47 protein-coding genes and 2 tRNA genes (2 of these 49 cut by a window edge) are annotated in these 57,671 nt (G+C 39.8%); 33 read left to right on the forward strand and 16 right to left on the reverse strand.

The genetic code is table 11. The features are described 5' to 3' along the window. From D0T50_RS01205 to D0T50_RS01235, 8 genes are all read left to right on the forward strand, one after another. On the forward strand, window positions 1-81 hold the 3' portion of the coding sequence (locus D0T50_RS01205; RefSeq protein WP_163221124.1) for a DMP19 family protein. Its footprint begins 420 nt before the window's first position; the window shows 81 of its 501 coding nt (coding positions 421-501); its start codon lies off the left edge, out of view; its stop codon occupies window positions 79-81. A gap of 139 nt (window positions 82-220) precedes the next feature. Next, a complete protein-coding gene (locus D0T50_RS01210) occupies window positions 221-922 on the forward strand; it encodes a hypothetical protein (protein WP_163221126.1) in 702 nt (233 codons plus the stop codon). After that, a complete protein-coding gene (locus D0T50_RS01215; RefSeq protein ID WP_163221128.1) occupies window positions 923-1,498 on the forward strand; it encodes a Yip1 family protein in 576 nt (191 codons plus the stop codon). It abuts the gene before it with no gap. A gap of 3 nt (window positions 1,499-1,501) precedes the next feature. Further along, window positions 1,502-1,960: an SsrA-binding protein gene (gene smpB / locus D0T50_RS01220; RefSeq protein WP_163221130.1), complete on the forward strand. Its 459-nt coding sequence runs from the start codon at window positions 1,502-1,504 to the stop codon at window positions 1,958-1,960. Between the two features lie 38 nt (window positions 1,961-1,998). Then, window positions 1,999-2,949 carry a nucleoside recognition domain-containing protein gene (locus D0T50_RS01225; protein ID WP_163221131.1) on the forward strand — a complete coding sequence of 317 codons (951 nt, stop codon included), beginning with the start codon at window positions 1,999-2,001 and terminating at the stop codon, window positions 2,947-2,949. Next, window positions 2,918-5,662, forward strand: coding sequence for a methionine synthase (gene metH, locus D0T50_RS01230; protein ID WP_163221133.1), 2,745 nt, complete (start codon window positions 2,918-2,920; stop codon window positions 5,660-5,662). Before D0T50_RS01225 ends, metH begins: the two co-directional genes overlap by 32 nt. Before the next feature lie 82 nt (window positions 5,663-5,744). Then, window positions 5,745-5,867, forward strand: a complete 123-nt coding sequence (locus tag D0T50_RS13705) for a symporter small accessory protein (protein WP_239058177.1) — start codon at window positions 5,745-5,747, stop codon at window positions 5,865-5,867. Further along, on the forward strand, window positions 5,867-7,432 hold the full coding sequence (locus D0T50_RS01235) for a sodium:solute symporter family protein (protein ID WP_163221135.1): 1,566 nt from the start codon (window positions 5,867-5,869) through the stop codon (window positions 7,430-7,432). Before D0T50_RS13705 ends, D0T50_RS01235 begins: the two co-directional genes overlap by 1 nt. On the opposite strand, the gene D0T50_RS01240 is transcribed toward D0T50_RS01235, so the two are convergent. Continuing rightward, window positions 7,415-8,809, reverse strand: a complete 1,395-nt coding sequence (locus tag D0T50_RS01240) for a transglycosylase SLT domain-containing protein (RefSeq protein WP_163221137.1) — start codon at window positions 8,807-8,809, stop codon at window positions 7,415-7,417. The two genes, D0T50_RS01235 and D0T50_RS01240, sit on opposite strands and share 18 nt — an antisense overlap. A 5-nt stretch (window positions 8,810-8,814) precedes the next feature. Beyond that, window positions 8,815-9,420 (reverse strand): uridine kinase, encoded by a 606-nt coding sequence (gene udk, locus D0T50_RS01245; RefSeq protein WP_163221139.1) that lies wholly within the window; start codon window positions 9,418-9,420, stop codon window positions 8,815-8,817. 118 nt (window positions 9,421-9,538) lie between these two features. Between udk and D0T50_RS01250 the strand changes: the two genes are divergently transcribed. From D0T50_RS01250 to hisB, 7 genes are all read left to right on the forward strand, one after another. Further along, window positions 9,539-9,838 carry a Dabb family protein gene (locus D0T50_RS01250; RefSeq protein ID WP_163221141.1) on the forward strand — a complete coding sequence of 100 codons (300 nt, stop codon included), beginning with the start codon at window positions 9,539-9,541 and terminating at the stop codon, window positions 9,836-9,838. A gap of 9 nt (window positions 9,839-9,847) precedes the next feature. Further along, window positions 9,848-11,842, forward strand: coding sequence for a protein-disulfide reductase DsbD (locus tag D0T50_RS01255; RefSeq protein WP_163221142.1), 1,995 nt, complete (start codon window positions 9,848-9,850; stop codon window positions 11,840-11,842). 475 nt (window positions 11,843-12,317) lie between these two features. Beyond that, window positions 12,318-12,785, forward strand: a complete 468-nt coding sequence (locus D0T50_RS01260; protein WP_163221144.1) for a PaaI family thioesterase — start codon at window positions 12,318-12,320, stop codon at window positions 12,783-12,785. A gap of 222 nt (window positions 12,786-13,007) precedes the next feature. After that, entirely contained in the window at window positions 13,008-13,859 is an 852-nt protein-coding gene (gene hisG / locus D0T50_RS01265; protein ID WP_163221146.1) for an ATP phosphoribosyltransferase, read from the forward strand. Between the two features lie 27 nt (window positions 13,860-13,886). Next, the gene (gene hisD, locus D0T50_RS01270; protein WP_163221148.1) at window positions 13,887-15,170 is read left to right on the forward strand and encodes a histidinol dehydrogenase; all 1,284 of its coding nucleotides are present in this window, start codon (window positions 13,887-13,889) and stop codon (window positions 15,168-15,170) included. An 8-nt stretch (window positions 15,171-15,178) separates the two neighbouring features. Then, window positions 15,179-16,222, forward strand: a complete 1,044-nt coding sequence (hisC, locus tag D0T50_RS01275) for a histidinol-phosphate transaminase (protein WP_163221150.1) — start codon at window positions 15,179-15,181, stop codon at window positions 16,220-16,222. A 12-nt stretch (window positions 16,223-16,234) separates the two neighbouring features. After that, the gene (gene hisB / locus D0T50_RS01280) at window positions 16,235-17,359 is read left to right on the forward strand and encodes a bifunctional histidinol-phosphatase/imidazoleglycerol-phosphate dehydratase HisB (protein ID WP_163221152.1); all 1,125 of its coding nucleotides are present in this window, start codon (window positions 16,235-16,237) and stop codon (window positions 17,357-17,359) included. A gap of 9 nt (window positions 17,360-17,368) precedes the next feature. On the opposite strand, the gene D0T50_RS01285 is transcribed toward hisB, so the two are convergent. Next, window positions 17,369-18,358, reverse strand: a complete 990-nt coding sequence (locus D0T50_RS01285) for an NAD-dependent epimerase/dehydratase family protein (protein WP_163221154.1) — start codon at window positions 18,356-18,358, stop codon at window positions 17,369-17,371. Between the two features lie 112 nt (window positions 18,359-18,470). Between D0T50_RS01285 and D0T50_RS01290 the strand changes: the two genes are divergently transcribed. Beyond that, window positions 18,471-18,890 (forward strand): DUF4878 domain-containing protein, encoded by a 420-nt coding sequence (locus tag D0T50_RS01290; protein ID WP_163221156.1) that lies wholly within the window; start codon window positions 18,471-18,473, stop codon window positions 18,888-18,890. Window positions 18,891-19,056: 166 nt separating this feature from the next. On the opposite strand, the gene D0T50_RS01295 is transcribed toward D0T50_RS01290, so the two are convergent. Continuing rightward, complete coding sequence (locus tag D0T50_RS01295) at window positions 19,057-19,692, reverse strand: SagB/ThcOx family dehydrogenase (RefSeq protein WP_163221158.1); 636 nt, start codon at window positions 19,690-19,692, stop codon at window positions 19,057-19,059. A gap of 140 nt (window positions 19,693-19,832) precedes the next feature. Here D0T50_RS01295 and D0T50_RS01300 point away from each other — a divergent pair, with 140 nt between their 5' ends. Further along, window positions 19,833-21,755, forward strand: a complete 1,923-nt coding sequence (locus D0T50_RS01300; protein WP_163221160.1) for an NAD(+) synthase — start codon at window positions 19,833-19,835, stop codon at window positions 21,753-21,755. Between the two features lie 69 nt (window positions 21,756-21,824). On the opposite strand, the gene D0T50_RS01305 is transcribed toward D0T50_RS01300, so the two are convergent. Continuing rightward, window positions 21,825-23,483, reverse strand: a complete 1,659-nt coding sequence (locus D0T50_RS01305; RefSeq protein ID WP_163221162.1) for an AMP-binding protein — start codon at window positions 23,481-23,483, stop codon at window positions 21,825-21,827. Window positions 23,484-23,659: 176 nt separating this feature from the next. On the opposite strand from D0T50_RS01305, the gene D0T50_RS01310 reads away from it, so the two are divergent. The 4 genes from D0T50_RS01310 (at window position 23,660) to D0T50_RS01325 (ending at window position 30,466) form a co-directional block, all read left to right on the forward strand. Beyond that, complete coding sequence (locus D0T50_RS01310) at window positions 23,660-28,126, forward strand: DUF5113 domain-containing protein (RefSeq protein WP_163221164.1); 4,467 nt, start codon at window positions 23,660-23,662, stop codon at window positions 28,124-28,126. 12 nt (window positions 28,127-28,138) lie between these two features. Next, entirely contained in the window at window positions 28,139-28,861 is a 723-nt protein-coding gene (locus tag D0T50_RS01315) for a DUF5932 domain-containing protein (RefSeq protein WP_163221166.1), read from the forward strand. After that, a complete protein-coding gene (locus tag D0T50_RS01320) occupies window positions 28,851-30,305 on the forward strand; it encodes an AbgT family transporter (RefSeq protein WP_163221168.1) in 1,455 nt (484 codons plus the stop codon). The genes D0T50_RS01315 and D0T50_RS01320 overlap by 11 nt, the downstream gene beginning before the upstream one ends. Before the next feature lie 87 nt (window positions 30,306-30,392). Then, a tRNA-Arg gene (locus tag D0T50_RS01325) sits at window positions 30,393-30,466 on the forward strand. Window positions 30,467-30,748: 282 nt separating this feature from the next. On the opposite strand, the gene D0T50_RS01330 is transcribed toward D0T50_RS01325, so the two are convergent. The 3 genes from D0T50_RS01330 to D0T50_RS01340 all read right to left on the reverse strand — a co-directional run bounded on the left by D0T50_RS01330 (window position 30,749) and on the right by D0T50_RS01340 (window position 33,581). Further along, entirely contained in the window at window positions 30,749-31,207 is a 459-nt protein-coding gene (locus tag D0T50_RS01330; protein ID WP_163221170.1) for a hypothetical protein, read from the reverse strand. Between the two features lies 1 nt (window position 31,208). Next, window positions 31,209-33,482: a cation:proton antiporter gene (locus tag D0T50_RS01335; protein ID WP_163221172.1), complete on the reverse strand. Its 2,274-nt coding sequence runs from the start codon at window positions 33,480-33,482 to the stop codon at window positions 31,209-31,211. Between the two features lie 23 nt (window positions 33,483-33,505). Then, window positions 33,506-33,581: transfer RNA gene (locus D0T50_RS01340), tRNA-Thr, on the reverse strand. A gap of 172 nt (window positions 33,582-33,753) precedes the next feature. Between D0T50_RS01340 and D0T50_RS01345 the strand changes: the two genes are divergently transcribed. Both D0T50_RS01345 and D0T50_RS01350 read left to right on the forward strand, forming a co-directional pair. Then, a complete protein-coding gene (locus D0T50_RS01345) occupies window positions 33,754-36,057 on the forward strand; it encodes an SLBB domain-containing protein (protein WP_163221174.1) in 2,304 nt (767 codons plus the stop codon). Between the two features lie 6 nt (window positions 36,058-36,063). After that, window positions 36,064-37,179: a Wzz/FepE/Etk N-terminal domain-containing protein gene (locus D0T50_RS01350; RefSeq protein ID WP_163221176.1), complete on the forward strand. Its 1,116-nt coding sequence runs from the start codon at window positions 36,064-36,066 to the stop codon at window positions 37,177-37,179. A gap of 2 nt (window positions 37,180-37,181) precedes the next feature. Here the strand turns inward: D0T50_RS01350 and D0T50_RS01355 are convergent, their stop codons facing one another. Beyond that, window positions 37,182-38,444 (reverse strand): DEAD/DEAH box helicase, encoded by a 1,263-nt coding sequence (locus D0T50_RS01355; protein ID WP_163221178.1) that lies wholly within the window; start codon window positions 38,442-38,444, stop codon window positions 37,182-37,184. Between the two features lie 20 nt (window positions 38,445-38,464). Continuing rightward, on the reverse strand, window positions 38,465-39,703 hold the full coding sequence (gene serB / locus D0T50_RS01360) for a phosphoserine phosphatase SerB (protein ID WP_163221180.1): 1,239 nt from the start codon (window positions 39,701-39,703) through the stop codon (window positions 38,465-38,467). 259 nt (window positions 39,704-39,962) lie between these two features. Between serB and D0T50_RS01365 the strand changes: the two genes are divergently transcribed. Then, the gene (locus D0T50_RS01365; protein ID WP_163221182.1) at window positions 39,963-40,460 is read left to right on the forward strand and encodes a peroxiredoxin; all 498 of its coding nucleotides are present in this window, start codon (window positions 39,963-39,965) and stop codon (window positions 40,458-40,460) included. Window positions 40,461-40,518: 58 nt separating this feature from the next. Here the strand turns inward: D0T50_RS01365 and D0T50_RS01370 are convergent, their stop codons facing one another. Together D0T50_RS01370 and D0T50_RS01375 are read right to left on the reverse strand one after the other, a co-directional pair. After that, entirely contained in the window at window positions 40,519-43,389 is a 2,871-nt protein-coding gene (locus D0T50_RS01370; protein ID WP_163221184.1) for a hypothetical protein, read from the reverse strand. A gap of 127 nt (window positions 43,390-43,516) precedes the next feature. Then, window positions 43,517-45,190 (reverse strand): LruC domain-containing protein, encoded by a 1,674-nt coding sequence (locus tag D0T50_RS01375; protein ID WP_163221186.1) that lies wholly within the window; start codon window positions 45,188-45,190, stop codon window positions 43,517-43,519. A gap of 919 nt (window positions 45,191-46,109) precedes the next feature. On the opposite strand from D0T50_RS01375, the gene pheT reads away from it, so the two are divergent. From pheT to D0T50_RS01390, 3 genes are read left to right on the forward strand one after another with little or no spacing between them, the layout of a single operon-like run. Continuing rightward, complete coding sequence (pheT, locus tag D0T50_RS01380) at window positions 46,110-48,572, forward strand: phenylalanine--tRNA ligase subunit beta (protein ID WP_163221188.1); 2,463 nt, start codon at window positions 46,110-46,112, stop codon at window positions 48,570-48,572. Between the two features lie 20 nt (window positions 48,573-48,592). Continuing rightward, a complete protein-coding gene (locus tag D0T50_RS01385; protein WP_163221190.1) occupies window positions 48,593-49,324 on the forward strand; it encodes a YebC/PmpR family DNA-binding transcriptional regulator in 732 nt (243 codons plus the stop codon). Further along, window positions 49,321-49,566, forward strand: coding sequence for a TIGR03905 family TSCPD domain-containing protein (locus D0T50_RS01390; protein WP_163221192.1), 246 nt, complete (start codon window positions 49,321-49,323; stop codon window positions 49,564-49,566). Before D0T50_RS01385 ends, D0T50_RS01390 begins: the two co-directional genes overlap by 4 nt. Before the next feature lie 176 nt (window positions 49,567-49,742). On the opposite strand, the gene D0T50_RS01395 is transcribed toward D0T50_RS01390, so the two are convergent. From D0T50_RS01395 to D0T50_RS01410, 4 genes are read right to left on the reverse strand one after another with little or no spacing between them, the layout of a single operon-like run. Next, window positions 49,743-50,936 carry an OmpA family protein gene (locus D0T50_RS01395; RefSeq protein WP_163221316.1) on the reverse strand — a complete coding sequence of 398 codons (1,194 nt, stop codon included), beginning with the start codon at window positions 50,934-50,936 and terminating at the stop codon, window positions 49,743-49,745. 58 nt (window positions 50,937-50,994) lie between these two features. Next, the gene (locus tag D0T50_RS01400; RefSeq protein WP_163221194.1) at window positions 50,995-51,735 is read right to left on the reverse strand and encodes a YjbH domain-containing protein; all 741 of its coding nucleotides are present in this window, start codon (window positions 51,733-51,735) and stop codon (window positions 50,995-50,997) included. Window positions 51,736-51,778: 43 nt separating this feature from the next. Beyond that, on the reverse strand, window positions 51,779-52,711 hold the full coding sequence (locus D0T50_RS01405) for a carboxypeptidase-like regulatory domain-containing protein (RefSeq protein ID WP_163221195.1): 933 nt from the start codon (window positions 52,709-52,711) through the stop codon (window positions 51,779-51,781). Between the two features lie 16 nt (window positions 52,712-52,727). Then, window positions 52,728-53,987 (reverse strand): YjbH domain-containing protein, encoded by a 1,260-nt coding sequence (locus tag D0T50_RS01410; protein ID WP_163221196.1) that lies wholly within the window; start codon window positions 53,985-53,987, stop codon window positions 52,728-52,730. 202 nt (window positions 53,988-54,189) lie between these two features. Between D0T50_RS01410 and ruvX the strand changes: the two genes are divergently transcribed. From ruvX to D0T50_RS01440, 6 genes are all read left to right on the forward strand, one after another. Continuing rightward, window positions 54,190-54,612, forward strand: a complete 423-nt coding sequence (gene ruvX, locus D0T50_RS01415; protein WP_163221197.1) for a Holliday junction resolvase RuvX — start codon at window positions 54,190-54,192, stop codon at window positions 54,610-54,612. Window positions 54,613-54,622: 10 nt separating this feature from the next. Next, window positions 54,623-55,177 carry a peptide deformylase gene (gene def / locus D0T50_RS01420; protein WP_163221198.1) on the forward strand — a complete coding sequence of 185 codons (555 nt, stop codon included), beginning with the start codon at window positions 54,623-54,625 and terminating at the stop codon, window positions 55,175-55,177. A 291-nt stretch (window positions 55,178-55,468) separates the two neighbouring features. Then, on the forward strand, window positions 55,469-56,230 hold the full coding sequence (locus D0T50_RS01425) for an SDR family oxidoreductase (RefSeq protein WP_163221199.1): 762 nt from the start codon (window positions 55,469-55,471) through the stop codon (window positions 56,228-56,230). Window position 56,231: 1 nt separating this feature from the next. Further along, window positions 56,232-56,636 carry a lipocalin-like domain-containing protein gene (locus tag D0T50_RS01430; protein WP_163221200.1) on the forward strand — a complete coding sequence of 135 codons (405 nt, stop codon included), beginning with the start codon at window positions 56,232-56,234 and terminating at the stop codon, window positions 56,634-56,636. Between the two features lie 20 nt (window positions 56,637-56,656). Continuing rightward, entirely contained in the window at window positions 56,657-57,151 is a 495-nt protein-coding gene (locus D0T50_RS01435; protein ID WP_163221201.1) for an SPOR domain-containing protein, read from the forward strand. 101 nt (window positions 57,152-57,252) lie between these two features. After that, window positions 57,253-57,671: the 5' portion of a DUF3805 domain-containing protein gene (locus tag D0T50_RS01440; RefSeq protein WP_370520851.1), read on the forward strand. Its footprint extends 409 nt past the window's final position; the window shows 419 of its 828 coding nt (coding positions 1-419); the start codon lies at window positions 57,253-57,255; its stop codon lies off the right edge, out of view.

Consider the following 57,671-nt stretch of genomic DNA (forward strand, 5'->3'; position numbering starts at 1 on the left):
GAAACAGAGGAACTGATAACCACCATTATTGCCTCGTATGTTGATGAAAACATAAATTTGTTTGCCAACGTGAAAAAATAAAATTAAAAGATGCAGTATTTTTACTCCCTTTGTATTTATTCTTATAAAAATAATAAAATAAGGAGGGATTAACGTGTGCATCTCTTCTTGTTTATCTATATTTGCACACTCAAAATATTGAAAGAAAATACTAGTGATTATGAAAAATTTGAAAACTTGGGCGTTTGCCATGATGATTCTTTTTGTTGGAACAACACTCACATCTTGTCTTAATTCAGACGATTCTGCACCACAAGGAATAGCAAGAGGTATGCTTAGTGCTGGTGGGTTGTACTTATATACAGATGATGGCTTTACCTTAAATATACAAAATCCAACCGCAATGAAACTAACAGATGGTACTTATCCGGATCGTGTGGTTATTGTTTTCTCAATGATGGATGGAGAGGACTTCGAATCAGGAAAAACTAAATATAACGTTAATTTTGACTATTATAGCTCAATTATGGGTATGTGTGAATTTTCTGAAGAGCCAGTTGAACAAAACACACCTATTGTAGCTTTAAAAGGACTTACTTCTGGACAAGGTTATCTTGACGTATGGGCACGGTATTATTACGATAAAGAATCAGCGCTTTCTGATTTTACCTTATATGCCGATAGAGTTGAAGACGGTACGTTAGTGTTTAAGTTTGTTCAATCGGGTAAAGTCGTTAATAAGTATGAAGAAACAGACACTGCGTTCAGCTTTGACCTTCCTTATAGAAATTATATTGAAACAGAGTTTCCTGATGTGAAGTTTTTTGGTACAACCAACGACTCTATTTCTGTAAAAGTTGTGGCTAATGATACAGGTGCTGAATTATCACAAGGACCGATTAAAGTAAAAATCCAGTATTAATTGAATTATAAAGAAATATTTAGAATAGCGCTCTTATTGATTTCCTCCCCGGCGAAGGCTTGGGAGGAAATTCGTTTGGAAGAGGATAAGCGAAAGGTACATACAGCTTTTGTTTATCCTATGATTACTTTATGCTCACTCTCGGTGTTTTTGGGTGCGCTATTCGATAAAGGGTGGGGTAGTCCGGCTGCTTTTCAGTATGCAATGACGGAGTGTTGCGTGATGGCTGTTTCATTATTTGGTGGCTATTTTCTAGCTTCGTATGTTATCAATGAAATAGCAGTGAGATATCTACAGTTACCTAATGACATAAACTCTATTTATCAACTGGTGGGCTATTCGCTGGTTGTTATTTTTTTGACGAATATTGTTACTGGTATTTTCCCGAGTTTTACTTTTATTGGATTACTGTCTTTGTTCTATACTGTATATGTAGTGTGGGAGGGAACAACCATTTTGCTGGATATAAAAGAAGAGATCAAATTGAAGTTCACACTGATAGTATCGTTCTTTATCATTATTTGCCCGATGCTCATACAAACAGTATTCAATAAATTACTCTTTATTCTACACTAAATAATGAAGCAACCTACTGTAAATATAAAAAATAAACGTGCCAGTTTCGATTACGAATTTCTTGAAACATTTACGGCGGGTATTGTCCTTACAGGTACGGAAATTAAATCTATTCGTCTTGGGAAAGCCGCCCTTGTGGATACATATTGCTTTTTTGTAAAAGGAGAATTATGGGTGAAGAATATTCATATTGCAGAATATTTTTATGGCTCGTATAACAATCATAATGCACGGAGAGACCGTAAGCTGTTACTTAATAAAAAAGAATTGAAGAAACTGGAACGCGGAATCAAAGAAACTGGCTTCACCATTATACCATCTCGCATGTTTATCAATGAGAAGGGACTGGCAAAAATCGTTATTGCACTTGCTAAAGGTAAAAAGCAGTACGACAAACGCGAGAGTCTGCGCGAGAAAGATGATAAACGCGACATGGATCGAATAAAGAAGATTAATTATTGATAACTGTCGTTTCTGCGGTTTCATACATCTAATTACTCATGAAAGAACGATTATTGAGATGTGTTCGTACAGCTTTACCTAAGTCGGGACGGCTCTGTCTTTGGCTGTTGAAATTAATACTTCCCATCTCTTTGCTTGTTCGCCTATTGCAATATTATGGTATAATTGACTACTTGGCAGAATTTTTGCATCCACTTTTCAATTTTGTTGGTCTGCCTGGTGTTACTGCTATTGTTTTTATAACCAGTATATTTTTACCGCTTTACGCAGCTATTGCTGTGATGACTTCTTTGGCTATAACATTGCGTGAAGCCACTATACTTTCGGTAATGTGCCTAATTGCTCACAACTTGATTGTGGAGTGTGCCGTAACTAAGAAAACCGGTTCTTCATTTTGGGGCATGGTGTTGCTGCGTATCTCTGTAGCTTTTGTAGCAGCCATTTTTTTGAATATGACGCTACCTGTTAGCGACACTCCTTTCTTCCAACAAGTACATGTTGATAATTACGAATCGCTGGGTGCTGTGCTACAAGCGTGGTTGTACAGTTCTCTGATATTGATTGTGACTATTGTTGTTATTGTAACAGCACTAATGATACTGCAGCGTATGCTGTCCGAGTTTAAGTTAATAGATATCATATCCCGTCCGTTAGAACCGTTGATGAAACTATTTGGTTTGCCTAAAGACTCTTCTTTTCTGTGGATTGTGGGCAATGTGATTGGATTAGCTTATGGTGGGGCGGTTATGGTAGATTTGGTTGAAGAAGGAAAATTGACATTGAAAGACTCCAACGTAGTTAATCACCATTTAGCTATATCTCATTCATTGTTAGAAGATACACTACTATTTGTAGCGCTGGGAGTCAATTTCTGGATAATTGTAAGCACTCGTTTACTGCTGGCTATGATAGTGGTATGGGGTCGCCGACTCATTTTATATATAAGGAAGGATAAAAATGAAAAGAACTATTCAAGAACTCATTTGTGAGCGTATTTTGATTCTTGACGGTGCAATGGGCACCATGATACAACAATATAATTTACAAGAAGAGGATTTTCGTGGTGAACGTTTTGCACATGTACCCGGGCAACTCAAAGGGAACAATGATTTATTAAACCTGACTCGTCCGGATGTAATACAAGATATTCATCGTAAATATCTTGAAGCCGGTGCCGATTTAATAGAAACTAATACTTTCAACGCAACTTCCATATCTATGGCAGACTACCACATGGAGGCTTACGTACGCGAAATAAATCTTGCCGCTGTAAAAATAGCTCGTGAGGTTGCCGATGAATATACTATAAAAACCCCCGATAAACCTCGATTTGTTATTGCTTCGATAGGACCTACAAACAAAACGACTTCCATGTCGCCCGATGTAAACAACCCAGCATTACGATCCATGACATATGATGAATTGGTTGTTTCTTATATTGAACAAATAGAGACTTTGTTGACTGGTGGCGTAGATGCAATACTTATTGAAACAATTTTTGATACACTAAACGCCAAGGCAGCAATCTATGCAGCAGAGGAAGCAATGCAAAGAACAAATAAGCAAGTGCCACTCATGCTTTCTATTACTGTTTCTGACATTGGAGGGCGAACGCTCTCAGGACAAACACTTGATGCCTTTCTAGCATCTGTGCAGCATGCAAATATCTTTTCTATTGGTTTGAACTGCTCATTTGGTGCACGCCAGTTGAAACCTTTCCTAGAGCAACTAGCCCTCAAGGCTCCTTATTATATTAGTGCTTATCCTAATGCCGGATTACCCAATAGTCTTGGGTTGTATGATCAAAGTCCAAAAGAAATGGCTATGCAGGTAAAAGAGTATTTGGATGAAGGATTAGTTAATATTATTGGTGGATGTTGCGGTACAACCGATAAATATATAGCCGAGTATCCTTCTTTACTTAACACAGCTAAGTTGCATGTACCTGCAACCAAACCAACTAACCTTTGGTTATCAGGATTGGAGCTGCTAGAGGTAAAGAGCGAAATGAATTTTGTAAATATAGGTGAGCGCTGCAATGTGGCGGGATCGCGCAAATTTCTTCGATTGATTCAAGAAAAGAAATACGACGAAGCACTCTCTATCGCACGTAAGCAAGTAGAAGATGGTGCGTTGATTCTTGATTTTAACATGGATGATGGATTACTCGATGCAAAAGAAGAAATGACTACTTTCCTTAATTTAATTGCTTCAGAACCAGAAATAGCGCGTGTGCCGTTGATGATTGATTCTTCGAAGTGGGAAGTGTTACTTGCCGGATTGAAGTGCGTACAAGGAAAACACATTGTAAATTCTATTTCTTTGAAAGAGGGCGAAGCCAAGTTTGTTGAGCAGGCGCGTACTTTGCGCTCATATGGTGCAGCTGTAGTAGTTATGGCTTTTGATGAAAACGGACAGGCAGATACATTTGAACGTAAAATTGGAATTTGTGAAAGAGCATATCGGTTGCTGGTCGATAAACTGAATTATAATCCCTGCGATATAATCTTTGACCCCAATGTATTGGCTATTGCTACAGGGATTGAAGAGCATAATAACTATGCAGTAGATTTCATTAAGGCGACAGGTTGGATTAAAAAAAATCTTCCCGGAGCAAGTGTAAGTGGTGGAATTAGTAATCTTTCTTTCTCATTCCGTGGCAACAACTATATTCGCGAGGCTATGCATGCAGTATTTTTATATCATGCCATACGCGAAGGACTGGACATGGGTATTGTCAATCCGGCTACCTCGGTATTATACAATGACATTCCTCAGGATGTATTGATTTGCATTGAAGATGTTGTCTTGAATAGACGACCTGATGCAGCCGGACGCTTAGTTGAATTGGCCGAACAATTGAAGGGAGCTACTGAAACAGTTTCTGCTGAAGCCAAGCATACTGCTTGGCGTGATTTGCCTGTAAATGATCGTTTACAATATGCCTTAATGAAAGGAATAGGAGATTATTTGGAGCAGGATATCCAAGAAATACTAACTCAATATCCTAAAGCCGTTGATATTATTGAAGGACCGCTTATGGAAGGTATGAGTAAGGTTGGTGTGTTGTTTGGCGAGGGGAAAATGTTCTTACCGCAGGTGGTAAAAACAGCTCGTACCATGAAGAAAGCAGTTTCTATTCTGCAGCCCATTATTGAAGAGGAGAAGCAAGAAGGTGTCGCTTCGGCTGGTAAAGTGCTACTTGCTACAGTAAAAGGCGATGTGCACGATATTGGTAAGAATATAGTTTCTGTTGTAATGGCATGCAATAGCTATGAAATAATAGATCTTGGTGTTATGGTTCCTGCAGAAACAATTGTGCAGAAAGCAATCGAAGCAAAAGTAGACATGATTGGTCTTAGTGGTTTGATTACTCCTTCACTTGAGGAAATGGTGCATGTAGCTGTTGAACTTCAGAAAGCCGGATTGCACATACCTTTATTAATAGGTGGGGCTACCACTTCCAAACTCCATACTGCTTTAAAGATTGCTCCGGTTTATAATGCACCTGTTGTACACTTAAAAGATGCTTCGCAAAATGCTACTGTAGCCAATAAGTTGATGAACTTGAATAATCGGAAAGAGTTTGTAGAGGAGTTGAACTATGAATATGAGCAGTTGCGTGAAAAAAGCAATGAATCGAAGGTTATCTCTGTCTCATTGGAAGATGCACGGAAGAATAAATTGAATTTGTTTGATTAAATAGTTGATTTTTCGTCTTTTTGTTTCTATTCCTAATTTTATTGTATATTTTTGCGCGATATTCATAAATAATTGCAGCAAAATGTTTGGAATTGAAGACTCTCTGATATACTTACCCTACCTCTTATCGGTGGTATGCGTACTTTTTTCTATTTGGTATGGTGCGAAGAACTGGAATAAAGAAAACGATAAAGACGAAGAATAATGGATAATACTTTTATATTAGGACTCATAGTAGTTGCTTATCTCTTGCTTATTGCATTCTTCGGTTATCTGGGTTATCGTAGAACAACTTCCTCAAACGATTATTTGGTAGGTGGTAGAGAAATGAACCCCATTGTAATGGCACTTTCTTATGGTGCTGCATTTATTTCGGCATCAGCTATTGTTGGTTTTGGTGGTTTTTCGGCTGCTTTTGGTATGGGTATTCAGTGGCTTTGCTTTCTGAATATGTTTGTTGGAGTGGTTATTGCTTTTATCTTTTTCGGTTTGCGTACTCGTAGGTTGGGAGTGAAGTTGAATGTAGGTACCTTTCCACAACTCTTAGGTAAGTTTTATCGCTCACGATCTATACAAGTGTTTGTGGCAGCAGTAATCTTTCTTGGAATGCCGCTGTATGCTGCGGTGGTGATGAAAGGTGGTGCTGTTTTCATTGAACAAATATTTCAAATAGACTTTAACATTGCTCTACTTATATTTACTTTGGTTGTCTCTGCGTATGTACTTGCCGGAGGAATTAAAGGAGTGATGTACACAGATGCCATGCAGGCAATGATCATGTTTAGCTGTATGCTATTTTTGCTCTATGGCTTTTACAAAGTTATTGGTATGGGCTTTGTCGAGGCAAATGAGGAATTAACCAAAATAGCACCTCTTGTTCCTGAAAAACTCCAAGCCGTAGGACATCAGGGGTGGACAAAAATGCCTGTCGCCGGATCTCCTCAATGGTATAGCTTGGTAACATCGTTGATACTTGGTGTAGGCTTGGGATGTTTGGCACAACCACAATTAGTGGTTCGCTTTATGACCGTTAAAAGTAGCAAGCAACTCAATCGTGGTGTGTTGGTCGGTTGTCTTTTTATCTTGATTACGGTAGGCTCTATCTATCATGTGGGTTCGCTTAGTAATTTATTCTTTTTGAAAACAGAAGGAGCTGTAGCTACTGAAGTTGTAAAAGATATCGATAAAATTATTCCTTATTTTATAGACAAAGCTATGCCCAATTGGTTTGCAGCAGTCTTTATGCTTTGTATTCTATCGGCAAGTATGTCTACCTTGAGTTCTCAGTTCCATACAATGGGAGCAGCAGCCGGATCGGATATATATAGTACTTACAACCCTCGTTCGCGTGGCAAACTTACAAACGTTATTCGGTTAGGCATCTTGTTTGCAATCCTTGTTAGCTATATCATCTGCTATATGCTACCCAATGATATTATTGCTCGCGGTACGGCTATGTTTATGGGTATTTGCGCTTCCGCCTTTCTTCCCGCTTATTTTTGTGCATTATACTGGAAGCGTGTTACTCGTCAGGGAGCATACGCAAGTATGTGGGTGGGTACTTTGGCTAGTTTGTTCGCATTGATATTCTTGCACGAGAAGGAAGCGGCGGCTCTTGGTATTTGCAAAGCATTCTTTGGTAAGGATGTGCTTATTGAAACCTATCCATTTCCTGTAGTTGATCCAATACTTTTTGCACTTCCGTTATCAATACTGGCAATAGTGGTAGTAAGTTTGAATACTCGCAGCAAACTAGGGGTAAGCAGGTAACGCTTGAGGATACTCTTTAATTTTCGATTTGTACGTATTGAACCGTGAGATTATATCTTTTACGAAGTTGTAAGTTTCGGTTCCTCTAAAGTAACCGTTTTTGCAAACGGGGTCGGCGTAGTATTGTTCGTGGCTTTTAAGCAATAGGTAAGTTTCTACGTTATCGTCCCAAACGTACTTGTCTTTTCCATACTTTTCTGCTAATGCCATGGCATCGTAAATGTGTCCTAATCCACCATTGTAAGCAGCCAACACGAATTTTATTCGTTCGTTATTGTCAGTAATCATTCCAAGACTTCTGTTTACGGATTTGATATATTTTACCGCACCTTTGATACTCTCTTCGGGGTCATTCATCTTATCACCCGGAACACCCATAGCACGTGCCGTAGCAGGCATGAGTTGCATTAATCCTTGTGCACCTGCCCATGAAACAACATCTGGGTCAAAGTTAGATTCGGTGTAGGCTAAAGCTGCAAGTAGCCGCCAGTCCCAGTTTATCTCTTGCGCATATTGCTTGAAGAATGTGTCGTATAGTGATATCTTTCCTTCTCGTAGGGATAAAATAGCTGTATATGGTATAGCTTTACTGGTTTCAAAATAACGTTTCATACTTGCGGTATAGGCAGGAGAAGTGATATTCTCTTCGTGCCATTTGTTGGCAGCTTCGGCAAGGAGCGGACAATCTTTGCGTACCGCCCATGAAGAACGTTGGTCGTAGCTTACGGGTAGTCGCACATTCAAGTTAGGAAAATAGGTCTTGTTTAATAATGCAAGATCGTTATCGGCTACGGTATAGGGAATTTTTCCTTGTGCTACTTGAATAATAAGGTCTTCGCTATTGATGCTGTCGTTATCTACTAATTGTATGTTTATTCCTCCACCCAGTTCTTTGTTGAGCAGGTTGAGCCGGTCGTAATACTTACCGGTTCGTACATGTATTTCCTTGCCAATAAGTTCGGTAACATCTTTTACTACCTTTTCTGTTCCTCTTTGTACGAGGACTTGGTGGGTTACCGTTTCTTTTCCACAATAAAGCAGGCTATCTTTTAGCGGAATAGTAATTGGCATGTTGTACGCTATAATGTCTCCTTCACCATTAAGTAGTTTTTCAATGAGTTCCTGCACGTTATTGGCTGTCTCCATGCGTAAACTTACACCAAGGGTTTCGGCAAATTGTTGTGCAAGTTCGTACTGAAATCCCATTTCCTGTCCACGATAGTTGAAGTAAGATATAGAGCTGTTCAGTGTTAACACCACCAACTCTCCGCTATCTACAATTTGCGGAAGGTCGTAGCCTGTTTCTTTTGTTGACTTTTTATGGTTGCAGCTTGTCAACAATAAGGAGAAAAGCAACAATGAGCATAGCGTTCTCATCTTCTCTACAAATGCTTTTTAATATACATGGTTAATATTTTAATAGCAATTTTGTTGTTTCCACCTTCGGGGATAATCAGGTCGGCATAGCGTTTAGTTGGCTCTATAAACTGCAAATGCATAGGTTTCAGTACACGTGTATATCGTTGCATTACAGCTTCGGCAGTTCGTCCGCGTTTAACAATATCGCGTTGAATTACACGAATCAAACGTTCGTCGGGGTCGGCATCTACAAAAACCTTCAAATCCATCAGGCTGCGTAGGCGCTCATCACACAATGCCAGAATACCCTCGATGATAATAACCGGACATGGCTCAATGTGTATGGTTTCGGGTTGGCGGGTACACGTCAGATAGGAATAGGTGGGTTGTTCAATACTTTCTCCTGCTCGTAGTTTGGTGATTTGTTCGGATAGTAAATCCCAGTCGAATGCGTCGGGGTGGTCAAAATTAATGTTTTGCCGTTCTTCAACAGGCACATGACTGCTGTCTTTATAGTAGGAGTCTTGCGGTAATAAAACAACTTCGCTTGCTCCCAAACTCTCTATGATTTTCTTTACGACGGTGGTTTTTCCTGAACCTGTTCCGCCTGCTATTCCTATTATTAACATCGTTTATATATCTATTTGAAACAAATCTACTATTTTTGCGTGGATTAACTTAGTGTTTATTGACAATAAGTAAGCACGTATATGCAAATATAGAAAATAATTAATATATAATTTCCATATGATTAAACACATTGTCTTATTTAAGCTAAAATCAGAGATTCCTACCGATGAAAAACTGATTATCATGAAAGCCTTTAAGTCTGCAATAGAAAGTTTACCTCCCAAAATATCCATCATTCGCAATATTGAAGTTGGCTTGAATATAAATGCTTCCGAAACATGGGATATTGCACTTTATAGTGAGTTTGATTCGTTGGAAGACCTAAAGACGTATGCTACGCATCCCGACCATGTAGCTGCTGCAAGTATTATATCCGATGTGAAAGAAAACCGTTCTTGTGTAGATTACGAATTTTAATTGAATAGTATGAAAAGAATATCAATAATTTTTTCGGCGTTGTGTTTATTAGCATGTACATTAAACGCCCAAATGTTTGAACCTGTAACCTTCAAAACAACACTGAATACTATCGCCGATAATGAATATGAATTGGTTTTTGCCGCTTCGATAGAGCAAGGTTGGCATGTTTACTCCACCGAGCTTGGTGACGGACCTACATCTGCTACGCTTAATCTAGAAACATCAGAAGGTGTGGAACTTGTGGGTAAACTTACTCCTCGTGGAAAAGAAATAGCCAAGTATGACAATATTTTCGAGATGGATGTGCGATATTTCGAAGAGAGTGGTGAGTTTGTGCAGAAGTTCAAAGTTACCGGTGCTACCTATAAAATAGGAGGCTACCTGGAATATGGCTCTTGCAATGACGAAACCTGCTTACCACCAACGGCAGTAGAATTTGCTTACTCAGGTCAGCAAAAAAGTAATGCCGCTGTTGCTGTAGCTGCAGTTACACCAACAACTACCGAAGAGGTATCGGCTACACTGCAGCCAGTGGAAGAGGAACCGGCAAGTGTTAACAAAACAGATTTATGGCAACCGGTTATCTCGGAGTTACAAGCCTTTGGCGAAACCACCTCACAAAAAGATATGTCTTGGTTATATATCTTTATCGCGGGTTTTGTTGGTGGGTTGTTGGCTTTGTTCACCCCCTGTGTATGGCCAATTATTCCTATGACGGTTAGCTTCTTCCTGAAAAGAACCAAAGACAGAGCAAAAGCAATCACCGATGCGGTTACGTATGGTGTTTCTATTGTGATTATTTATGTGGTGCTGGGCATTGCTATTACATTAATATTTGGAGCCAATGCACTAAATGCCCTTTCTACCAATGCTATATTTAATATTATCTTCTTTTTAATGTTAGTTGTCTTCGCAGCTTCTTTCTTTGGAGCGTTTGAAATAACGTTGCCGTCTAAGTGGAGCAATTCGGTAGACAGCAAAGCGGAGAAAACAAGTGGATTAATCAGTATCTTCCTGATGGCATTTACGTTGGCATTGGTTTCTTTCTCGTGTACAGGACCTATCATCGGTTTTGTGCTGGTAGAGGTTTCTACAACAGGCAATATCATTGCACCTATGATTTGTATGTTTGGCTTTGCTATTGCTCTGGCATTACCATTTACACTGTTTGCGCTTTTCCCATCGTGGCTGAAATCTATGCCGAAGTCGGGTGGCTGGATGAATGTAATTAAGGTTACACTTGGCTTCCTTGAATTGGCATTTGCGCTTAAATTCTTATCGGTTGCCGACTTAGCTTATGGTTGGGGTATTCTCGATCGCGAAACTTTCCTTGCTCTATGGATTGTCATCTTCGCCTTACTGGGATTCTATCTGTTGGGGAAAATCAAATTCCCGCACGATGATGATGAAACTAAAGTAGGTGTAACCCGTTTCTTCATGGCGTTGGTATCGTTGGCATTTGCTGTGTATATGGTTCCCGGTTTGTGGGGAGCACCGTTGAAGGCAGTAAGTGCTTTTGCTCCACCTATGAATACGCAAGATTTTAATCTTTATACAAACGAAGTACATGCTAAGTTCGACGATTACGACGCTGGTATGGAGTATGCCCGCCTGCATGGTAAACCGGTCATGGTCGATTTTACTGGTTATGGTTGTGTAAACTGCCGCAAGATGGAACTTGCTGTGTGGACAGACCCAAAGGTAGGAAGCATCATCAACAATGACTACGTACTAATAACTCTTTATGTAGACAATAAAACGCCATTGCCCGAACGTATAAAGATTACGGAAAACGGTAAGGAACGTACGCTTCGTACACTTGGTGATAAATGGAGTTATCTTCAAAATGTAAAATTCAGTGCTAACGCGCAACCGTTTTATGTACTGCTGGATAATGAAGGTAAACCATTAAACAAATCGTATGCTTATGATGAAGATATTGATAAATACGTTGAGTTTCTACAAACCGGTTTGAGTAATTACAAGAAAGCAGTTCGTTGACAAAACATGCGCTATACGCTCCAAGTATAGTTTGACGGAATAGGTCTTCACATTCACAAAGCGCTGTAAGTAAATGGCAGTAAGCGAGTTGTGTGTGAAGACCTTCTCTTTTTGCTTTCACAGGGTCTTCACAAGATTTTTGGACTTCTTTTTGCTGTAAAACAAAGTCCGAAACGATGCAAAATGCGGTTCAAAGTGAAGTGAAAAACAGTCCGAAATTACAATGCTTATAGTATTCGTTCTGAATCCTTATAGTATTTGCACTGAATGCTTATAGCATTTGCTCCAAATGCTTATGGTTCTAGCTCCAAATGCCATAAGCAGAAAAACGGACTCGCACATTAACTAACTATTTATATCCAGTAGGTAGTTATGCAGATGCTTTCTTAGACAGACCTCACTTTTTTAAGACGAGTTTAATTTATATATTTGTGCTTCAAACTAAGAAAAGTAAACGTAAACAATAAACTGAAAAATGAAGAAGATAACAAATCCATTTCGTAATGTAGAAGGATATAACTGTTTTGGCTGTGCACCTCATAATCCTGCCGGCGTAAAAATGGAATTTTATGAAGACGGCGATGAAATAGTGAGTATTTGGAAGCCAAGTTCTGAATATCAAGGGTGGCTGAATACACTACATGGAGGTATTCAAGCAGTACTACTCGATGAAATTTGTGCTTGGGTGGTGCTTCGCAAACTGCAAACCACCGGGGTAACTTCAAAGATGGAAACTCGTTATATGAAATCGGTCGATACCACAGACAGTCATATAGAACTTCGCGCCAATATAATTGAAGTAAAACGCAACGTAATATTGATTGAAGCACGTCTATTTAATAAAGATGGCGAATTGTGCACCAAAGCGGTTTGTACTTATTTTACTTTTCCACAAGAAAAGGCAAGGGAAGAGATGTTTTTTGCCGGTTGTGATTTGGAATAATGCTTTTTTGTGATAAATGTTTGGCTAATTAAAAGAAATACCTTACATTTGTTGCGTAAATAATAAGAAATATGAATAAAATGACTACACTTCATCATCATTTACCTAACGATTAATCGGTGGGCAGAGATGATATTGTGTATATGATATAGTAAGGCTTGCCGCAGGGTAAGCCTTTTTTATTTTACGAATCAATCAAAAATTCAATAAACTTAAAGCATTATGTTACGAATCGCAGTACAAGCCAAAGGCAGATTATACGAAGAAACGATGGAACTTCTTAGCGAAGCAGATATCAAAATAAGTGCAATGAAACGAAGTCTGCTGGTGCAGTCGCCCAACTTTCCGGTAGAAATTCTCTTCCTTCGCGATGACGATATACCACAATCGGTGGCTACGGGAGTGGCAGATTTGGGTATCGTTGGCGAGAATGAGTACATGGAGAAACGCGAGGACGCAGTGGTTGTTAAACGACTGGGATTTAGTAAGTGTCGTTTGTCGTTGGCTATGCCCAAAGATATAGAATACACAGGTATCGGCTGGTTTGAAGGAAAAAAGATTGCGACTTCATATCCGGTTATCTTGAGTAACTATATGAAAGAACATGGTGTGAATGCCGAAATACACGAAATAACCGGTTCTGTAGAGATAGCACCCGGTATCGGATTGGCAGATGCTATCTTCGATATTGTCAGCTCAGGTTCTACATTGGTGAGCAATAGACTGAAGGAGGTGGAAGTAATCATGAAATCGGAAGCATTGTTGATTGCAAATAAAAATCTGAACGCAGAGAAAAAAGAAATTCTTGATGAACTGCTCTTCCGCATTGATGCTGTGAAGACTGCCGAAGACAAAAAGTATGTTTTGATGAACGCCCCAAAGAGTGCGCTCGACAGTATTATTGCTTTGTTACCCGGTATGAAAAGCCCCACGGTAATGCCATTGGCGCAGGAAGATTGGTGCTCGGTACATACTGTGCTCGACGAGAAATGTTTTTGGGAGATTATCGGAAAATTGAAAGCTCTTGGCGCGCAAGGTATCTTGGTGCTTCCCATAGAGAAGATGATTGTGTAATATCTGTTTCTACAAAAAGAAAAAGCAATGAAAATCTATAAACACCCCGAACAGGAAGCGTGGGCGGAACTCCTCAAACGACCGGAAATTGACAGTACAAGTTTGTTTGAGACAGTTCGTGTTGTGCTTGATGAAATTAAGCAGGGGGGAGACTCCGCTGTTATCAAATACGAAGCCAAGTTTGACAAAGTGCAACTGCAATCGTTGGCTGTAAGCGAAAGGGAGATTATCGAAGCAGAACAGAAAGTTGAACCGGCACTGAAAGAGGCTATTTGCTTGGCTAAAAGTAATATTGAGAAATTCCACCAAGCTCAACGTTTCGAAGGGAAAAAGGTAGAAACCACTCCCGGTGTTACCTGTTGGCAGAAAGCTGTTGCTATCGAAAAGGTGGGGTTATACATTCCCGGAGGCACAGCGCCACTTTTCTCTACCGTATTGATGCTGGCAATACCAGCACGCATTGCCGGTTGCGCGGAGATTGTGTTGTGTACACCCCCCAATCAGGAAGGGTGTATTCATCCTGCTATTCTTTACGCAGCCAAAGTAGCCGGAGTAAGTAAGATATTCAAAGCTGGTGGTATACAGGCAATTGGTGCAATGGCGTACGGAACCGAAAGTATTCCGAAGGTATATAAAATATTCGGTCCGGGCAACCAATATGTTACAGCCGCAAAGCAGTTGGTTGGGTTGCGAGAAGTTGCGATTGATATGCCTGCAGGTCCCTCGGAGGTAGAAGTGCTTGCCGACGAAACAGCTAATCCGCGTTTTGTAGCTGCCGACTTGCTGTCGCAGGCAGAGCACGGCGTAGATAGTCAGGCGGTGTTGATAACAACTTCGAGTGAATTACTTAACGAAGTGCTGAGTGAAGTAGAAAAGCAGTTGAATGAATTACCACGTAAGGAAATTGCCGCGCAATCGCTCAAAAACAGTAAGCTAATCCTTGTAAAGAACATGGACGAGGCCATTGCTATGACCAACGAGTACGCTCCTGAGCATCTTATTATTGAAGCTGCCAATTATATGCAACTTGCCGATAGGGTAGTGAACGCCGGTTCTGTTTTCCTCGGACATCTTACCCCTGAAAGCGCGGGCGATTATGCTTCGGGCACTAACCATACGCTTCCTACCAACGGCTATGCCAAAGCCTACAGCGGGGTAAGTCTGGATAGTTTTATTCGCAAAATAACCTTTCAGGAAATAACTCCACAAGGAATTGAGGCAATAGGCCCTGCTATTGAAATAATGGCAGCAAACGAAGCGCTTGATGCACACAAAAATGCAGTTACCATCCGATTGAGTGAACTAAAATAATGCACAAAATGAAAACATTACAAGAATTGACACGTCCCAATATTTGGAATCTGAAGCCTTATTCTTCTGCACGGGATGAATACAAAGGAGCGGTTGCGTCTGTTTTTCTGGATGCGAACGAAAACCCATTCAACACTCCAATCAATCGCTATCCCGACCCGTTGCAAAACGAATTGAAGTTAGCTTTATCACGCCTGAAAGGTGTAAAACCCGAACAGATTTTCTTAGGAAATGGTAGCGATGAGGCAATTGATTTGTTGTTTCGTGCTTTCTGCGAACCGGCTATAGATAATGTAGTTGCCATAGATCCTACTTACGGTATGTATCAGGTGTGTGCCGACATAAATAATGTTGCCTATCGCAAGGTCTTGCTCAACGAAGAGTTTCAATTCTCGGCCGATGACCTCTTGGCTGCTGTAGATGAACATACCAAGCTTATTTTTCTTTGCTCACCCAATAATCCCACGGGCAACAATTTGTTACATAAGGAGATAGACCGTGTACTTCATGAATTCGACGGAATTGTGGTCATAGACGAAGCATACATCGATTTCTCAAACCTAGCTTCTTACCTTACTAAATTGCATAAACACCCCAACTTGGTGGTGCTGCAAACTTTCTCTAAGGCATGGGGCTCGGCGGCTATCCGATTAGGAATGGCGTATGCGTCGGCAGATATTATCGATATCTTTAGTAAAATTAAGTACCCTTACAATGTAAATTTACTTACTCAGAAACAGGGATTGGATATGCTCCTCAAATACCATGATATTGAAAAGTGGGTAAAGACGCTGTTGGATACACGAGCGGAATTAATGAAGGAGTTTGCCAAACTACCTTGCGTGGAGAAGGTATTTCATTCGGATGCTAATTTCTTTTTGGCGCGCGTAACCGACGCAACAGCTATTTACAACTACTTGGTGGGGTTGGGTATCATCGTGCGCAACCGTACCAATGTTGTGCTCTGTGATAACTGTTTGCGTATAACCGTTGGCAGTCGTGTGGAAAATCATCAATTACTGGATGCCTTGAAAGCCTATCAGGCAAGCTAAAACAGGATTATCATGAAGAAAAAAGTTTTATTTATAGATAGAGATGGTACGCTGGTTATCGAACCACCGGTAGATTATCAGTTGGATGCGTTGGAGAAACTGGAGTTTTATCCAAAAGTATTCCGTAACCTTTCGTTTATTCGCAGCAAGCTCGATTTCGAATTTGCCATGGTTACTAATCAGGATGGGCTCGGAACAGCGTCGTTTCCCGAAGAAACCTTTTGGCCGGCACACAATCTCATGCTGAAAACATTGGAAGGTGAGGGTATTACGTTCGACGAAATCTTTATTGACCGCAGTTTCCCTGCCGATAATGCACCGACGCGTAAGCCTCGTACCGGTTTGTTGGGTAAATATATAGATAATCCGGCCTACGATCTTGCCGGTAGCTTTGTTCTGGGCGACCGTGTTACGGATGTAGAGCTGGCTAAGAATCTGGGTTGTCGTGCTATTTATTTACAGGATAGTAGCGAGGAGCTTCAGGAAAAAGGATTGGATGCCTACTGCGCGCTTGCCACAACGGACTGGGACCGTATTGCCGAGTTCCTTTTTGCCGGCGAACGAACAGCCCAGGTAGCCCGCGTCACACACGAAACGGATATATACATTGCCCTTAATTTAGATGGCAATGGTGTGTGCGATATCTCTACCGGACTTGGCTTCTTCGACCACATGCTCGAACAGATAGGTAAGCACGCCGGTATAGATGTTACCATTCGGGTAAAAGGCGACCTGCATGTAGATGAGCATCACACCATCGAAGATACGGCCATCGCGCTGGGCGAGTGTCTGTATCAGGCGTTGGGTTCCAAGCGCGGTATAGAGCGTTACGGTTACGCGTTGCCTATGGATGATTGTCTTTGTCAGGTTTGTTTAGATTTTGGCGGTCGCCCTTGGTTAGTGTGGGATGCCGAGTTTACAAGAGAAAAAATAGGGGAGATGCCTACCGAAATGTTCCTGCATTTCTTCAAATCATTGAGCGATGCAGCTAAGATGAATCTCAACATCAAAGCCGAAGGGCAGAACGAACACCATAAAATAGAAGGAATTTTCAAAGCGTTGGCGCGTGCCATAAAGATGGCCATAAAGAGAGATGTATATCACTACGAGCTTCCCAGCACAAAAGGTGTTTTATAAAACACCTTCTTATTGTACCGCCTTCTTTATACATTCTTCAATGGGTGTAAACACAAAGCCTGTCGCATTTATAATCTTATCCGATGAATAAACAGTTTGCTTGCTTGCCGAACGTGCAATTTCGGGTGTTATCAATGGTGGTTTCCCGGTGACTTTGGAAAGCAATGTGTTGAGGAAGCAAGCTATTTTCAGCCCTGTCTTGCCAACGGCTATAAATGGCGGACGCTTATTCAACGCGCGGGCAATGAAGGTAAAAAGTTCCTTGTTAGTCAGGCTTTCGGCTACTAAAACGAAGCGTTGGTTATACAACTCCTTTTCCAGAAGTAGCTCGATGGCACGGCACACATCGCCTACATCTACATATCCGCTTTTTTGCCGGGTGTAGAAAGGCATTCCTTTGCGTATTTGTTCAATAAGTTGCAGGCTGCTTTTAGTGAAATCTCCGGCTCCCAAAACAATGCCGGGGTTTACGATGATAGCTTGCAACCCCTTTGCGATACCCTTCCACACTTCTTGTTCTGAGGCGTATTTGCTGTTGGTGTATACCGATGACACGTTTGCGGTGTTCCAGGGCGTTTCCTCATCGACCGGTTTTCCGGCTATTGCTGTGCCAAGCGCGCCAATGGAAGAAACAAAAACAAATGATTTGATAGAGCTTTCGAGAGCTGCTTCTACCATGTTGCGGGTACCTGCCACGTTCGTATCCCACAATGTATTGGCGGTGCTGCTACCGAAAGAGACTACAGCAGCGCAGTGATACACCCTGTTTACATCGCTCATAGCCTGTAGTAGCGAGGTTTTGTTGAGCAAGTCGCCCTCTACCCATTCTACCTTATTGTATATGCTGTCGAACTCTTCGTTGTAAAAGTGGCAAATGAGTCGCAACTCGTCTAAACGTGAAGAAGACCTTAACAATGCGCGTACGTTTTCGCCTTTTCGCAAGAGCGAGATGAGTAAATGACCACCTACCAGTCCGCTACTTCCGGTTATCAATATCATGAGCTTTTGGATTATTCGTGTGTAAAGGTTACAAATGTAATCAATTAAGCGACTTGGCTATTCTTTTTTTTGTACTTTTGCGACTTTCAATAATAGTAAAACGATATTTATCATGAAGAAAATTCTTACCTCTCTGAGCCTTTTTTTGCTTCTGCTTTTTGCGTTTACCTCATGCTCGTCGGGCGGTTCTAAGCATATAGCTTCTACTATTGCTCCCGGAGAAACGGTTTTGAAACATTACGATTACTTGAAACAGGGTGATTACGAGAAGTTTGGCGAAATATTCTTATTGGGAGAAAATCTGCCTTCGGATAAGGCAAAAGAGGCGATGAGTGCTGCGCTAAACTCTTTGAAACAGGCAATAGAGAAGAAAGGCGGGGTTAAAAACGTAAAACTTCTATCGGAAATGAAGACTTCGGATGATAAAACAGCACGTGTTTACATTTTGCAAGAGTTTGAAGATGGAACATCAGAAGATTATAACTACAAATTGACCAATGTAAATGGGCATTGGCGCATTGTTGTAGAGTAAATTAAGGCGGTTTATAGAAGAAGGAGCATCAGCCATAGTCTCATGCTCCTTCATCCATAGGCTCGCGACCCCTCAGCCATAGGCTCACAACCATTCATCCATAGGCTCACAACCATTCATCCATAGGCTCGCAACCGGTCGGTCATAGCCTTCTTCAGAAACTCTTCTACTTAAAATATCCTATTGGATGATTCAAAATAGGTTCTTCCGATTCTTTTAGCTTCAGCGCTGCTTTTAATTTATCTTTCTCCATGTAACCGCGAGGAACTGTAGCCAGATTGGCTGCCGCGCAGAAAATAGAGATGTTTTGCGAAATAATGCCAGCGTCGGCAGCTCCCATTGTGCGGGTCATTTCATTCTTCGGATCACCCAGTTTAGACAAATTACTAACCAAAAGTAGTACCACAGACGCTTCATTTACATACGCTTGTTGGCTGGCGGCATAAGGAATGAAGTTTCCTTCGGCAACCAAAGTTAGTTTGTTTCCCTTGGCATCGTATAAGTACGCACCCTCTTTGAACAATACATAGATATCTACATCTTGGCGATTCATGGCCGATGGCGCAGTTCGTTTACCGTCGGCAGGGCGATTAATTCCGTTTGCAGCCCAAAGTACATCCGATAAGTCGGCAATGCTCAATGCTTTGTTGGAAAACTCGCGGGTTGATTTTCGCTCTGCCAAAGCTTTCATTACTGTGCCCGAACGCTCCATGTTGGGCTTTTTTAACTCGATAACCTTATCGGCAGCTCGTCCGATAGCGGCAATCATCAATAGCGCGAATAATAAACTGATCTTTTTCATGTTTGTTGTTTATTTATAAATGGAATACGTACTGCAAAGTTAGAAAAAGGATTGAAAGGACAAAGGTTATACAATGTTTAGACATCATTCCTTTATTAAAAAATAACTACCTTTGTATGAGTAATAAAAATAGTTGAAGTATGAACTACGGTTTCGTAAAAGTAGCAGCAGCCATTCCTCGTGTGAGTATTGGTGATTGCAGGAGCAATGCAGAACAAATTGAAAGTATCATAACCCGTGCCGAAGGAGTAAATGTGCAAGTATTGGTTTTCCCGGAATTGTGCGTTACCGGATATACGTGTGGCGACTTGTTTGCTCAGCAATTCTTGTTGCAAAGTGCTGAGCAAGCACTCATGCAGATTCTGAACAATACCCGCTCGCTGGATATTATCTCTATCTTGGGTATGCCGATTGCATTTAATTCAACTGTTTATAATACAGCTGTAGTTATTCGCAAAGGTAAGATACTTGGTGTTGTTCCTAAAACCTACTTGCCCAATTATAAAGAATTCTACGAACGTCGTTGGTTTGCATCGGCAAGCATGTTGGCAGAAAAAGAGGCTTACTTCTGCGGCCAAAGTGTGCCGATAGGAACAGATTTGCTGTTTGAAACTCCACAAATAACCTTTGGCGTAGAGATATGCGAGGATTTGTGGGCGCCTATCCCTCCCAGTTCATACCAAGTATTGAAAGGTGCGGAAGTTATCTTCAATCTCTCAGCCGATAATGAAGGCATTGCTAAAAATAATTATTTGCGCTCACTCATAGCACAACAATCGGCGCGTTGTTTGGCTGGATATGTGTTTGCCTCGTGTGGTTTTGGCGAATCGACTACCGATGTGGTTTTTGCCGGTAACGGATTGATTTACGAAAATGGTTCACTAATAGCCTCTAACAAACGCTTTGAATTGGGAGAACAACTTATTGTTGGCGATATTGATGTGGAGCGTTTGCAAATGGAACGTCGGGTAAATACGACTTTTGCCGCAAGCAAAGAAGCTGAAGTAAAAGAGGTTGCCCGAAAAGTACGCGTTGACTATCCAAGTAAACCCATTGAAATAGGTCGTTGGATTGATCCGCATCCTTTCATCCCGTCAGACAATGAGCTTCATGAACGTTGTGAAGAGATTTTCTCTATTCAGGTAGCCGGATTGGCACAACGATTGCTACATACCAACTCCAAAACTGTAGTGTTAGGAATATCGGGCGGACTTGATTCTACTTTGGCATTACTCGTCTGCGTGAGAACTTTTGATAAGTTGAACCTTCCGCGAACAGGGATACTTGGCATTACGATGCCAGGATTCGGTACTACGGACAGGACTTATAATAATGCTCTTTCACTGATGCAAACATTGGGCATCTCTACTCGTGAGATTAGTATTAAAGCTGCCTGTATCCAGCACTTTGAGGATATTCAGCATGATATAACCCAGCATGATGTAACTTATGAGAATGCGCAAGCCCGCGAGCGCACACAGATACTTATGGATGTTGCCAATCAAGTAAATGGACTTGTGGTTGGTACGGGTGATTTGTCTGAGCTGGCGTTGGGTTGGGCAACTTATAATGGCGACCATATGTCTATGTATAGCGTTAATGCAAGCATTCCTAAAACTTTAGTTAAGTATTTAGTGAAATGGGTTGCCGAAAATGAAGTAGCTAATGAAACGAAGGCCACCCTGTTCGATATAGTAGAAACGCCTATCAGTCCCGAACTCATTCCGGCTGATGAAGATGGAAATATTAAGCAAAAAACAGAAGATTTAGTAGGGCCATACGAATTGCATGATTTCTATTTAAACAACTTCCTGCGTTTTGGTTTTACGCCTGCAAAAATATACTTCCTTGCGCAAATAGCTTTTAAGGGAGTGTATGATGATGGCGTGTTGAAGAAATGGTTGCACACTTTCTTCCGTCGATTCTTTACTCAGCAATTTAAGCGCTCTTGTATGCCCGACGGACCAAAGGTGGGTAGCATTACACTTAGCCCACGAGGTGATTGGCGTATGCCAAGCGATGCAAGTGCAGCTGCTTGGCTACGGGAGATAGAAGAATTATAAAAAACAAACGGAGCTACCTCAACTAATAGACGAGGCGGCTCCGTTTCATGTAACATAAATATATACAAATTACCCTTTTGCTTCTTGATACAAGAAGCGTTTGATGCTCTTTTTAGGAGTCTTTTCAAATTCTTCGGGGTAGATTTTCATTTTGTGTATTTGCGAGTAGGCAGGAAGCGTAGCATTCAAGGCAATGCGATTCTCTTCCATAAGCTGTTCCATATCGCTGGCTTTAAGTCCATGTGCAAACGCGTCATCAAAGTCAGGATAAACCAATCCTACCAGTTTTTCGTTTTGCTGTACAATGATGCTTTCAGAAACATAAGGCATGTTGTTTAACTTATCTTCTATTTCTTCTGGATAGATATTCTGCCCACTGGCACCAAGCAACATATTTTTGCTACGTCCGCGAATGGTAACATTACCTTCGGCATCCATTACGCCAAGGTCGCCGGTGTGCAACCAACCGTCAGCATCGAGTACTTCGCGGGTTGCTTCTTCGTTTTTATAGTAACCAAGCATGGTGTTGGCTCCTTTACATACAATTTCTCCAACAATGTTTTGGGGGTCGCTCGAAAGTATTTTTACCTCCATGCGCGGTACTGCTTTACCGCATGATCCCAATTTGAATCTCTTCCAATCTTCGTAGCAAATAATAGGTGCGCACTCTGTCATACCATATCCTACAGTGTAAGGGAATTCGATCATACGTAAAAATTGCTCTACCTCCTGATTAAATGCGGCTCCACCAACAATAACTTCATAGAAGTTTCCGCCAAAGGCATTGATAACTTGTTCGCGTACGTGCGCTTTTATCTTATCATTAATAATAGGTACTTTAAGGAGTATCTTCATCGTTGGGGTTTGCAGTTTGGGCAGCACGTTCTTCTTGATAATCTTTTCAATAATCAACGGAACGGCAACAACCAATTGTGGCTTTACCTCTTCAAATGCCTGGAAGATAATCTTTGGGCTGGGCGTACGGGTAAGGAAGAATATCTGGCAACCGGCAGCAAACTCATATAAGAATTCGAATGACATGCCATACATGTGTGCCATAGGCAGCATAGAAACAATTTTATCGCCTTTATTCAGCGTTAATACCTCAAAAGCGAACTTGACGTTTGACCATAAGCTACGATATGGAATCATTACACCTTTAGAATAACTGGTTGTTCCGGAAGTGTAGTTGATAACTGCTAACTCTTCGGGTTGATCTTTGTGATAACTCACGTGTTCGGTGCGGAAATTTTTGGGGTATTTCTTTCCGAACATTTCATTTAAGTGTTCTCTTGCGTGTGTTAGCTTCTTAGAGCGGGAAACAAGAGTAGAGAAATCTGTAACCGATAGTACTCCTTCCAACAATGGCATAGCAGCCTCGTTGAGGTTTTCCCAAACGATATCACCAACAAAGAGAAGTTTTGCTTCAGAGTGATTTACGATGTTGTGTACATTGTCGGCTTTGAATTCGTGTAAAATAGGAACTGCTACTGCTCCGTAGGTAACTGTGGCAAGAAAAGCAACCCCCCAATGTGAACTATTTCGCCCACAGATTGCTATTTTATCCCCCTTCTTTACACCACTTTCTTCAAAAATAATGTGTATTTTCTCAATCTTGCGAGCTACATCTTTGTATTGTAATGTAGCACCTTTGTAATCTGTTAGGGCATATAAATCCCAATTGCTCTTAATACTGTTTTCAATATAAGCAATAAAACTTTGATCCATTATACTTGCACATTTAGTAATGATGTGTGCAAATATATGTTTTTATATTACTATTGCAAACTATTTGTTAAAGAAATTAGCGGAACTGAGTAAATTCAATCATTTGTTTTTTACCTTTGTAAAGAGCATATTGCTTTGAAATAGTAAAAGTTTTTATCATATAAGCTTGTCATAGCATGAATCAACGTTCGCCGATTTACTTGTTGCTATTCATTTGGATTACAACACTTTTCTCGTGTGTAGGAACTGCACCTACCCGCGAAGTGCGTTTTATTGATTCATTAAACTATCGGGCATATATGCTTCGCTACAAAGATCTGGATTCTTCATATCAGTTGGCAAAATTAGCTTATGAAGAAACGTCTCTTTACAAACAAGGTAAAGCTGAGGCGTGTAACAATCTAGGTTTTTATGCTTTTATGCGTATGGATTTCGATGAAGCAGAACGTTGCTATCGCGAAGTTTATAGTTTAACACAGAACGAATTAGAACTGCTTATAGCCGATGTGGGGATGATGAAGATATATCAACGTACCTCCATGAATAAGGAGTTTTATGACTATCGCAATAATGCCCTTCGGCGGATACGCAGATTGGATGAAGAACGTAACCTTTTTGTAGGTCAGCGCGAAAAAACAAGGTTAAATTTTGCTTACACTGAGTTCTCTATCGTTTCCGCAATCTATTATTATTACCTCCAACAGATGAATGAAGCGATTATTTCTATTAATGAAATAAAACCTGAAGTTGAATTTGAAAATGATACAAGTCAATTATTATATTACCACTACATAAAAGGTTCTGCGTCGTTAACCAATGAAGAGAGGTGGGAACGAAAACAATTGAATGATTTTGATGAGCTATACCTTACATGGCGGTTGGCTTCGCGATATGGATATACCTATTTTGAAGGAAATAGTTTGCAGGGTTTAGCCAACCTAATGGTATCACCAGATAATTTTGAATTCTTCTTGAATCGCCGTTCGTATCTCATTGCACAGTTTGGGCTTCCTGTTGATACTATGTTTCCTTTTCGGCTGGCACGTATGGCGTTGGAGAAATTCAAGGAGTATAACGATATCTATCAGATAGCAGGAGCCTATGTATCAATAGCGCGCTATCTTAATGAACATAGTAATTATGCCGAGGCGTTGGACTCTCTAAACAGAGCGTTAGATTGTGTGAACGAACATCACCGTATGTTCTATTCAGGCGAAAATAAAACAGATGATGTATTGTATACGTATGTGGAACGTGATACAGCTTATGCTGAAATAGGCTGGATAACCGGTATGCGGCAGGGCGGTGAGCATGTAAAAGTAAAGACTGTACCTGAATGGATTTCGCGTATTCGCGAACAACTCAGCGTATCTTACGCAGGAATGGGTATGAAAAAGGAATCCGATTACAACCGCAATATTTACCTCGATATCTTAAAATACACACGGCAAGATAAAGAATTGGAAAGTCGATATTCTGTCCTTGAAAAAGAATCAAAACAATTGAACTGGCTGTTATTACTTATCCTTGTACTTATTTGTATTTTAATTGTGTTATTCTGGTTCTTCAATGGACGAGCAAAGAAGCGAAATCAAAACCATCTGAAACACTTGCGGCTTACATTAGATATTTGTCAAAAGATTACTGCTTCTGTTCCATCGGATGTAGAGGAAGAAGAAGATATTATCGCAGCCATAAAAGAAGCGATTCTGCCTGACATGAGGGTGTTGACTGGTGTGCTTGATATGGGTATTCGGTTGGATAATGATTTGGATGAAAGCAAATCAATTGTGGCGAAGAGTAGTAAACAGATAAGAACAGCTTTTCCACTCTTTGTACCCGACAAGGAACAACCTATAGGTGTGTTGGAGCTCTTTACTCTTCGTCCTATTTCCAAAGAAGAAAGAACGTTAATACAGGTTATCAGTCCCTATATTGCTTGGACGCTCGATAATGGAATGACATTCATATCACTTGGCGACGAACAAGAAAAATTAAAGAAACAACGATATGTCTTTGAACAACATATTGCAAAGAATAAGCGAGAGAACTTAATTAAAAAATCGTGTTTAGCAATAGTAAACGGTATTGTGCCTTATATAGACCGTATTCTAAATGAGGTATACAAACTCAAAGAGAAGAGTTTTGCAAAAAATGAAGTTGTGAGGCGTGAGAAATTTCAATATATTAATGAATTGGTAACAACCATCAATGAGTATAATGACATTCTTGCCCTTTGGATAAAAATGAAACAGGGAAGCCTAAGCCTGAATATCGAGAACTTTGAATTGAACGAGCTTTTCTCCTTGGTAGCCAAAGGGCGCAAAACTTTCGAAATGAAAAAGCAAACCTTTGATGTTGAACCTACTTCTGTGATTACTAAAGCCGATAAAGCATTGACTCTCTTTATGATAAATACATTAACAGAGAATGCTCGTAAGTACACTGCCGAAGGAGGAACTGTTCGTGTCTATGCCAAATCCACAGATGCATATGTGGAAATCTCCGTAGAAGATAATGGACGGGGATTATCTGATGCAGATATGGCGATGATTAAAGGCGAGAAGGTGTATGATTCGCGGGTAATTGGTATGAACGAGGCAGCAGCTGAAGAACTAAAGCGTATCAAAGGAAGTGGTTTCGGGTTGATGAATTGCAAAGGAATTATCGAGAAATATCGTAAAACGAACACCTTGTTCAATGTCTGTGTGTTTGATGTGGAAAGCTCGTTGGGTAAGGGAAGTCGCTTTTTCTTTCGTTTGCCATTGGGTATAAAGAAAATATTAGGGGTATTGCTCTGTTTGTTACTGCCTTTCGGACTAACTTCCTGTCATAAGCAAGTAGCAAAGCAGGCAAGTATCACTACTGATTCGGTTAAAACTGCAAATCTGTTAAAGTACGCTTACCTGCTCGATGAAGCATCTGCTTATGCTGATACTGCTTACTACTGTAATGTTACTGAAGAGTATGAGCTTGCTCTAGAGTATATTGACTCTGCCATGACACAACTTAATCGGCATTATAATGTATTTGGTGCTGAACCCAAAGTTTTTATGGAACTGATTAGCGACAGTTCTCCTGCCGAATTAACCTGGTGGGAGAATTTCTTTGATTCAGATTATTCTATTATTCTGCAAATACGCAACGAGGCGGCAGTTGCTTTCCTGGCACTGAGAGAATGGGACGACTATTCCTATAACAATAAAGCATATACTGCACTCTATAAACTTAGTGCCGAAGATCAATCTTTAGAGGCTTATTGTCGCGAATTTGAACGTTCTACTACCAACAAGGCCGTGGGCGTGTTGCTTTGTGTTTTGTTGTTCCTTTCTTCGCTGATAGTTTATTATATCGTGTTTGTTCGCAAACGAATTGTAAACCGTTGGAATTTGGAACAGGTGTTGGACATAAATAAAACGATGTTCTCCTCTTCGTTGTTGCGCTCGGAAGAGTCGGTGGAGGTATTGCAGAAAGAGGAAAATGTTTTGAGAGAAATTCCGCAAAACATTGTGAATGAAGCTTTTGAGCCAATAAATGAACTGGTGCCAATAAAACGATTGGGATTAGCTGTTTATAATGAAGATAGGGAACAACTGGAGTTTGCTTCGTATCCGCAATTGAATATGCTGCCCGATATAATCGGCAGGAGCTTTGTTGAACAGAGTTACTTAACGGATAAAATGACTCAGGCATTTCCATTAAATGTGGAGGTCGGCGATAAGCAACAATGCGTTGGGGTGCTTTACTTGGAACGACAAGAGGGTGCAGAACAAGAGTCAGAACTACTATTACTGGGTTTGATTACGCGTTATGTGAGTATTGTTATCTTTAATGCGGTAGTAAAATTGGCTATGCGATACAGAGATATTGAATCGGCTTACGAAGATGCGCATCGTGCTTCGCGCGAAGATAGTATGTTACACGTGCAAAACTTAGTGTTAGATAATTGCTTGTCTACTATTAAGCATGAAACAGTTTATTATCCCAATAAAATTAAGCAAATCATCGGTAGGTTGTTAGATGCTACGCGTACAACAAAAGAAGAGGAAGACGATGTAGACGCTATCAGCGAATTGATAGAGTATTACAAAGGTATATTTACCATTCTTAGTTCTAATGCATCCCGACAGTTAGAGGAGGTTACTTTTCGTCGAATAACGATTCCGGTTGCGGAATTGCTGAGGTATGCAGAGCGCTATTTCAAGAAGTTAACCAAAGGAAAGGAAGGAGTAGTTTCTTTAACGCTGCATTGCCCCGAGGAAAAGCCACTTGTGTTGGGTGACCTTAATTTACTTTATTTCTTGTTGGAAAATTTACTAGAGGAAGCTCTTTCAACTAACTTGCCGGGTGAGTTAATACTACAAGCGCAAGTAACTAATGATGGTTTTGTACGCTTCCTCTTTACAGATAACCGCAGAACGAAATCAACAGAGGAACTCAATCAGCTCTTCTATCCTAATCTTGAACGCATGACATCAGGCGAGCGGGGTGAATTGAAAGGAACCGAATATTTGGTTTGTAAACAGATTATTCGTGATCACGACGAATATGCAGGAAGGAGAGGTTGTCGCATTAATGCCGAACCGGCAGCTATGGGAGTTGGCTTTAGTATTTACTTCACATTGCCCGAACGTAAAAAATAATAAAATGACAATATGGAAAAGTTTAAAGTAATCATTGTAGAAGACGTTAAGTTAGAACTGAAAGGTACCGAAGAAATCTTTCGCCATGAAATACCCAATGCCGAAGTGATTGGTACAGCCATGACCGAGAAAGAATTTTGGGACTTAATGGAAGTACAAGTTCCCGATATGGTGTTGTTGGATTTGGGGCTGGGAGGTTCTACTACCATTGGCGTGGAGATATGCCGCAACATTTTTAAGCAGTATAAAAACGTACGTGTCCTTATTTTCACGGGCGAGATTCTGAATGAAAAGCTTTGGGTAGATGTGTTGAATGCGGGAGCCGATGGCATTATTCTCAAAACTGGCGAGCTGCTAACGAAGACCGATGTTCAAGCTGTTATGGACGGTAAGAAACTGGTTTTCAATTATCCTATTTTAGAAAAGATAGTAGACCGCTTTAAGAAGTCTGTCGAAAATGATTCAAGACGTCAAGAAGCCATCATTGGTTATGATATTGACGAATATGACGAACGATTCCTACGTCATTTAGCGTTGGGCTATACAAAAGAAATGATTGCTAACTTGAAAGGAATGCCTTTTGGCGTAAAATCATTGGAGAAACGACAGAATGACCTAACCAACCGGCTCTTTCCACAAGGAGATAGAGTAGGGGTAAACGCTACTCGTCTGGTAGTTCGTGCATTGGAGTTGCGTGTCATTGATATAGATAATTTAGAACCGGATGAGGAGTAAATGGCGGATATTACATCCTGCCACTATGTTTTTGTTACTTACGTTGGCAGTAGTTTTTCTTTCGTGGATATTCGATATTTACGGATTAAATGTGATACATCCGCAGACAGGCGAAAACATACACGTGCAAAGCTTGCTGAGTGAAGAAGGTGTTCGATGGGTGTTGCGTAATGTTATAACTAATTTTACCGGATATGCTCCTTTAGGGATGGTGATTATAGCTATGTTTGGTATAGGTGTGGCTGAACACTCTGGCTTTATTAATGCCTGTATACGTAGTCGTAGAATGGGCAAACAGGATACAAACAAGGTAATACTATTAGTTATTGTAGCAGGCGTATTGTCTAATTTGGTAGGCGATGCGGGCTATATTATTTTGTTGCCACTTGCTGCGGCTTTATTCTATACAGTTGGTTTACATCCTATTGCTGGTATTATTGTGGCATATGTTTCGGTTGCATGCGGATATAGCGCTAACCTGATAGTATCGACCATCGATCCTTTGTTGGCAAATACAACACAAGCTGCTGCTGTTTCTACTATATATGCCAATAGCAGTACAGGACCACTTTCCAACTACTACTTCATGGTTGCTTCCTCCTTTTTAATAACGGCAGTTATTTATTTTGTAACAAAGAAAAATCTTATTCCATCCTTGGGGCGTTACGAAGGCGATACACATGTGGAGAGTTATACTCCGCTATTTCGTCGCGAGAAGAAAGCGTTGACATTAGCGCTTATCATAGGTGCAGCTTATTTTCTTATTATATTGTGGCTTACTTTCTCCTCGTGGGGAGTGCTTCGTGGAGTAACAGGTGGACTAGTTCGCTCTCCATTTATAACCGGTATCCTTTTTATTATTTCCTTTGGCATTGGGCTTATGGGAATGTTTTATGGTTTTGCTTCGGGACGCTATCGCTCCGACTCGGAAGTAGTAGATGGATTGGTACATCCCATGCGGCTGTTGGGTATTTATCTGGTTATAGCTTTCTTTGCTTCGCAGATGTTTGCCTTCTTGGAGTATTCAAATTTAGATAAATGTGTTGCGGTGCTGGGTGCAAATATGCTCTCTTCATTACAAATTCATAGTTTGTGGATATTGGTGTTGTTTATCTTATTTGTTGCTTTTATCAATCTCTTTATGGCTTCGGCTATGACGAAGTGGAGCTTTATGGCATTTATCTTTATACCTGTTTTTGCTGAAATGGGTATCTCGCCGGATTTTACACAATGTGCTTATCGAATAGGAGATAGCGCGACTAACGCCATAACTCCATTCCTTTTTTATATGCCGCTGGTGCTAACTTTTATGCAAGAATATGATAAACGCTCCTCGTACGTTTCCTTGTTGAAGTATACGTGGAGGTATTCACTACTTGTTTTGGTTTCATGGATTCTACTCTTTGTCGCTTGGTATTTATTGAATATACCTTTAGGATTATAGTTTGTGAGTATAGGTTGACTGAAAAAAAACAAGAATCTTTTTTGATTTATCGCAAAAAGACTTACCTTTGCAGCCGAAATAAAGGACGGTCGGGTAGCTCAGTTGGATAGAGCAACAGCCTTCTAAGCTGTGGGTCTTGGGTTCGAATCCCAACCTGATCACTTTAAAAAGAACCGCAAGTACAGTGTTATCTGTAGCTTGCGGTTTTTTTGTCTTTTCAAGTACAAAGACTTGACGCTTCAAGTTTGAAGACTTGACGCGTCAAGTATAAAGAGTACACGCGTCAAGTTTATAGACTTGACACACCCCCTCTCAGAAGCTTTGTGAGCAGGGTTTGAAATGGCTGATTTTCTGACTGAGTTTTGCTTCAATTCTGACTGAGTTTTTAAATTTTCTGACTGAGTTTTGAGGTAAAACTCAGTCAGAAAATTTTAGAAGTTGACTTACATCAATTTAAACCTTAATCGCAATCTTCCATCGGTATAGTCTGTTGTTGTTATTTTAAATGTGCCGATTTCAGACGTGTTGGATACATGCTGCCCGATACAGGCACAGGTGTCGTAATCGCCCACTTTAACAATACGAAGAGTTTCGCTCACATCGGTGGGGAGTTTGCTTAAGTCAACACCTTCGGGTATGTTATCGCGTGTAACTAACATCTCGTTTACTGGCAAATGTTGTGCGATAATCTCATTAACCTTCTTTTCTATAGCAGCGATGATTTCGGTTGTTGGCTCTTGATTGATAAAGTAATCGCACTTACTTTTTTTACGTTCGATATGACTGTTTTTGGATCGTTCGCAAGAAAACATACGTACCATGGTTTGGTTAAGAATATGTTCTGCGGTATGCATAGGTGGGTATTCCTCTTTGTTGTGCTCGTTGAGTGTTGCTTGATTCATGTTACTTTCTGTTATTTAAGTTTTCTTCAAATGCTCTTAACTTATTTTTTTCTCCTGCCAGCAATAAAATATCATCTTTTTGAAACACAAAATGTCCGGTAAGGATTGTAATGGTTTCTTCTCCGCGCTCAACGCTGATAATCATACATTCTGTATTCTTTGGCAGATTTAGCTGTGCGATTGTTTTTCCGACAATAGGAGACTCTTCTTCTACAATATATTGAGACAGCTCAACATGATGTTCGGGTATTTGTTCTTCGCAACTTGCTTTCTTTGATTTTCGTTCTTCAATGCTTTTAATCAATCGTTGAATATTATCGTCAGAGCCGGCAATAACAATTCTATCGTATGGATAAAGCTTTTCATGAGCATCGGGGATATTTATTTTTCTGTTTCCACGAAGAATGGTAACAACGCTAACACCCGTTTTTTGCCGGAAGTTTAGTTCATGCAAACTTTTGCCTATTTTGGGAGAGTTAGGGGTTATCTCTATTTCTTCTATGTGTATTTCTTTGGATAATAAGTGTTTCTTCATACTGGAAGGTATAGCTGCTTTGTTCTCTTCCAACGTTTGCTTTAAGTTGAGATTACTTAAAAAACGAGCTTCCATTTTGCGCGATTGTTTCTTGAATCCTTGAGATAGAATGATGAAAATAATCACTACAAAGCCAATTAGAGACATCCAAATGGTTAGGTTGGAGAAAAGTGGAGTTAATACCATTAATATAAGAATCATACAAAGAAAAACCCTGGAAGCTATTAATAATATAAGAATCCCCCGATTGAAATAGTTATTGCCCCAAAGGTTCTTGAACTCTTCCGAACGATTCTTTTTCATCAGTATAGCGCGTAGGAAAGGTGCCATCAGGGAGATAGTAAGAGTAGCTGATATGATTCTTCCAACTCTTCCGGGTATATATTCTATAATATAAGGTGTAGTAAAGCGTTCGCACAACAGCAAAACAGCAATAGCGAGTGCCGAATATATTGCGACTAGCTGAAGAATACTTTTAAGTAGTTTGTTCCAATCGTTTTGTGTGTTTACAGTTTTGTATTTGGAGGCAGTATATCCGGTAATTAAAGTATTCCACCTTGATGGAATTCTTTTTTCTATGAATGCGTATAGTGGAGTTGCCAGCCGGATGCAATAAGGCGTAGTAAATGTGGTAATGATAGATACTGAAACTATAATAGGGTAGAGGGTGTTGCTTATTACCCCCAAACTTGTTCCCAAAGTAGCTATGATAAAGGAGAATTCCCCAATTTGCGCAAGACTAAATCCTGCTTGCAACGACACTTTCAGACCTTCGCCTGAAGCCAGAACACCTAATGTGGCAAAAATAACGCGACCGATTAATACCACTACTACCAACACGGCAATTGTAACAGAATGTTCCCTTACAATATCGGGTGCAAGCATCATACCTACAGAAACAAAAAAAACTGCTCCAAAGAAGTTTTTCAATGGTTCCACTAATCGCTCAATGTGTTTAACCGCAACTGTTTCGGCAAGAATAGAGCCCATGATAAATGCTCCTAATGCTGCCGAGAATCCTACATGGGAAGCAAAAAGAACCATGCCGAAACAAAAGCCCATGGCAATGATTAGTAATGTTTCATCGTTGAGGAATCTTTTTATAGCTTTTAGCATTGTAGGGATTAAATAGATACCAACTACAAACCAAATAAGAATAAAAAAAACTAACCTAAACAGGCTGCCCAATAAAGCAGTTCCTTCTATTTCATTGCTTACTGCCAACGTGGATAGCAAGACCATCATTAATATAGCAGCTAAATCTTCTACAATAAGCATCCCAAAAACAATTCCTGCAAATCGCTGTTTCTGGAGTCCCATGTCATTGAATGCCTTAATGATAATAGTTGTGGAGGACATCGAAAGCATTCCTCCCAAAAAGATACTATCCATTTGTGACCACCCAAAAGCCTTTCCTACAAAATATCCGATAATAATCATGGAACCTAGATTGACGAGAGTGGCAATAGTAGCTGTTCCACCTACTGCCATAAGCCGCTTAAAGCTAAACTCTAATCCTAGTGCAAAGAGTAGAAAGATAACACCGATTTCTGCCCAAACCTCTACGTTGCCCATATCAGTAACAGTAGGAAGCCATGTGACGTGTGGTCCGGCAATAAAACCAGCCAATATATAGCCAAGAACTACAGGTTGCTTTAACCATTTAAATACAATGGTGGCAATGCCTGCTGTGATGAGTATAATTGCTAAATCGGTAATAAATTCGTGTAAATGAGCCATCGAATTCTTGGTGTTATGTGGAGTGGAGCCGATAGCCGGACTCGAACCGGCGACCTACACGTTACGAATGTGTTGCTCTACCAACTGAGCTATATCGGCAATTTTCGTACGCAAAATTAAAAAGATTATTTCAAAGTTAAGAATGAATTGTTTTTCTTTTTCTTTGGACTGTATCGTTTTTTTCCTTTTTATGTGCTTTTTATGTGCTGTTTTTTATAAAGAATTATATTACCTTTGCCGATAATTTATATTTTAATTAAATAATAACACTATGCGTAAAGCTATCACATGTTTATTATTATTGTTTGCAATATCAACAAGTATGTTGGCGCAACGAATGACGGAAGAACAAATTAAAGCCGCGATTGCAAGTCAGTCTACAGGAGTCGTTAATGAAGATCAAATTAAAGCTACGATTGCAAACCAGTCAACAGGAGTTGCTGAGCAACAAAGGACCCGCAATGTGCCCGATTTGGCAAAAGATGATAGCATAAAAAATAATCAACCAAAGATTAAAAGTGAAATATTCGGGAAAGATTTATTTGCGAACAATAACCTTTCTTTTGAGCCAAGTACTAATATGGCAACGCCTGCAAACTACAGGTTAGGTCCAGGGGATGAAGTTATAGTGGATATTTGGGGAAATTCCGAAACAACTATCCGACAAACCATCTCTCCTGAAGGTAGCATACAAATTAATAAGATAGGACCTGTTTATTTAAGCGGAATGACTGTGCAAGAAGCAGAAGTATATATGCAGCGTGTGCTCTCCAAAATTTATGAGACGATAGGTGATGAGACTTCGCAAATTAGATTGACGCTTGGTCAAAACAGGACAATTCAAATAATAATGATGGGTGAAGTTTCTACTCCCGGTACTTATGCATTATCTTCATTCTCAACCGTATTTCATGCTTTATATAGAGCTGGTGGAATTAATTCTATTGGCGGTATGCGCTCAATACAACTTATAAGAAATGGAAAAAAGATTGCAGATATTGATGTGTATGACTATGTCATGGATGGCAAAGTAGGCGAAGATATTCGTCTAATGGAAGGTGATGTTATCATGGTACTTCCATATAATTCACTGGTCAGGATACAAGGTAAAGTAAAACGTCCGATGACTTATGAAATGAAAGAGGGGGAGACTGCTGCAAAAATACTAGAGTTTGCCGGTGGCTTTGTTGGCGATGCTTATAAACAAAATATACGCCTGATGAGACAAAGTGAAAAGGAAAAACAAGTTTTCACTATAGAGGAAATGGATTATTCGCTCTTTCCGTTACAGGATGGAGATACTATCGATGTAGGTACTATTCTTGATCGGTATGAAAATAAAATAGAAGTTATTGGGGCTGTCTATCGTGAAGGTACGTATCAATTAAGTGGAAATATAAATTCCGTTAAGCAATTGATTCAAAAGGCGGATGGCTTACGTGGAGATGCTTTTATGGAACGTGCACAGCTTCAACGTGAGAAAGATGACCTCAGTTTGGAACTAATATCAATTGATTTAAGAGGAATTATTAACGGAGCAGTTCCTGACATCCCTTTACAACGCAATGATGTTTTATCTATCTCAAGCATTCATGATTTGAAGGAGAGCCCAATGCTTAAGATACATGGACTAGTAGCAAATCCAGGAACATATACGTATGCTGAAAAAATGTCTGTAAAGGATTTGATACTTAAGTCGGGTGGGTTGCTTGAGGCTGCTTCCGTTGTTCGTATTGATATTGCAAGAAGAATTAAAAATCCGGAAAGTGAAGAAACTACAAACTTGATAGGGAAGACTTATTCGTTTGATATGAAGGATGGTTATATCATAGGTGGTTCAGATAAATTTATATTAGAACCTTTTGATGAAGTATATGTTCGCCGTAGTCCTGCATATCAAGAACAACGAAATGTTACAGTAACAGGTGAAGTCGTTTTTGGTGGTGTGTATGCCTTAAATAAGAAAAACGAACGTCTAAGTGACTTAGTAGATAAAGCGGGTGGAATTACTCCTGATGCATTTGTAAATGGTGCCCGGTTAATGAGGCAAAAGAACGAGGAAGAGTTGCGACGAAGCAATGATGCTTTGAGTCTGGCTGCTAGAGAAGAACCGGAAGATTCTGTTTCGATTGTTGAAGTGGCAAAAAGCGAACCAACTTATTCTGTTGGAATTAATCTTCAAAAAGCATTAGATAATCCGGGTTCTGACTTCGACTTGGTATTGAGGGAAGGGGATGAGCTTATTATTCCAGAATATATTAATACGGTCAGAATAAATGGAGCGGTAATGCATCCAAATACAGTCCTATACAAAGAAGGAGAAAGTTTTAAGTATTATCTTGACCAGGTAGGAGGATATACCAGTCGTGCTAAAAAAAGAAGAGCTTACGTGGTGTATATGAATGGTACTGTAGCCCGTCTGAAGGGAAATACAGCTAATAAAATAACTCCGGGTTGCGAGATTATTATTCCAAATAAAGGCGAAACTAAAAAAATGACGGTAACTGAGACAATAAGTGTCGCTACTTCGCTTGTTTCGTTGGTTGCAATAGTTATTGCTCTACTTAGAAAGTAATTAATTATGAGTGAGAATAAGGATGTAATAAAGACTCAGTCTGTACAATCAGAGGAGCAAGAAATTGACTTGATGGAATTAGTACGGAAAGTATGGGATGGTCGTGTCTTAATATTAAAATGGTGTGGCGTCGCTGCATTCATAGGATTAATTGTAGCCTTTAGTATTCCTCGTGAGTATGAAACTACAGTCACTTTAGCCCCTGAAAACAGAGGAGGTGCATCTGGTGGAAGCATGGGAGCTTTAGCTGCCATGGCTGGTTTAACAACGGGAGCAACGAGTGGAAGAGATGCCTTATCGCCCGCTCTATACCCAGATATAGTAAGCTCGACGCCCTTCTTAATAGAGTTGTTCGAAGTGCCGGTTGTAGATAAAAAGGGAGAAGTACAAACTACTCTTTGTGATTATCTGCAAAATCACCAACGCTCTCCATGGTGGAGCGGTATTGCATCTGCTCCTTTTAAAATTCTTGGTTGGGGATTGTCTTTGTTCAAGAGCAAGGGAGAGGAGGCTGTTGAAAGCGAGATTGACCCCTTTAGGTTAACACATAAAGAAGCTGGTATTGCTAGTCAGATTGCTAGCCGTATAAAGGTAACTGTTGATAATAAGAGTGGTGTAACCTCGTTATCTGTGACGATGCAAGACCCTTTAATCTCAGCTACAATAGCTGATGTAGTTATGAGTCGATTGCAAATGCATATTACAAATTATCGTACTACTAAAGCGCGTCATGATTTTGAGTTTGCGGATAAATTATTTACTGAAGCAAAAGCGAATTATATGATTGCGATGGAACGTTATGCTGTTTATGTAGACAAAAATACGAATATAGTACTCGAAAGTTCGAAAGTGGATAGAACACGTTTGTTGAATGAAATGAATTTAGCATATTCTCTGTATATGCAGCTGTCTCAACAACTTGAGGTAGCTCGCGCCAAAGTGCAAGAAATAACCCCTGTTTATACAGTTGTTCAACCGGCCTCTGTTCCGTTATCTCCAGTTAAACCACGTAAAGCAATGATTTTGATTGGATTTGTGTTTTTAGCAGGTGTTGCTGCTGTGGGATGGATATTGTTTGTTAAAGACTTTATCGCGGAGTGGAAGAAACCTAAGACTGCTTGAGGTTAGTTCTGCCCCTTCTTTGGTCCTTTCTGTCTTCCACCTTTGCGGAAACTGCTATTGCCAGGTCTTCTCTTTTTTTCGCTGCGTTTGAACTCTCCTTTTGATTGACTTTTGGGGTTGTATGCAGGTGCTTCGCCAAGTTCAATAGGTACAGGTATTTTATAGATATCCTTTTCAAGGAAATCTTCAATCTGCTTGAAGTCACGTTGCTCTTTTTCGCTAACAAACGTAAGCGCTACACCGTCGTTGTTAGCACGTGCTGTTCTGCCAATGCGGTGTACATAATCTTCGCTGTCGTGGGGTACATCAAAATTAATAACTAGTCGTATATCATCAATATCGATACCACGTGCTACTATGTCGGTGGCTACCAGTACATTTACCTTTCCCGTTTTGAATTCGTGCATAATTTGTTCACGCTGTATTTGCTCCAAATCCGAGTGCATTTCACCTACGTTGAGTTTCATCATTTTCAGTGACTTGGTGACTTCTTTCACTTTAAGTTTAGATGAAGCGAAGATAATTACCTTTTCGGGAGGCTCTTGCGCAAAGAGCACACGAATAATACCCAGTTTTTGGTATTCTGTGCAAACGTATGCGGCCTGTATAATTTTCTCAGCAGGTTTAGATACAGCTATTTTAACTTCTACAGGGTCATGGAGTATGTTTTTTGCCATTTGCTGTATCTTTGTAGGCATCGTAGCCGAAAACATAATTGTCTGACGTTCTTTAGGCAGCAATTTTGCAATTTGCATAATATCATCATAAAAACCCATATCAAGCATACGGTCTGCTTCATCAAGAATAAAGAAAGAAACTTTTGAAAGATCTACATACCCTAGATTGATGTGTGAGAGTAGACGCCCGGGAGTAGCGATAACCACGTCTGCACCCAATACAAGTCCTCTCTTTTGTTGTTCAAATAAGATACCGTCATTGCCTCCATATATGGCTACGCTTGAGGTAGGCATAAAGTATGAGAAACCTTCCATTTGCTGGTCAATCTGCTGTGCTAACTCGCGGGTGGGCGACATGATGATACAGTTGATAGCATCTTCGGGATAGTTCCCACTATTCAATTTGTTGATTACTGGGAGTAGAAAAGCAGCAGTCTTACCGGTTCCGGTTTGAGCCACAGCAATTAGGTCTTTTCCTTCAAGAATGATAGGTATGGATTTCTCTTGTATAGGGGTGCACTCGTCAAAGCGCATAGCTTCTAGTGCTTCCAGTATAGTCTCAGATAAGTTTAATTCAGTAAACTTCATGGGTTAATCTTTATTTATGATTATAATTTTCCTCGTTCCTCAAGATATGAGTCTTTGAAGCCAAGAAAGTAAAGAACACCATCAATCCCAATGGTATTTATGGATTGTTTTGCATTGGCAACAACCTTTGGTTTTGCATGATATGCAATGCCTAGTCCGGCTATGCCGAGCATCGGAAGGTCATTAGCACCATCGCCTACAGCAATTGTTTGTGCAATATCAACTTTTTCTACTTGCGCAATCAATCGCAAGAGTTCGGCTTTACGCTTTCCGTCAACCACATCGCCGAGGTAATTCCCGGTTAGTTTGCCATCAATAATTTCAAGTTCATTGGCATAGACATAATCAATGCCGTATTTATCTTGTAGGTAGCGTCCAAAGTATGTGAAACCGCCCGAAAGAATCGCAATTTTGTAACCGTATCGTTTAAGAACATACATCAGTCGGTCTACTCCTTCGGTAATAGGTAGATTCTCAGCTATTTCTTTCATAACCGATTCATCGAGTCCTTTAAGCAGCGCCACACGTTCGCGGAAACTTTCGGTAAAATCAATCTCGCCTCGCATGGCGCGTTCGGTAATTTCTTTCACCTGTTTGCCTACTCCGGCTTTCATTGCCAGTTCATCAATAACCTCTGTTTCAATTAGTGTGGAGTCCATGTCAAAACAGATTAAGCGACGCATGCGGCGATACATATTATCCAGTTGCATAGAAAAGTCCATTTCCAATTCCTTAGATAATTTCATCAATTTTGCTTGCATGACAGCTCCATCTTTAGGGGTTCCACGTACGGATAACTCAATACATGCTCGTACGTTCGCTTTCTGCTCATCTAATGGAATACGGCCGGTAAGACGTTTGATGGCATCGATATTCATACCTTGTTCTGCCAAAATTCGGGTTACGGCCGATATTTGCATAGCAGAAAGTTTTCGTCCCAATAGCGTAAGAATGTATCTGTTCTTTCCTTGCATGCTTACCCACTCTTCGTATTCTTCGGTAGTAATGGGGTAAAATTGCACATTGATGTCCAGTGAGGAACCTTTGAACAACAACTCTTTCATCACCAGTCCCGAACTATTTTCTTCCGAACGAAACAAAATACCCAATGAGAGGGTGTTGTGAATGTCCGCCTGACCAATATCTAAAATGGTAGTATTGTATTTTGCTAGTATTTCTGTAATAGAAGCAGTAAGCCCGGGACGATCTATTCCCGTAATTCTAATTAAAATGAGTTCTGTTTTAATTTGCTCTTTCATGTCTCTTTTCTTAATAATGCAAAATTAGATAAAAATACGTGATATATGCTAAACAACATAAAAATAAGCAGCCGAAAGTGAGAAAAAAGCCTTTTTGTTTGGATAAAAGAAACTTTAGTGCTTAACTTTGCACCGGATTTCTGAAAAAAGACATTGAGAATCAGCGGATTCTCCTATTTTGATAGGTCTCAAATTAACGTCCGGGATGAAATCTCTGTAATAAAACAGTTCCGGATAGTATGAACCAAAACCGAATTACATGAAGCATGTAAAATGGATTTTTGCTGTAATATTAATTTGTTCTTTGACATCTTTCGTAGCGAAAGACAAGCCAACAGGAGGGTTGGGAGTCGGTCATATTGCGCCCGATTTTAAGATTGAAACCGCATCTGGTGTGGTATCACTTAAATCCATGAAAGGTCAATATGTGTTGATTAGCTTTTGGGCTAGTTATGACGCACAATCCCGTATGCAGAACGCTAGTTTAAATAATGCGTTGCCGGTTGGTAGTCAGCAGATCAGAATGGTTTCTGTATCGTTTGATACTTATCAGTCGATATTTGATGAAACTGTTCGCAAAGATCAGATAGAAACTTCAGATTGTTTCGTGGATACACGGGGCGAGAAGTCGGGTTTATTCAAGAAATATGCCTTGAACCGTGGTTTTACCAACTATCTGCTTGATGAGAATGGCGTGATTATAGCCAAAAACATCTCTGCTAAAGAATTAGTAAGCAACTATTGTTATCACGAATAACAAGAAGAATAAAAGGCGGAAGAGGACGATACAATCGTTTTCTTCCGCTTTTTGTATTTTAAAAACTAATAGAGAATAATGCCTCCATACTTACACCGCTCTTTTGTATCGGTTTTATCATTCGCATACCGGCCGAAATAGGATAATCGGACTGCAACGCACACAAATCAAATAACAAATCGGCACCATAAGAATTAAATGAATCCCACTTGCTGTTGCGTAATGCTTTGTTGAGCGATAGGTCGTAAAATAGATTTGCTCTGACTCGTTTAATGTATGCCAATGAACCTAAACTAAAATCTGGGTGTAAGAAACTAAAACCGTAATCACCTTTCAATTCAATTAATCGGCTGGTAGCATACTGGTAAGAGTATCCGCGAGCAAAGTCAATCAATTTTTTCGAAAGAAATATCTTACCCGGATTCTGATGTTGATATCCTATGCGGAGCATCAATGAGTTATTACTGAAAATACCTGGTAGGTAAGTCGTTAAGCGAGCTGCATATGATTTGCCATAGTTTGAATTGGCTATACTCTGAAGCATCATCAGGCGAAGTTGATAACCCCACTTCGGAAGGATATCCCGTTGAGCCATTCTGCGATAATTGTAGAATCTTACTTCGGGTAGTATATATTGATAATCGCTGAATTTGGTGGTTCCATACTCTTGAAAGCGATTGTTTGTATAATAATAGGTAACAGCCGGTTGTATGCCTCGTATATATTGGTCTTTATTTAATCTGAATGGTATATATACGCATGCTTCCGCATCAAGCCTTGCACGCCCCGACCAAGCTACTTGAGCTTTATCTTTTCCTTCTTGGTCTTTGCTCCAGATGAAATCGAAAGCTTTTCCACCATATTCCACATTTATATCAAAGACAGGATACAGTCCGGTATAGCTAAAAGCTAGCTTGCCATGATGCTCTCCATCTTCGTAGAACCATCCTAACTGTGTAATCGCCGTATTTAATGAATTCTGCGACAAGAACATTGCCCCCGGTTTTACAATCGTGCTGAAATCATCCATACTCAAGTTGATAATATCGCTGGCATCATAGTAAAATGGTGTCCAACTATGTATCTTAATAAGATTTAGCAACTTGTTGTATCGCTTGGTATGAAAATCAATATCTCTTAGCTGTACAGTATCCAGCTTGTATGTTTCTTGTTCGCTTATTGCTTCGGCAAGTTTTGGAACATGTGGATAGGTGAAACTCACTTTTTCTTTAGTTAGCTTATCAACCGGAGTTGCTGCTATTTTATATCCATTGGCTTGGTAATCAGCAAATAACAATTGGTCATTATCCGTAGAAAGGGTAGGGGTGAATGCGCCAAACCTTGCAGTGGTAACTTTGTGTGTTTCCTTTGTTTGTGGATCTAAACAATAGATGTTATTTGTACCATCAGCACCCGATTCGAACCACAACTTGTTATCATTCCATGTTATGGCACTAACATTTGCCCAAGTTGGACTTAGTAATTTACTCCATGTGCTTGTTTTCCGGTTAAGTTCCCAAATAGTTATTCCATTGTCTCCTATGGCACTGACAGCAAGTTTGTCTTCTCCCATGAACGCAATGTCCTTTGCAAAAGCATTTTCGGGTGTTGCAAAACGAGCCAACTCTATTCCGTCGCGAAGTGTTAGTATAACAATGTGGTTATTCCCTTGCTCGCTATACTCGGAGAGTGCGGCAAGTGTTCCGTCTTCACTAATAGCAGGTGCTTGGTAGCGTGTGCGTGAGGTTATGTTTTTGGTTTTTTGTGCATATAGGTTGTGACTTTTAAGAACAGAATAACTCTCGTGAGACCAACGCAATCCTGTCTCTATCTCTGTCCAGTAAATCATCCCATTGACGTAGATAATACGGCTGTTTATGTTGCCTACATGTGTTATGTTTTTCTCTTTTCCATTGGTAATAGCTACGATTGAGGCAATATCTTTCAAGCTGGTTTTTAGTGCAATGACGGTTTCGTTATTAATAGCTTGCGGATATTTGTATTCTACATAATCTTTTTTGTCCTCTGTGAGGTAGGTGTAAGTAAACCCTGAGTGGTAGAAAATGCTGTCTTGCTTTCGCCACTCTTCGTTGAGAAATTCAAATGTCTCCTTAAATAGTTTTTTGGTTGTGCTTCCTGTATGATGTTTAAAAGAACTGGAGAAAGGTGGTATGTTTAAGAAATGCTTTACATACCTACGGGTTACTTTATTCCAGAGGTCGGAGCCATATTTATGTCTTCCGTAGGCAACCATATCGTATCCCAAGGCATATTTAGTGCCGGTATAATCTTTGTATGATCCTAAAAACCATTTGTCGAATGAGTAGAAATCTTCCGCAGCCATTTGAGCGCGATAAATCATATTAAACTCGGGAAGTCTTCCGCGACCACTGAAGGATAATGCGGTTTCGGTAACTACGGCATCTCCTTCGAGGAACCATGTGGGGACAAAGAAGTTGGCAATTCCCGCTGTTTGCTCTCCAAAAAGATAGAACATCGGCGTGAAAACACCGTGCATGAGTTTGCGTGTTTGAAGAACGTGGCGTGATTCATGAATAGCCAGTTGTCTATCCCAGCTTTGTGCATACAAATCGGATGATGGGGTAGTAATAAGTTCCATTCTTCGAGGTGCCCAGGATACCATACCATTGGATTGCATATTGCCGGGATGTAATACCACAGGAAAGGGGGTTCTACGCGATTTACCAATCGATTTCTGTATTTCGGGGTAGGCTGTCTCCAGCAATTGTCCATAGCGATATGCCATTGAATCATTGCCATGCGGATAAATAATCTTGTAGTGTTCTGTTTTGGCAATATTCCATTTATAGCGGGCAGGGTCTGTACCATAATTCACAAACTGGGCATACAATTGCATTGTAGCACAAAGCAATAGAGCTATCGCTGAGATTCTTTTGGCTGAAAGCATATCTGTTTGTCTGTATAAAATTAGCTAATGGTAGCAAAAGTAAGGAATTGAAGCGGATTGACAAGAAAAATGGGGCGAAAGTCTAAAACTTCCGCCCCATTTTGAGTTATAATAATTTAATCTATTACTATTTGTTCCAAACAAGACCTTCAACAGGAGTATCCTCATACCAGCTCCCATGTGCAGCACACCCGCTTTTTACCCAGTCTTTGTATCTTGGATAAGCTGCGTCAATACGTTTATTTTCGAGACACCACTTGAAGTTAAAGTTGTCTGTGATTGGTATTGCCAAAGCACATGGGAATAGTTCATTTTTCTCCCAATATGTTTCCGAAGTAAAGGTATGATTCCCATTGCATAACATTGGTATGTATTTGTCTGCTTTATCTACTGCGAATTGTCTTACGATTGGTTCTACTGCATCGTCGTCAGCATATACATTCATGTAGCCATTCAAGTCGGTTAATAAGGTCTTACCATTGATGCCGAAGCTGTTACTAAACGCTGCACCTTTTGCCTTGATTTCGAGACGAACTGCACTTGGCAACCATGTTTCGTCAACTTGAGTTTCAGTTATTTTATATTTTACAACCAAGTCGTTAAAGTCATAGTCTCCTTCGTTTGGATAGTTGTCTTCGAATATCCAAAGACCTTCTTGCACAGTAGTTACAGGTGTAGGATTTGGAGCAGGAATGAAGTTCTCAGTACAGATGGGGTCTGCTTCAATTAAGCAAATCATATCGTTGAAGTCGCCATCCCAGCTACTTTCACTTGGCAAGCGGTTTTCCATACCCAGTGTGGCGTAGGTTGTTCCTTCGAATTCCCAGGTTCTGATTACACCACAAGTGTATTCATTATCTCTGTAGTTATAACGTAGCCCACTAATAGGGGAGCCGTTGTATGTTTGGTTAATATTTCCAGCGCTGTATCTACCTTCATAAGCTAATTTGTTATAGTACGGAGTACTAAATTTAGGATATGGTTGACCTTCGTGTGCTGCATTTCCAAGATATTTAAATCCAATTCTTGTTCCAGGCTTGAAAGAACCTAAGTAAACTCTATTACCAGTGTTTGTAGGAGGTGCTACATCGCTAAAAACCAAAGTCAGGTTATTATTAATTTCATCAAGAGTTTTATCGGGTACTCCAGCTTTGTTTACTCTATAAGTATAATACCACAGGGTGCCCGAAAAATTAGAACCACCATTGGTAACATAAGTAAGCCATACATTCGAGTCGGTGTATTCAATGATAGTAGTACTACCATCTTCATTAGAGATAATATCTTTAGTACCTTCGGCAGCAAATAGGTCACTACTCATTTTAATATCATCATTCCATACATTTACCACGCTTTCGGGGTAAAATTTGTTAATTGCAGTAATTAACGCGTCGCTAAGTTCAACTTGTGTAGCGCCAGGTATTTCTGGTCCTTCTGCACGAGTTAATGAGCCAACTGCATTTCTTCCTTTCAAAACAATATTACCTTTCTCGTGCAATGTAATATCTCCATTTACATACGAGTAGAGTTGTTTTAATGCTTTAGGAACAGTAATATCCAAACTAAATGGTGCATAAGCTACCATGATAGGATTGCCTGAATTTCCTTCGCCCGATGGGTCTGAAGTATAAATATAACAAGCGGTACCTGCTGGCAAATTGCTCGAGATGGTCACTTTTTCAGTTAGACTGAAATCCAACTCTTTCTTGTCTATCCCTTTGTAGGGATCATCATACAGATCTTTTTCGCTACAACTTGCAGCTACTAAGATAACGGCTAAAAAGAAAACAACCTTTTTCATAATTGACAGTTTTTGTTGTGATACATTTATAATTGTTTTAGTTGTAAATTGTAATATCCAAACTTGTTTACTTTACTCTGCAAAGCTACAAACAATAAACATACCATTTATAGTTTTGCTGTTAATAAATGTTATATGGGGATATATTCTACAACTTTATTGAAAAATAGTTGATTATTTTAGTCTTTTCCACTTGTATAATAACCGATAAGTCTGTTTGATGTAAGCCAACATTACTGCTTGTTCTGTATTTGTATAATATTGTATATCTTGAAAACGACATAAAAACAACCAATATGATTCCCTTATTACTTTTATACTTTCTTTTTGGTTAATGCTGTTTGATGAAGTGGGGTGAGTCTCAACTTGCAAAAGTGCTCTACAAGCCTTCTGGGTAGGGTGTTTTTGAATCGAAAAGAGCCTATGGATGAGCGACTGTTTGCCATAGGCTCACGACCCATCATCCATAAGCATACAGAGTGTTTGCTTATGGCAAACGGTCGTTCGTCCATAGGCATAGAAAGAAAAATGGACTGTGTTTGAATGTAGAACTGACTGTGTTCTTTCCTGGTTTTGACTGTGTTTTTATTCAAGATGCAGTCAGAAAAATAGGCGTTATAAGCCTCGTAGGGTATGTTTTGGGTGATGTGAGTGTTTTTTACACTGTTTGAGGCGTTTTTTCTAAAGCCGTTTTCCTGCGATTTTTCCTGTCCACGCGTTGGCTTTTCTCATTTTATCGCATTCTCGAAGCCTTTGACATTATGATAGTTTTCCAATTACCATCGACCTGCAGAAAAGTTTATATTTATAACCACAAAAGAATGTCATTGCCTATTTAGTTTATTTAATTAAGGTGGAATATGCCATTCTTTTTTTAACTTTGCGCATCTTTTTGAATATTATAAAACATTATCTATATATGAATATCTCTTATAACTGGCTCAAACAGTACCTTGAGTTTGATTTAACGCCCGACGAAGTTGCAGCTGCACTCACCTCAATCGGTTTGGAAACCGGTGGTGTTGAAGAAGTTCAGACCATAAAAGGAGGTCTTGAAGGAATAATAATTGGAGAAGTTTTAACTTGCATTGAGCATCCCAACTCCGATCATTTGCACATTACAACCGTGAATTTTGGGAGCGGAGAACCTGTGCAGATTGTTTGCGGAGCACCCAATGTAGCTGCCGGACAAAAAGTTGTTGTTGCCACAAACGGCACCATCTTATATAATGGTGAAGAGTCTTTTACCATCAAGAAGTCTAAAATACGCGGTGTGGAGTCCAATGGAATGATTTGTGCCGAAGACGAAATAGGTATTGGTACTGCACACGATGGAATTATAGTACTTCCTGCCGATGCCGTTCCTGGTACACCTGCCAAAGATTATTATAATATAAAGAGTGACTATGTGCTCGAAGTCGATATTACACCCAATCGTGTTGACGGAAGCTCACACTATGGTGTAGCGCGCGACCTTTATGCGTATTTGTTGCAAAATGGTAAAGTTGCAGAACTGAAGAAACCTTCTGTCGATGCGTTTGCCGTTGACAATCACGAACTCGACATTGATATTGTTGTAGAAAATACAGAAGCATCTCCACGCTATGCCGGTGTTACCATTAAAGGGGTTACTGTAAAAGAGAGCCCGGATTGGTTGCAAGACAAACTGCGTATAATTGGATTGCGCCCTATTAATAATGTGGTAGATATTACAAACTACATACTACATTCGTTTGGTCAGCCGTTACACTGCTTCGATGCCGATAAGATTGTTGGCAACAAAGTAGTTGTTAAAACACTCTCTGAAGGAACATCTTTCACTACATTAGACCATGTAGAGCGCAAACTTTCCGAACGCGACCTGATGATTTGTAATGAAGAACGCCCTATGTGTATTGCCGGAGTGTTTGGCGGGATAGAATCGGGTGCTACGGAAGAAACAAAGAACATATTCCTCGAAAGTGCTTACTTTCATCCTACATGGGTGCGTAAAACTGCTCGCCGTCATGGTTTGAATACCGACGCTTCTTTCCGTTTTGAAAGAGGAGTAGACCCTAACAACGTTATATATTGCCTGAAGCTTGCCGCATTGATGGTGAAAGAATTGGCAGGCGGTACTATCTCGTCAGAAATAAAAGATATCTATCCAAATCCGATACAGGATTTTGTAGTAGAGCTTATATATAATAAGGTGAACTTATTGGTAGGTAAAGAAATTCCGGCAGAAACGATAAAAAGCATTGTTGCCAGCTTGGGAATGAAAATCACCAACGAAACACCAGAAGGAATAACACTTGCCGTACCTCCTTATCGGGTAGATGTGCAACGTGATGTGGATGTGATTGAAGATATTCTACGCATATACGGATATAATAATGTGGAAATACCCACAGCGCTTAGCTCAAGTTTAACAACTAAAGGCCCCGAAGACAAATCGTACAAGTTGCAAAACCTGATATCGGAGCAATTGGTTGGTTGTGGGTTTAACGAAATCATGAACAACTCCCTGACTCGCGCTGCTTACTATAGCGAGTTAGAGTCGTACCCTGCTAACGACTTGGTAATGCTGCTTAATCCTTTAAGCAATGACTTGAATGGTATGAGGCAGACTCTGCTCTTCGGCGGTTTAGAAAGTATTGCACACAATGCTAACCGCAAGAGTGGCGACCTTAGATTCTTTGAATTTGGTAACTGCTATTATTTCAATGCCGAAAAGAAAGGTGGCGAAAAACCTTTGGCTGCTTACCGCGAGGAATATCACCTTGCTATGTGGCTGACAGGAAAAAGAGTCACAAACTCTTGGGCACATGCTGATGAAAGCAGCTCTGTTTATGAACTTAAAGCGTATGTGGAGAATGTTTTGCTTCGTTTGGGCTTGAACTTGCGCGACTTGGTGGTTGGTAATCTAATCAATGATATTTATGCCACAGCCTTGTCGGTAGATACAAGAGGAGGGAAGCGCTTGGGGGCGTTTGGAGTTGTATCGAAGAAAATCTGTAAATCGCTCGATATAGATAGCGAGGTATATTACGCCGAGCTTAATTGGCAAGAACTAATGAAGGCAATTCGTTCGGTGAAGGTGTCATACAAGGAACTTTCCAAGTACCCGGCTGTGAATCGCGATTTAGCGCTATTGCTAGATAAGAAAGTGCAATTTGCCGATATTGAGAAGATTGCTTACGAAACAGAGAGGAAGCTCCTTCGCAAAGTGGAATTGTTCGATGTGTATGAAGGAAAAAATATGGAAGCAGGTAAAAAATCGTATGCTGTAAGCTTTACGTTGCAGGACGAGACACAAACCCTGACCGACAAAGTAATTGATAAAATAATGTCCAAACTGATCAGAAACCTTGAAGAGAAGCTTGGTGCCAAACTTAGATAATACATTAAAAATATACGATAATGGGAAGAGCATTTGAATATAGGAAAGCAACAAAAATGAAAAGATGGGGCAATATGGCCCGTACTTTCACAAGAATTGGTAAGCAAATAGCCATTGCAGTTAAAGCTGGTGGCCCTGATGCGGAAAACAATCCACACTTAAGAGCCATCATTGCCAACGCTAAACGCGAAAACATGCCAAAAGATAATATTGAGCGTGCTATCAAGAATGCGATGGGTAAAGACCAGAAAGACTACAAAGAAATGAATTACGAAGGTTACGGTCCGTTTGGTATCGCTATCTTAGTAGAGACAGCTACAGATAATACCACTCGTACGGTGGCTAACGTTCGTAGTGTGTTCACTAAATTTGGCGGGCAGCTGGGAACTTCGGGTAGCTTGGATTTTATGTTTAATCATAAATCAGTGTTTACCATTACCAAGAAGGAAGATATGTCTGTAGAAGACTTGATTCTTGAACTTATTGATTTTGGTGTAGACGAAGACTATGACGAAGAAGATGATGAAATAACCATCTATGCCGAATTTCAATCGTTCAACGCCATTCAAAAATACTTAGAAGAAAATGGTTACGAAATAAAGAGTTCGGAATTCACACGTATTCCAACCGACGAGAAAGACCTTAATTCCGAACAACGCGCTACTATAGAAAAAATGGTTGAGCGTTTGGAAGATGATGAAGATGTGCAGAATGTTTATACAAACATGAAGCCTGCCGAAGACGAAGAATGATATATACTTATCGCACAACAGGCACCTGTAGTACCAATATTGAGATAGAAGTTGAAGGTGATGTTATTAAGAATGTAGTTTACTGGGGAGGTTGCAACGGAAACTTGCAAGGAATCTCTAAGTTGCTAAAAGGCATGAAAGTATCTGATGTAATAAGTAAACTGGAAGGCATTAAATGCGGAAATCGTTCAACCTCTTGTCCCGATCAACTCTGTAAGGCGCTACACGAGATGGGTTATTAAAGAAGATTTAAGATAGGAATTCAAAAAGCGGTATGTTCTACATTATAGAACATACCGCTTTTTGTTTTGGTTGTAATAGGGCTCTTGAATTAGTATAGGGCAATAGAGCACAAAAAAAGGTGCCCTTTCGGACACCTTTTAGTAAATAGAGCTGGAACTCTCAATAGACCCTTATCTTATTCCAGAATTACTACACGGTTAAGCATGTTTTTACCAAACATGTTGTCTGTTCCACCGAATCCAACAAGTTCTAATTGACTGCTGCTTACGCCTTCTTTAATAAGAGCATCGTAAACTTCTTGAGCACGTCTTTCAGACAATGTTTGATTCCAGCTACTGCTACCAGTTGCTTTGTCAGCATATCCTGCAATTTTGTATTTCTTGTTAGGATTAGCTTTGATAATTTTAGCTGCCAATTGGATGTTAACCATTCCATAGTCGTCGATCTTGCTCTTTCCAATTTGGAAGAAGATAGCGCGAGGACCTGCAACTTCGATTTCTTTAACAACTTCTTTAGTTTGTGGCTTATTAGCAAGTGATCTTTTGCAAGCAGCAAGTTCATCTTCAGCATCTTTCAATGCTTGACGATACTTATTGATTTCATTGTTAAGTGCGTCTACGTCAATTTTAGGTCCGCAATTAACAAATTTCTTGCCACCGAAAGTATAAGAAAGACCAGCCATAACAGATACAGCACCATCAGTATGAGATCTTGTATATTTACCAAATGGAGAAGGAGAAACTTCACCTCTTGCTTCGATATTGATATCCCAATATTTACCAATGTTGAATTGTCCCATAATACCTACAGAACCATTGATTAAAGCTTTTACTTTGCCAGAATCCACATTTCTTACCCAAGTTCCGTTAGCTGTATTAACAACATACTCTTGTGTTCCGTAACCTTTTGCAAAAGTAAAGCCAGGACCTGCGAATACAGAGAATGTAAATACGCGGTTAGGGTTGTAGCCACAGAATAAATTTGAAAGATTCAATAAACCATCAAGGTGAGTGTTGATGTAGTTCTTTTTCACTTTTTCAAAATCTCCATATCCTGAAAAATTGCCGTCTGCGTCAACAGTACCAGCGTTATAGTCAGTGTATAAAGTTGTTTTCCAACCATTAACCTGTCCGCGGATACCCCAAACAGGAGTAAACCACTTACCGATAGAGAAAGATACTTTAGGGGTGATAGCATCGCCTAAACCATTGTCTCTGTTGTCTGGATTCATGCTAGCTTGTACACCACCTCCAATGCTAATAAAGATATTATCTCCTGCTTTTTCGCTGAAGAATTTCTCTTTAGTCTGAGCTGTTGCTGTTACTGCAGCAGCCACAAATAAAGATAATATTACTAATTTATTTTTCATTTTTTTAGTTTTTAATATTTTCAACTCTTTTATTCTTTTGTTTGTTCCGACCATTTGTTTACTTCAAGTAAATCTTGTAAGCAAGACCGCCGGTAAAGTATTTCATTTTTTGCATTTCTACCTGCACGTGCAAATGGTTGAAAAACAAATAGGTAGCACCAAACGCAAAATCTTTTGAATCATACTCTGCAACTATTCGTAGGCTGGGCAACGCGGATGGCGAGTAGGTCACACCTGCTGCAATCCCATTCAGCTTATACTCTCTTCGGTCGTTATAAAGATAGGAGAGATGTACTCCTATTTGTTCTTTTCCTAACGAAAAGTGTTTGGTTGCTGCTATGAAGTAACGGCTGAAATAACCATTGCCATCAGTAGGAAGCGTAGAACCAGTCGATGATGTAAATGGATCTGAAGCTCCAACAACCACAGCTGGCATATGTTGCCAAAATTGCCCTTCTTTCAAAACTCGCAGTCGACCGGCAAAGTGCCTGTCTTGATTCGTAAATCCTGAATAACCGTAGGGTTTTAGCCCTAATGATTCCGCTGTGAAAAGTGTACAGATGTACGAAATCTCAAGAAACGGGAATATGGTTACATTCAGAAAATAATTATACGTATGGTAGTACCAAGTAGGAGGAGTTATCTCCTTATTTAAGAAATTACCACCTAATATTACTGTTTTATCTCGTTGCATTTCTGCAGACGGAGCATGCAGTAATCCGGTAACACCATAAGTCATTTGTGCTGAAAGTACTAACTGATAACATAAAAACAAACTCAATAGAATTAACTTTTTCATTTATTCGCGGTTTCAAGTGTTGCTTTCAGCGCCTACTTATTTATTAGATACCAGAAGCAGAACCACCACCAGCATTCAAGTTTCCACTGTGTCCGTGTCCTAATCCGTGTCCGTGGTAAATATTGTTAGAGAACTGAGTACTTCCAAATTCCCAAGCGTAAGCAACTACAACTACAATTTTATAAGTCACACCATTATACTTTATAATATGAGTATCTTCTTTGTATTTAGTTGTAGAAAAAACTGTTTTTACTGAAGAATAAGGAGCTAATTCAAATTTGTACTCTTTATCTTCTGTCGCAAATACAGCATCAATAGCAGCGGGTGCGCCACCATACAAAGCTGCAAGGTATGTACTAATATACTCTTTCAAACCATCAAGAGCTGCTCTCGTTGTAACACCAAGTTCGTCAGTAAGAAGACCAGCGCCTACGTTTACATTAAAATTGAAAGTTAAGTCAATGAAGTTGGCTGAATCATTAACATAGTCAACTTCTTCATCCTCAGTAGCATCGAAAGTTACTGTTGAAGGATTTTTCTCTGTTGTACTAACAGTCATAGTTAAGCCTTCGATTTGGAAGCTTTCTGATTGCAATACAGCGTTAAATTGGTAAGTAGCAGCTTGACCAGCTTTCAAAGCAGTAACAGTTAACGAACCACTTGATGCAGTGTATCCATCTTTAGAAACAGCGATAGTGTAAGCTCCAGCTTTTTCTGTAGTAAAGGTGTAAGCACCAGCTACTGTAGTTAAAGTTTTAGAATCAGCGCCACTGAAAGCTACTGTTGCACCATCAATTACTTTACCTGTAACTACGTCAGTAACAGTACCAACAACTGTGTAAAGAGCTGCGGGCGGATTGTAAGGAAGAGTAACATCGTCCTTCTCTGATTCATAACAGCTTGTAAACATTGTGCCACTTACGGCAAGTAAGGCTAACGCTAACTTAGCGTTGATGCCAAAGAATTTACTTTTCATTTTCATTTTAATAAAATTAAAAATTTGATAATTCTGATTTAATAAAATATGGGTTATAATTTATTTCATATGCATAATTACTACCCAAACGGGGAGTATATGATTTTCCGTAATATCTTTCATTTCCAGCATTGTACAAGATACCCATGTATTTTGCCGTTGTTATTCTTACTTTATTTCTTTTATATTTTCCGTAAGGAGGCAACATTACCTGAAAATAGAAACCACCATTCGTTTTCGAGTATTTGGCATCTCCACTAATTTCTCGTATGGCTTCTGTTTTCATTGCATAAAACCCTATGGCTGCATATCTAAACATTCTCATAAAGTCAACACGTACTCCTTTTTCTCCATATAAATACTGCTCCACTTTTACGCTGAGCTGAGTATTGTATTTTGTCCAATAGTAATTAGCTCCTACAGTCCACGTTAATCTCTTCAATGGGCTGGCATGCCAAACCCAATCTTTAAAGTACGAAACGCCTGTATAGCCAATTTTACCTTCCAATGAAAATTGCTCATTCTTTGGGATGAAGTGTTTAACACTTAAATCGCCTCCCCACCTATTATTATTAAAGGTACCTACAGTACCAGTAACAAATGTGTTGTAGGGAAGTCGCATTGTTTGTGCTAATGTAATATATCCTTGTCTTACCTGTTTGTATTCAGGTCCGTAGTCGTTAACCACAGGGATTATTACTTGTCCGGTTAGTTTCATTCCTTTCCACATCGATATTTCCACAGCAGGGTTTATATTCAAAAGCACCTGGTATATTTGTGTTATAATGTAGTTCTGGAAAGAGAAATCCGGATATACCACCACATCAATCTTAAACAAAGAGCTATTTTTTACTTTCTGCTTTCTTATCTTCTCCCAACTATCTCCCAAATCATGACTAACATCCCAATCGTGACGAGTCGCTATTTGGGTTTCTCTAGCATTCTCTACCGGTTGGTATTTCAAAGAAATAACAGGAACATTATTATCTAAAACAATGACCCTACACACTTTGTTCTCAGGCATCCCAAATTCTTGAATTTTGTCTATTGCCTTTCCAATGCCAACTCCACCTGAACGATATGATGCATTTTCCAATACATAAACACGCTCTTCTTCATCTTCGGTCCAAGAAACATTTTCAAATCCCATTCCAATCAAAACATCAACTGTTGTATCAGCACTCTGGGAATAAACTTCTACTGAGAAAAGACATAATAGAAAGACGAACGTTCTATATTGTTTTATACAGTTAATGTTTGGATATTTAATGTTCATCAATTTGTTAGGGCAAAGAGCCCATTCTATTTACTTCTATTATTTTTATTTGTAAATATAGTGCAAAAATAAGGACATTTTTAAGAATGACAAAGGAATATTCATCAAAAAGCTGGTTTTAGCTCTCTTTTTTGTTAATAAACGTTTGAGGAAAGATATATTAGTAGCTTTATCGCATTATTTATATCTTTGCACCCTAATAATGAAAAGAATACTTGCGATAGATTATGGTAAAAAGCGCACAGGCATTGCAGTAAGTGATACCTTGCAGCTCATAGCGAATGGTTTGCAAACTATTCCAACTCACGAGCTTATTGATTTTATTATAAACTATATTGCTAAAGAACCGGTCGAAGTAATTGTTGTTGGAAAACCTAAACAGATGAATTATGAAGATTCGGAAAATTGGAATAGAATCGAAGTTTTTGTTCGGTTACTCAACAAAAAGCTGCCTGATATTCCAGTGGAATTTGTTGACGAGCGATTTACGTCGGTGCTGGCTCAACGAACAATGCTTGAGGCCGGACTAAAGAAAAAAGCACGGCAGAACAAAGCCTTGGTTGATGAAATAAGTGCAACAATAATACTGCAATCATATTTAGAAAGTAAACGTTTAAATTTATAATTAAGAAAAAATGATACTACCCATTTACATATATGGACAGCCTGTGCTACGAAAAGTAGCGGAAGATATCACACCCGATTATCCGGAACTGAAAGCTCTGATAGAAAATATGTACGAAACAATGAAAAGAGCGGAAGGCGTAGGCTTAGCCGCACCACAGATAGGTCTTCCTATTCGTGTTGTTGTTATCGACCTAAGTGTGTTTGGTGATGATGAACCTGAATTCAAAGACTTCCGGAAAACATATATAAACCCACATATCATTGAAGCAGAAGGCGAAGAGATATCTATGGAAGAAGGGTGCTTGAGTTTGCCAGGTATCCATGAGGAGGTAAAAAGAAGTAATAAAATTCGAGTGAAATACATGGACGAGAATTTTGTCGAATACGACGAGGTTGTTGAGGGGTATTTGGCAAGAGTTATGCAGCATGAGTTCGATCACCTTGATGGAAAAATGTTTATTGATCATATATCTGCGTTACGTAAACAAATGATAAAAGGTAAGTTGAATGCAATGCTGAAAGGACAAGCGCGCTGCCACTATAAGGTAAAAACCATAAAGTAAACATATAGCGGCTATAAGCCTCAAAAAGAGGCACAGACGAGAATTTATTTTCTCTCTGTGCCTCTTTTTTATGCCTTTATGGCTGGTTTTGTGGTAACCAGTTGGAGCAAGAATGGTTACCACTACTATCCTAAATGGTTACCACGGGTATTTATAGTGGTTACCAGTAATACTCTTTGTGGTAACCGCTAAGTTGGTTTGCTTGTATTTAATTTTATTTAAGCAGAAAATAAAATGCGCCTCCAAGAATATATAATATATTTGTGAAGAATTTATAAACAACAATATAATATGGAGAATATTGTTTTTATTACAGGTGCAAGCAATGGAATAGGAGAGGCTTGTGCCCGTAAATTTGCAGCGCAAGGATACAATTTAATCCTGAATGCAAGAAGTGTAGATAAGCTACAGCAAATTAAAAACGAACTTACGGAGAAATACAATATACAAGCTTTAGTACTGCCTTTTGATGTGAGAAATCGCTCGGAAATAGTGCAGGCTTTAGAGTCATTGCCCGTTGAATGGAAGAACATTTCCATCCTTATCAATAATGCCGGATTGGTAATAGGTGTTGATAAAGAGTTTGAAGGAAATCTGGATGAGTGGGACATTGTGATTGATACCAATATCAAAGGACTGCTTGCAATGACACGATTGTTGGTTCCCGGCATGCTCGAACGTGCTAAAGGACATATTATTAATATAGGATCTATTGCCGGTGAGGCGGCTTATCCGGGTGGAAGTGTGTATTGTGCAACAAAAGCTGCAGTAAAAGCTCTTTCGGACGGATTGCGTATTGACTTAGTTGACACACCGCTTCGGGTAACAAATATAAAGCCAGGCATGGTCGAAACAAATTTCTCTGTAGTAAGATATCGTGGAGATAAACAAACAGCTGATAATTTTTACAAAGGCATACAGCCGTTAACTGGCGATGATGTTGCGGAAACTGTTTACTTTGCGGCCTCGGTTCCTGCGCATGTTCAAATAGCAGAAGTGCTCATCATGCCAACAAATCAGGCAACAGGTACCATCTCTTACAAAAAGCAATAAAGTGAAAAGCCTTATACCAAAGTTTTGTCTATTGCTATTACTGTGTGGGTTCTTTTCGTGTTCAAAAAGTGATGAATCTATACTGGAAGAGAAGTGGAAACTGATTAGCGTTGAAAATATAGATGGAACAAAAGCAGAAGCAGGCGCGGTGTTTTATAATTTCCAGAAGGGAAGCTTTTCGGCTATTTGTATAGATAACGATGCGTATCATTCCTTTTATGGAAACTATGCGCTGAACGAAAAGGTTCTTTCCATTGTTATTATTCCAGAGAACACAACAGGCGAAGTATATGAAAAATATATCGGTTGGGAAGAAGGAAGTAATGTGTTTGTTGTTGAACAGCTGACAAGTTCCCGGCTTCGGTTAAGAGATGAAGAAAGAATATTAACTTTTAGAAAATATTAATCAATTAATAACGTAAAATTATGAAGAAACAAATCGTATTAGGAATGGGATTGTGTGTTGCTTTTGCTTTCGCAGGTTGTAAATCAAGCGAAAGTGCTTACAAAAAAGCATACGAACAAGCTAAGCAACAAGAATTGACCGAAACGGTTGCCACTGCTCCGGTAGAGGTAGCTCCTGCTGCTGCACCGGTTGAATCTGTAAGAGTAGTGAAACCTGCTGAAGAAGGAGTGCGTCAGGAAAAAGTTACCTATGTGTCGGGACAAAACGAACTGAAAGATTACAGTGTGGTTTGCGGAAGTTTCTCATTAAAAGCTAATGCCGAAAGCCTGAAAGATTACTTGGAGACTCAAGGTTATACCCCAACAATCGCATTCAATGCAGAAGCTGCTATGTATCGCGTAATTGTAGCATCGTATGGTGATCGTGCTTCGGCTGCTGCTGCACGCGATGCTTTCAAAGCTAAATATCCAAATCGTAATGACTTCCAAGGTTCTTGGTTGTTGTATCGTTTGTAGTAATTTGATGATATAATAAGAAAGCCCAAAGAGAGATTATTCTCCTTTGGGCTTTTTTCATATCTTTGCATTTGTATTAATATAGCAAATTTATGACTGAAATATCCGGTAAAAAATTTATTTCACCGGGAGCTTGGTTCTCCCTCTATTATCCTATTAATTGGCATGAGTTTGAAGACATGGAGGGTAGCTTCCTTTTTTACGATCCGGTTGACTGGACGGGGAACTTTCGTATATCTGCTTTCAAGAAGGATGAATCCTTTAGAGATGCCATGCGATACGGTTCCGAAGCAGTGAAGAAAGAACTTAAAGAAAATGCTGCTGCTACGTTGGTAACGATAGGAAAACACCAATGTGCTTATAGCCAAGAAAACTTTCAGGAAAAAGAAATAGAATATACTAGTCACATCTGGGTGTTTGGGCAGGAAAATGTCTCTTTTGAATGTAGTTTTACTGTGCCAAAAGGAAAAGCAGCCGACAAAGCCAAGCAAATTATATCTACAGTAGAAATCAGGAAGGA

It is taken from the genome of Bacteroides sp. 214, from assembly GCF_010501015.1.
In the GTDB taxonomy this organism is placed as follows: Bacteria; Bacteroidota; Bacteroidia; order Bacteroidales; family Bacteroidaceae; genus Bacteroides.

What these genes read in the sequence shown, in the direction of transcription:
- D0T50_RS01210 (WP_163221126.1), top strand. Translation starts at nt 221, where the DNA reads ATGAAAAATTTGAAAACTTGGGCGTTTGCCATGATGATTCTTTTTGTT.
- smpB (WP_163221130.1), top strand. Translation starts at nt 1,502, where the DNA reads ATGAAGCAACCTACTGTAAATATAAAAAATAAACGTGCCAGTTTCGAT.
- D0T50_RS01225 (WP_163221131.1), top strand. Translation starts at nt 1,999, where the DNA reads ATGAAAGAACGATTATTGAGATGTGTTCGTACAGCTTTACCTAAGTCG.
- metH (WP_163221133.1), top strand. Translation starts at nt 2,918, where the DNA reads ATGAAAAGAACTATTCAAGAACTCATTTGTGAGCGTATTTTGATTCTT.
- D0T50_RS13705 (WP_239058177.1), top strand. Translation starts at nt 5,745, where the DNA reads ATGTTTGGAATTGAAGACTCTCTGATATACTTACCCTACCTCTTATCG.
- D0T50_RS01235 (WP_163221135.1), top strand. Translation starts at nt 5,867, where the DNA reads ATGGATAATACTTTTATATTAGGACTCATAGTAGTTGCTTATCTCTTG.
- D0T50_RS01240 (WP_163221137.1), bottom strand. Translation starts at nt 8,809, where the DNA reads ATGAGAACGCTATGCTCATTGTTGCTTTTCTCCTTATTGTTGACAAGC.
- udk (WP_163221139.1), bottom strand. Translation starts at nt 9,420, where the DNA reads ATGTTAATAATAGGAATAGCAGGCGGAACAGGTTCAGGAAAAACCACC.
- D0T50_RS01250 (WP_163221141.1), top strand. Translation starts at nt 9,539, where the DNA reads ATGATTAAACACATTGTCTTATTTAAGCTAAAATCAGAGATTCCTACC.
- D0T50_RS01255 (WP_163221142.1), top strand. Translation starts at nt 9,848, where the DNA reads ATGAAAAGAATATCAATAATTTTTTCGGCGTTGTGTTTATTAGCATGT.
- D0T50_RS01260 (WP_163221144.1), top strand. Translation starts at nt 12,318, where the DNA reads ATGAAGAAGATAACAAATCCATTTCGTAATGTAGAAGGATATAACTGT.
- hisG (WP_163221146.1), top strand. Translation starts at nt 13,008, where the DNA reads ATGTTACGAATCGCAGTACAAGCCAAAGGCAGATTATACGAAGAAACG.
- hisD (WP_163221148.1), top strand. Translation starts at nt 13,887, where the DNA reads ATGAAAATCTATAAACACCCCGAACAGGAAGCGTGGGCGGAACTCCTC.
- hisC (WP_163221150.1), top strand. Translation starts at nt 15,179, where the DNA reads ATGAAAACATTACAAGAATTGACACGTCCCAATATTTGGAATCTGAAG.
- hisB (WP_163221152.1), top strand. Translation starts at nt 16,235, where the DNA reads ATGAAGAAAAAAGTTTTATTTATAGATAGAGATGGTACGCTGGTTATC.
- D0T50_RS01285 (WP_163221154.1), bottom strand. Translation starts at nt 18,358, where the DNA reads ATGATATTGATAACCGGAAGTAGCGGACTGGTAGGTGGTCATTTACTC.
- D0T50_RS01290 (WP_163221156.1), top strand. Translation starts at nt 18,471, where the DNA reads ATGAAGAAAATTCTTACCTCTCTGAGCCTTTTTTTGCTTCTGCTTTTT.
- D0T50_RS01295 (WP_163221158.1), bottom strand. Translation starts at nt 19,692, where the DNA reads ATGAAAAAGATCAGTTTATTATTCGCGCTATTGATGATTGCCGCTATC.
- D0T50_RS01300 (WP_163221160.1), top strand. Translation starts at nt 19,833, where the DNA reads ATGAACTACGGTTTCGTAAAAGTAGCAGCAGCCATTCCTCGTGTGAGT.
- D0T50_RS01305 (WP_163221162.1), bottom strand. Translation starts at nt 23,483, where the DNA reads ATGGATCAAAGTTTTATTGCTTATATTGAAAACAGTATTAAGAGCAAT.
- D0T50_RS01310 (WP_163221164.1), top strand. Translation starts at nt 23,660, where the DNA reads ATGAATCAACGTTCGCCGATTTACTTGTTGCTATTCATTTGGATTACA.
- D0T50_RS01315 (WP_163221166.1), top strand. Translation starts at nt 28,139, where the DNA reads ATGGAAAAGTTTAAAGTAATCATTGTAGAAGACGTTAAGTTAGAACTG.
- D0T50_RS01320 (WP_163221168.1), top strand. Translation starts at nt 28,851, where the DNA reads ATGAGGAGTAAATGGCGGATATTACATCCTGCCACTATGTTTTTGTTA.
- D0T50_RS01330 (WP_163221170.1), bottom strand. Translation starts at nt 31,207, where the DNA reads ATGAATCAAGCAACACTCAACGAGCACAACAAAGAGGAATACCCACCT.
- D0T50_RS01335 (WP_163221172.1), bottom strand. Translation starts at nt 33,482, where the DNA reads ATGGCTCATTTACACGAATTTATTACCGATTTAGCAATTATACTCATC.
- D0T50_RS01345 (WP_163221174.1), top strand. Translation starts at nt 33,754, where the DNA reads ATGCGTAAAGCTATCACATGTTTATTATTATTGTTTGCAATATCAACA.
- D0T50_RS01350 (WP_163221176.1), top strand. Translation starts at nt 36,064, where the DNA reads ATGAGTGAGAATAAGGATGTAATAAAGACTCAGTCTGTACAATCAGAG.
- D0T50_RS01355 (WP_163221178.1), bottom strand. Translation starts at nt 38,444, where the DNA reads ATGAAGTTTACTGAATTAAACTTATCTGAGACTATACTGGAAGCACTA.
- serB (WP_163221180.1), bottom strand. Translation starts at nt 39,703, where the DNA reads ATGAAAGAGCAAATTAAAACAGAACTCATTTTAATTAGAATTACGGGA.
- D0T50_RS01365 (WP_163221182.1), top strand. Translation starts at nt 39,963, where the DNA reads ATGAAGCATGTAAAATGGATTTTTGCTGTAATATTAATTTGTTCTTTG.
- D0T50_RS01370 (WP_163221184.1), bottom strand. Translation starts at nt 43,389, where the DNA reads ATGCTTTCAGCCAAAAGAATCTCAGCGATAGCTCTATTGCTTTGTGCT.
- D0T50_RS01375 (WP_163221186.1), bottom strand. Translation starts at nt 45,190, where the DNA reads ATGAAAAAGGTTGTTTTCTTTTTAGCCGTTATCTTAGTAGCTGCAAGT.
- pheT (WP_163221188.1), top strand. Translation starts at nt 46,110, where the DNA reads ATGAATATCTCTTATAACTGGCTCAAACAGTACCTTGAGTTTGATTTA.
- D0T50_RS01385 (WP_163221190.1), top strand. Translation starts at nt 48,593, where the DNA reads ATGGGAAGAGCATTTGAATATAGGAAAGCAACAAAAATGAAAAGATGG.
- D0T50_RS01390 (WP_163221192.1), top strand. Translation starts at nt 49,321, where the DNA reads ATGATATATACTTATCGCACAACAGGCACCTGTAGTACCAATATTGAG.
- D0T50_RS01395 (WP_163221316.1), bottom strand. Translation starts at nt 50,936, where the DNA reads ATGAAAAATAAATTAGTAATATTATCTTTATTTGTGGCTGCTGCAGTA.
- D0T50_RS01400 (WP_163221194.1), bottom strand. Translation starts at nt 51,735, where the DNA reads ATGAAAAAGTTAATTCTATTGAGTTTGTTTTTATGTTATCAGTTAGTA.
- D0T50_RS01405 (WP_163221195.1), bottom strand. Translation starts at nt 52,711, where the DNA reads ATGAAAAGTAAATTCTTTGGCATCAACGCTAAGTTAGCGTTAGCCTTA.
- D0T50_RS01410 (WP_163221196.1), bottom strand. Translation starts at nt 53,987, where the DNA reads ATGAACATTAAATATCCAAACATTAACTGTATAAAACAATATAGAACG.
- ruvX (WP_163221197.1), top strand. Translation starts at nt 54,190, where the DNA reads ATGAAAAGAATACTTGCGATAGATTATGGTAAAAAGCGCACAGGCATT.
- def (WP_163221198.1), top strand. Translation starts at nt 54,623, where the DNA reads ATGATACTACCCATTTACATATATGGACAGCCTGTGCTACGAAAAGTA.
- D0T50_RS01425 (WP_163221199.1), top strand. Translation starts at nt 55,469, where the DNA reads ATGGAGAATATTGTTTTTATTACAGGTGCAAGCAATGGAATAGGAGAG.
- D0T50_RS01435 (WP_163221201.1), top strand. Translation starts at nt 56,657, where the DNA reads ATGAAGAAACAAATCGTATTAGGAATGGGATTGTGTGTTGCTTTTGCT.